At 64.8% G+C, this 57671-nt stretch carries 47 protein-coding genes, 4 tRNA genes and 3 pseudogenes (1 of these 54 running past the window's edge); 16 read left to right on the top strand and 38 right to left on the bottom strand.

The window, feature by feature from the left end:
* The 4 genes and pseudogenes from FOS14_RS21170 to FOS14_RS21155 form a co-directional block, all read right to left on the bottom strand.
* Nucleotides 1-125: pseudogene (locus FOS14_RS21170) on the bottom strand (NADPH-dependent FMN reductase) (its annotated part extends 361 nt beyond the left edge of the window); the annotation flags it as partial.
* Nucleotides 126-143: 18 nt separating this feature from the next.
* Entirely contained in the window at nucleotides 144-1367 is a 1224-nt protein-coding gene (locus tag FOS14_RS21165; RefSeq protein ID WP_143772845.1) for an SfnB family sulfur acquisition oxidoreductase, read from the bottom strand.
* Nucleotides 1367-2482, bottom strand: coding sequence for a dimethylsulfone monooxygenase SfnG (gene sfnG / locus FOS14_RS21160; RefSeq protein ID WP_143772844.1), 1116 nt, complete (start codon nucleotides 2480-2482; stop codon nucleotides 1367-1369). The genes FOS14_RS21165 and sfnG overlap by 1 nt, the downstream gene beginning before the upstream one ends.
* A 34-nt stretch (nucleotides 2483-2516) precedes the next feature.
* Nucleotides 2517-3902 (bottom strand): styrene monooxygenase/indole monooxygenase family protein, encoded by a 1386-nt coding sequence (locus FOS14_RS21155; protein WP_143772843.1) that lies wholly within the window; start codon nucleotides 3900-3902, stop codon nucleotides 2517-2519.
* A 99-nt stretch (nucleotides 3903-4001) separates the two neighbouring features.
* Between FOS14_RS21155 and FOS14_RS21150 the strand changes: the two genes are divergently transcribed.
* The gene (locus FOS14_RS21150) at nucleotides 4002-4496 is read left to right on the top strand and encodes a GAF domain-containing protein (protein ID WP_255450504.1); all 495 of its coding nucleotides are present in this window, start codon (nucleotides 4002-4004) and stop codon (nucleotides 4494-4496) included.
* Between the two features lie 38 nt (nucleotides 4497-4534).
* Here FOS14_RS21150 and FOS14_RS21145 read toward each other — a convergent pair whose 3' ends face one another.
* Nucleotides 4535-5731, bottom strand: a complete 1197-nt coding sequence (locus tag FOS14_RS21145) for an acyl-CoA dehydrogenase family protein (protein ID WP_143772841.1) — start codon at nucleotides 5729-5731, stop codon at nucleotides 4535-4537.
* Between the two features lie 150 nt (nucleotides 5732-5881).
* On the opposite strand from FOS14_RS21145, the gene FOS14_RS21140 reads away from it, so the two are divergent.
* Nucleotides 5882-7030 carry an LLM class flavin-dependent oxidoreductase gene (locus tag FOS14_RS21140; RefSeq protein ID WP_143772840.1) on the top strand — a complete coding sequence of 383 codons (1149 nt, stop codon included), beginning with the start codon at nucleotides 5882-5884 and terminating at the stop codon, nucleotides 7028-7030.
* A gap of 155 nt (nucleotides 7031-7185) precedes the next feature.
* Nucleotides 7186-8373: an ROK family transcriptional regulator gene (locus FOS14_RS21135; RefSeq protein ID WP_143772839.1), complete on the top strand. Its 1188-nt coding sequence runs from the start codon at nucleotides 7186-7188 to the stop codon at nucleotides 8371-8373.
* A gap of 8 nt (nucleotides 8374-8381) precedes the next feature.
* On the opposite strand, the gene FOS14_RS21130 is transcribed toward FOS14_RS21135, so the two are convergent.
* The 12 genes and pseudogenes from FOS14_RS21130 to FOS14_RS21075 form a co-directional block, all read right to left on the bottom strand.
* Nucleotides 8382-11072, bottom strand: a complete 2691-nt coding sequence (locus FOS14_RS21130; protein WP_143772838.1) for a fumarate reductase/succinate dehydrogenase flavoprotein subunit — start codon at nucleotides 11070-11072, stop codon at nucleotides 8382-8384.
* Nucleotides 11069-11803 carry an ABC transporter ATP-binding protein gene (locus tag FOS14_RS21125; protein ID WP_143772837.1) on the bottom strand — a complete coding sequence of 245 codons (735 nt, stop codon included), beginning with the start codon at nucleotides 11801-11803 and terminating at the stop codon, nucleotides 11069-11071. The genes FOS14_RS21130 and FOS14_RS21125 overlap by 4 nt, the downstream gene beginning before the upstream one ends.
* Nucleotides 11800-12658 (bottom strand): annotated as a pseudogene (locus tag FOS14_RS21120) (ABC transporter permease). The gene FOS14_RS21125 and the pseudogene FOS14_RS21120 overlap by 4 nt, the downstream one beginning before the upstream one ends.
* Nucleotides 12655-14040 carry an ABC transporter substrate-binding protein gene (locus FOS14_RS21115; protein ID WP_143772836.1) on the bottom strand — a complete coding sequence of 462 codons (1386 nt, stop codon included), beginning with the start codon at nucleotides 14038-14040 and terminating at the stop codon, nucleotides 12655-12657. The pseudogene FOS14_RS21120 and the gene FOS14_RS21115 overlap by 4 nt, the downstream one beginning before the upstream one ends.
* Before the next feature lie 15 nt (nucleotides 14041-14055).
* On the bottom strand, nucleotides 14056-14283 hold the full coding sequence (locus FOS14_RS21110) for a ferredoxin family protein (RefSeq protein ID WP_143772835.1): 228 nt from the start codon (nucleotides 14281-14283) through the stop codon (nucleotides 14056-14058).
* Entirely contained in the window at nucleotides 14283-15023 is a 741-nt protein-coding gene (locus FOS14_RS21105; RefSeq protein ID WP_255450503.1) for a GntR family transcriptional regulator, read from the bottom strand. Before FOS14_RS21105 ends, FOS14_RS21110 begins: the two co-directional genes overlap by 1 nt.
* Before the next feature lie 233 nt (nucleotides 15024-15256).
* The gene (locus FOS14_RS21100; protein WP_143772834.1) at nucleotides 15257-16609 is read right to left on the bottom strand and encodes a DUF2254 domain-containing protein; all 1353 of its coding nucleotides are present in this window, start codon (nucleotides 16607-16609) and stop codon (nucleotides 15257-15259) included.
* A 19-nt stretch (nucleotides 16610-16628) separates the two neighbouring features.
* Entirely contained in the window at nucleotides 16629-18098 is a 1470-nt protein-coding gene (locus FOS14_RS21095) for a cation:proton antiporter (RefSeq protein ID WP_143772833.1), read from the bottom strand.
* A gap of 112 nt (nucleotides 18099-18210) precedes the next feature.
* Nucleotides 18211-18390, bottom strand: coding sequence for a hypothetical protein (locus tag FOS14_RS21090; protein ID WP_143772832.1), 180 nt, complete (start codon nucleotides 18388-18390; stop codon nucleotides 18211-18213).
* A gap of 46 nt (nucleotides 18391-18436) precedes the next feature.
* Nucleotides 18437-18898 carry a DoxX family protein gene (locus tag FOS14_RS21085; protein ID WP_143772831.1) on the bottom strand — a complete coding sequence of 154 codons (462 nt, stop codon included), beginning with the start codon at nucleotides 18896-18898 and terminating at the stop codon, nucleotides 18437-18439.
* Nucleotides 18899-18993: 95 nt separating this feature from the next.
* Nucleotides 18994-19908, bottom strand: coding sequence for an alpha/beta hydrolase (locus FOS14_RS21080; protein ID WP_143772830.1), 915 nt, complete (start codon nucleotides 19906-19908; stop codon nucleotides 18994-18996).
* A pseudogene (locus FOS14_RS21075) lies at nucleotides 19908-21410 on the bottom strand (flavin-containing monooxygenase). The gene FOS14_RS21080 and the pseudogene FOS14_RS21075 overlap by 1 nt, the downstream one beginning before the upstream one ends.
* Nucleotides 21411-21530: 120 nt before the next feature.
* Here FOS14_RS21075 and FOS14_RS21070 point away from each other — a divergent pair.
* Nucleotides 21531-22781 carry a CdaR family transcriptional regulator gene (locus FOS14_RS21070; protein ID WP_143772829.1) on the top strand — a complete coding sequence of 417 codons (1251 nt, stop codon included), beginning with the start codon at nucleotides 21531-21533 and terminating at the stop codon, nucleotides 22779-22781.
* On the opposite strand, the gene fahA is transcribed toward FOS14_RS21070, so the two are convergent.
* The 5 genes from fahA to FOS14_RS21045 all read right to left on the bottom strand — a co-directional run bounded on the left by fahA (nucleotide 22778) and on the right by FOS14_RS21045 (nucleotide 28252).
* Nucleotides 22778-23956: a fumarylacetoacetase gene (gene fahA / locus FOS14_RS21065; RefSeq protein WP_143772828.1), complete on the bottom strand. Its 1179-nt coding sequence runs from the start codon at nucleotides 23954-23956 to the stop codon at nucleotides 22778-22780. The two genes, FOS14_RS21070 and fahA, sit on opposite strands and share 4 nt — an antisense overlap.
* On the bottom strand, nucleotides 23953-25149 hold the full coding sequence (locus FOS14_RS21060; RefSeq protein WP_143772827.1) for a homogentisate 1,2-dioxygenase: 1197 nt from the start codon (nucleotides 25147-25149) through the stop codon (nucleotides 23953-23955). Before FOS14_RS21060 ends, fahA begins: the two co-directional genes overlap by 4 nt.
* Nucleotides 25150-25173: 24 nt before the next feature.
* The gene (locus FOS14_RS21055) at nucleotides 25174-26781 is read right to left on the bottom strand and encodes an FAD-dependent monooxygenase (protein WP_143772826.1); all 1608 of its coding nucleotides are present in this window, start codon (nucleotides 26779-26781) and stop codon (nucleotides 25174-25176) included.
* A 5-nt stretch (nucleotides 26782-26786) separates the two neighbouring features.
* Nucleotides 26787-27749 carry an MBL fold metallo-hydrolase gene (locus FOS14_RS21050; RefSeq protein ID WP_143772825.1) on the bottom strand — a complete coding sequence of 321 codons (963 nt, stop codon included), beginning with the start codon at nucleotides 27747-27749 and terminating at the stop codon, nucleotides 26787-26789.
* Nucleotides 27750-27844: 95 nt separating this feature from the next.
* Nucleotides 27845-28252: a YkvA family protein gene (locus tag FOS14_RS21045; RefSeq protein ID WP_143772824.1), complete on the bottom strand. Its 408-nt coding sequence runs from the start codon at nucleotides 28250-28252 to the stop codon at nucleotides 27845-27847.
* Nucleotides 28253-28453: 201 nt separating this feature from the next.
* On the opposite strand from FOS14_RS21045, the gene crcB reads away from it, so the two are divergent.
* Nucleotides 28454-28852: a fluoride efflux transporter CrcB gene (gene crcB, locus FOS14_RS21040; protein WP_143772823.1), complete on the top strand. Its 399-nt coding sequence runs from the start codon at nucleotides 28454-28456 to the stop codon at nucleotides 28850-28852.
* Between the two features lie 40 nt (nucleotides 28853-28892).
* Nucleotides 28893-29984 (top strand): DUF190 domain-containing protein, encoded by a 1092-nt coding sequence (locus FOS14_RS21035; RefSeq protein ID WP_143772822.1) that lies wholly within the window; start codon nucleotides 28893-28895, stop codon nucleotides 29982-29984.
* Between the two features lie 123 nt (nucleotides 29985-30107).
* Here the strand turns inward: FOS14_RS21035 and FOS14_RS21030 are convergent, their stop codons facing one another.
* From FOS14_RS21030 to FOS14_RS21020, 3 genes are all read right to left on the bottom strand, one after another.
* Entirely contained in the window at nucleotides 30108-30593 is a 486-nt protein-coding gene (locus tag FOS14_RS21030) for a GNAT family N-acetyltransferase (protein WP_143772821.1), read from the bottom strand.
* Nucleotides 30594-31480: 887 nt separating this feature from the next.
* Nucleotides 31481-32206, bottom strand: coding sequence for an alpha/beta fold hydrolase (locus FOS14_RS21025; RefSeq protein WP_143772820.1), 726 nt, complete (start codon nucleotides 32204-32206; stop codon nucleotides 31481-31483).
* A 1077-nt stretch (nucleotides 32207-33283) separates the two neighbouring features.
* A complete protein-coding gene (locus tag FOS14_RS21020; protein WP_143772819.1) occupies nucleotides 33284-34900 on the bottom strand; it encodes an AMP-binding protein in 1617 nt (538 codons plus the stop codon).
* Between the two features lie 114 nt (nucleotides 34901-35014).
* Here FOS14_RS21020 and FOS14_RS21015 point away from each other — a divergent pair, with 114 nt between their 5' ends.
* Nucleotides 35015-35875: a PaaX family transcriptional regulator C-terminal domain-containing protein gene (locus FOS14_RS21015; protein ID WP_255450499.1), complete on the top strand. Its 861-nt coding sequence runs from the start codon at nucleotides 35015-35017 to the stop codon at nucleotides 35873-35875.
* Here the strand turns inward: FOS14_RS21015 and FOS14_RS21010 are convergent.
* Genes FOS14_RS21010 through FOS14_RS21000 form a run of 3 tightly spaced genes read right to left on the bottom strand, consistent with a single transcriptional unit; the run spans nucleotide 35768 to nucleotide 39578 of the window.
* Entirely contained in the window at nucleotides 35768-36832 is a 1065-nt protein-coding gene (locus FOS14_RS21010; protein WP_143772817.1) for a carbon-nitrogen hydrolase family protein, read from the bottom strand. The genes FOS14_RS21015 and FOS14_RS21010 overlap by 108 nt on opposite strands.
* On the bottom strand, nucleotides 36832-39186 hold the full coding sequence (locus tag FOS14_RS21005; RefSeq protein WP_143772816.1) for a bifunctional salicylyl-CoA 5-hydroxylase/oxidoreductase: 2355 nt from the start codon (nucleotides 39184-39186) through the stop codon (nucleotides 36832-36834). Before FOS14_RS21005 ends, FOS14_RS21010 begins: the two co-directional genes overlap by 1 nt.
* Entirely contained in the window at nucleotides 39186-39578 is a 393-nt protein-coding gene (locus FOS14_RS21000) for a thioesterase family protein (RefSeq protein WP_143772815.1), read from the bottom strand. Before FOS14_RS21000 ends, FOS14_RS21005 begins: the two co-directional genes overlap by 1 nt.
* A 113-nt stretch (nucleotides 39579-39691) precedes the next feature.
* Between FOS14_RS21000 and FOS14_RS20995 the strand changes: the two genes are divergently transcribed.
* The 5 genes from FOS14_RS20995 to FOS14_RS20975 all read left to right on the top strand — a co-directional run bounded on the left by FOS14_RS20995 (nucleotide 39692) and on the right by FOS14_RS20975 (nucleotide 43832).
* Complete coding sequence (locus tag FOS14_RS20995; RefSeq protein WP_143772814.1) at nucleotides 39692-40804, top strand: cupin domain-containing protein; 1113 nt, start codon at nucleotides 39692-39694, stop codon at nucleotides 40802-40804.
* Between the two features lie 25 nt (nucleotides 40805-40829).
* Nucleotides 40830-41729, top strand: a complete 900-nt coding sequence (locus FOS14_RS20990; protein ID WP_143772813.1) for a fumarylacetoacetate hydrolase family protein — start codon at nucleotides 40830-40832, stop codon at nucleotides 41727-41729.
* Nucleotides 41726-42526 carry an Asp/Glu racemase gene (locus FOS14_RS20985; RefSeq protein ID WP_304944903.1) on the top strand — a complete coding sequence of 267 codons (801 nt, stop codon included), beginning with the start codon at nucleotides 41726-41728 and terminating at the stop codon, nucleotides 42524-42526. Before FOS14_RS20990 ends, FOS14_RS20985 begins: the two co-directional genes overlap by 4 nt.
* Nucleotides 42527-42599: 73 nt before the next feature.
* Nucleotides 42600-43007, top strand: a complete 408-nt coding sequence (locus FOS14_RS20980; RefSeq protein ID WP_143772812.1) for a cupin domain-containing protein — start codon at nucleotides 42600-42602, stop codon at nucleotides 43005-43007.
* Between the two features lie 426 nt (nucleotides 43008-43433).
* Nucleotides 43434-43832 (top strand): hypothetical protein, encoded by a 399-nt coding sequence (locus FOS14_RS20975; RefSeq protein WP_143772811.1) that lies wholly within the window; start codon nucleotides 43434-43436, stop codon nucleotides 43830-43832.
* A 323-nt stretch (nucleotides 43833-44155) separates the two neighbouring features.
* Here the strand turns inward: FOS14_RS20975 and FOS14_RS20970 are convergent, their stop codons facing one another.
* The 5 genes from FOS14_RS20970 to FOS14_RS20950 form a co-directional block, all read right to left on the bottom strand.
* Nucleotides 44156-45742 (bottom strand): indolepyruvate oxidoreductase subunit beta family protein, encoded by a 1587-nt coding sequence (locus FOS14_RS20970; protein ID WP_143772810.1) that lies wholly within the window; start codon nucleotides 45740-45742, stop codon nucleotides 44156-44158.
* Entirely contained in the window at nucleotides 45743-47878 is a 2136-nt protein-coding gene (locus FOS14_RS20965; protein WP_143772809.1) for an indolepyruvate ferredoxin oxidoreductase subunit alpha, read from the bottom strand.
* A 4-nt stretch (nucleotides 47879-47882) separates the two neighbouring features.
* Complete coding sequence (locus FOS14_RS20960; protein WP_143772808.1) at nucleotides 47883-48650, bottom strand: cyclase family protein; 768 nt, start codon at nucleotides 48648-48650, stop codon at nucleotides 47883-47885.
* 1 nt (nucleotide 48651) lies between these two features.
* Nucleotides 48652-50187, bottom strand: coding sequence for an NAD(P)/FAD-dependent oxidoreductase (locus FOS14_RS20955; protein ID WP_143772807.1), 1536 nt, complete (start codon nucleotides 50185-50187; stop codon nucleotides 48652-48654).
* Between the two features lie 85 nt (nucleotides 50188-50272).
* Nucleotides 50273-51244 (bottom strand): AraC family transcriptional regulator, encoded by a 972-nt coding sequence (locus FOS14_RS20950; protein WP_255450498.1) that lies wholly within the window; start codon nucleotides 51242-51244, stop codon nucleotides 50273-50275.
* Nucleotides 51245-51414: 170 nt separating this feature from the next.
* Here FOS14_RS20950 and FOS14_RS20945 point away from each other — a divergent pair, with 170 nt between their 5' ends.
* From FOS14_RS20945 to FOS14_RS20935, 3 genes are read left to right on the top strand one after another with little or no spacing between them, the layout of a single operon-like run.
* Nucleotides 51415-52215: an SDR family oxidoreductase gene (locus tag FOS14_RS20945; protein ID WP_143772805.1), complete on the top strand. Its 801-nt coding sequence runs from the start codon at nucleotides 51415-51417 to the stop codon at nucleotides 52213-52215.
* 9 nt (nucleotides 52216-52224) lie between these two features.
* Nucleotides 52225-53469, top strand: coding sequence for a styrene monooxygenase/indole monooxygenase family protein (locus tag FOS14_RS20940; RefSeq protein WP_143772804.1), 1245 nt, complete (start codon nucleotides 52225-52227; stop codon nucleotides 53467-53469).
* 11 nt (nucleotides 53470-53480) lie between these two features.
* Nucleotides 53481-55190 carry a flavin reductase gene (locus FOS14_RS20935; RefSeq protein WP_143772803.1) on the top strand — a complete coding sequence of 570 codons (1710 nt, stop codon included), beginning with the start codon at nucleotides 53481-53483 and terminating at the stop codon, nucleotides 55188-55190.
* A 45-nt stretch (nucleotides 55191-55235) separates the two neighbouring features.
* On the opposite strand, the gene FOS14_RS24845 is transcribed toward FOS14_RS20935, so the two are convergent.
* The 4 genes from FOS14_RS24845 to FOS14_RS20920 all read right to left on the bottom strand — a co-directional run bounded on the left by FOS14_RS24845 (nucleotide 55236) and on the right by FOS14_RS20920 (nucleotide 56140).
* Nucleotides 55236-55373 (bottom strand): hypothetical protein, encoded by a 138-nt coding sequence (locus tag FOS14_RS24845; protein ID WP_185981875.1) that lies wholly within the window; start codon nucleotides 55371-55373, stop codon nucleotides 55236-55238.
* 511 nt (nucleotides 55374-55884) lie between these two features.
* Nucleotides 55885-55959 (bottom strand) — tRNA-Val (locus FOS14_RS20930).
* 1 nt (nucleotide 55960) lies between these two features.
* Nucleotides 55961-56031, bottom strand: a tRNA-Cys gene (locus FOS14_RS20925).
* A 36-nt stretch (nucleotides 56032-56067) separates the two neighbouring features.
* Nucleotides 56068-56140 (bottom strand) — tRNA-Gly (locus tag FOS14_RS20920).
* Nucleotides 56141-56299: 159 nt separating this feature from the next.
* Here FOS14_RS20920 and FOS14_RS20915 point away from each other — a divergent pair.
* Nucleotides 56300-56371: transfer RNA gene (locus tag FOS14_RS20915), tRNA-Val, on the top strand.
* A gap of 1053 nt (nucleotides 56372-57424) precedes the next feature.
* Here FOS14_RS20915 and FOS14_RS20910 read toward each other — a convergent pair.
* Nucleotides 57425-57671 (bottom strand): transposase (locus FOS14_RS20910; RefSeq protein ID WP_185981611.1); only part of this gene is annotated, 247 nt, incomplete at its 5' end.

Genomic DNA, 57671 nt, shown 5'->3' with positions numbered 1-57671 from the left:
CCGTAGGTGACCAGGTCGATGACCGTCGGGACAACATCGGGCCGCAGTCTGCGCGCCACGAGCGCCGCCGCCGCCAACGTTCGCGAGGCAGGTTTGGGATTGCCGACGACCACTGCCACATCCATGGCAAGCTCCTCCACCGGTTAAATGACGCCATGCAGGGGCGGCGGCGTATCGTGCAGCAGCGCACGCCCGATGTGCTGGTACTTCCATCGAATCGGGTCGTGCAGGGTGTGTGTGCGGGCGTTGCGCCAGAAGTGATGCAAGTTCAGATCCGCTGCGGCACTCCGCGTTCCGCTCACCTCGAAGAGCGCGCTCGACACCTCGTTGGCTGCCCGGTCCGCGGTGATCTTGGCGGCCGCTACGGCCAGCGAAGCGTCGGCGGCATGCTCGCCGCGCTCGTGTTCGCTTGCGGCCAGCACTGTGTCTACCGCGAGAGCCGCAGCATGCAGCGTCGCCTCCGCCACGGTCACCGTGACAGCCAGCTCGCCGACGCGCTGAACGAGGAGTGGGTCGTCGACCGCGCGGGAAACTCCGGCCTCGAACCACGGTCTGCTGTGCGTGCGGACGAATTTGGTCGCCGCGCTCAGCGCGCCCCGTGCGATACCGGCGTCGATTGCGGCATGCAGCAACTGTGCATAGGCGCCGTAGCCGGTCGCGGCGAATGTCGCCGGAGCCCGGGCGACGAGTTGTTCGCGACCCACCGTGACACCGGAGAAGACGACAGTCCCACTTCCAGTGGTGCGCTGCCCGATGCCGTTCCAGTCATCGATAATTCGCACGCCTGGCGAGTCGGCGGGCAGGAAGACGATGTACTCGCCGTCGGGCAATCCGCTGACGCCCGCAGCATCGTCGAGCCGGGTGAGAACGGCGAGCACATCGGCGAACAGCGATCCGGTGCAGTAGTACTTGGTGCCCTCGACTCGGAACCGGCCGCCGACCGGCCGAACCGTTGTTGCGATCTCTGCGATCGTTGCACCGGTGCGCTCCGATTGCGCGTTGGCGATGCGCGCGCCGTCGAGCACCGCACTGAAGTACCGGCGCTGCTGGTCTCGGGTTCCCGCCAACCGCAACAAGTTCAGGTACACGAAGTGGCTGTGCGGGATTTGGGCGATGTTGGGGTCGGCGGCGGCGAGGATGCGCACGACCTCCGCTACCGCGGTGGCCGGTAACCCGGCACCGCCGTAGGCGGCGGGCACTGTGATCGCGAGCAGACCGCTGGCGGACAGTTGCTCGATCTCCCGGAACGGCAACTCGCGACGAGCGTCCCGGGCAGCAGCGCCGGTCGCGAACTCGGCTGCGAGCCGTTGTGCGACCGACGCTGCCTGCCCCGCCGAGGTGACCCGACGCGTTTCGACTGTTGTCATCAGCCCGCGACCGGCACGCGTTCGGTGGCCGCCTCCAGTTCCCGAACCAGCGGCAGCACCTTGGCACCGAAGTACTCGATCTCCTCCTGGAAGTGCAGAAAGCCCCCGAGGATCAGGTCGACCCCCAACTGCCGGTAGGCGACGATCCGTTCGGCCACCTGCTCGGGAGTCCCGATCAGCTTGGTCCGGAACCCGTCGTTGTATTGCACCAGATCCTCGAACGTGGAGTCCGCCCACATTCCCTTGCGGTCGCGGGTGGACGCGCCGGCCTGCTGCACGGCCGACCGGAAGCCTTCGACCGCAGGGCGGTTGGCCTTATCGATGATCTCGCGCAGGGTGTCGTGCGCCTCCTTCTCGGTGTCGCGGGCGATGATAAAGCCGTTCAGACCGAACTTGACTTCCCGCCCGTGCTCACGGGCAACCTCCCGAACGTCGTCCAACTGCTCGATGACGCCGTCGAAGTCCTTGCCGTTGGAGAAATACCAATCGGCGTAGCGGCCACCGTTGCGCCGGGCCGCGGTGGAGTTGCCGCCTTGAAACAGCTCGGGATTCGGGCGCTGGGGCGTGTTGAGCGGCTTGGGTTTGAGGGTAAAGTCGCGAATCCGGTAGAAGTCGCCGCCGTAGTTGACGTTGTCCTCGGTCCAGATTTTGCGGATCACTTCGAGGAATTCGGCGCTGCGCCGGTAGCGCTCGTCGTGTTCGAGCCACGGTTCGCCCAGGGCGGTGAATTCCCCGGCAAACCAGCCGGATACGACGTTGATCGCGAACCGGCCGTTGGACAGGTGATCGGCTGTTGCACCGAACTTGGCCAGCACGGCCGGGTGCCACAAACCGGGGTGCACCGCGGCGATCACCTTCAACCGCTCGGTGGCGGCGAGGAGTGCGAGGCTGAACGATGTTGACTCGTGCTGATATTCGGCCCCGTAGGAGGCGGTGTAGCGAACCTGGGACAGGGCGTAGTCGAAGCCGTTGCGTTCGGCGGTTTGGGCCAGCTTCTTGTTGTACTCGAAGTCCCAGCTGGTGCGCTGCTCGATGTCGCTCGTGACCAGTCCCCCGCTGACGTTGGGGACCCAGTAGGCGAATTGCGTTCGGTCGGTGATTCTTTCGGTGGTCATGGTGCTCCGTTGGTTGTCGTCGAGATACCTGTTGCTACACGCGGACAAGTGGCCCGCGGTAGACAGACCTGCTGAACGTGCCCGCCGGCTGGAAGCGTCCGAGCACCGCGCTGGCCGACTCGCCGGTGACATCGGCGATGAATGCATGTGCGGCCTCGACCGAGTCGATGCCCAGGAACGGTTGCGGCCGGTGCAATAGACCGACGAGCGCGGAGGCAAACCGCGAATCGGCCCCGGCTGCCGCAAATAGAGCGCCGCCGATGTCGGCGAACTCCGGATCGCTGAGGAACAGCCGGGTGACCTTGGCTGCGGCGTCGGAGCGTGCGGCCAGGAAATCCGCGTACTGCCGGGTAATCCAGGCGTCGTCGAAGGGGCCCTCATGCGCTGCGGCCGCGGCGACCAGACGCTGCGCTTGGATGATGCCGCTTTGGGCACCCTGCCCGGCGATGGGGTCGTAGGCCACCGAGGTGTCGCCGAGCGAGGCCACCGTGTGCCCACTGGCGGTGTGGCCGAGCCCCGCGCGGACGACCGGCCGCACCGCGCCTTTGAGCCAGGAATGTGGGTCTTCGGCGATCACCCGGGTGGCCAGCACTTCCGGCAGGTCCCAGTCGATGTAGTCGCGGTACAGGTCGACGACGATTCGGTGCGCCGACTCGGCGGAATCAGCTGCGGCGAACCGCTTCTCCCATTCGCTGCCCGGCCTGGCCCAGCCGAGGAACGCCCAGCTCGGTCCGGCGTCCTTGTGCAGGTACGGCCCCCACCACGCCTCGCCCTGCTCGGCGAGAATCGAGAAGCCACTGTGTCCACCACCGGCGGGGCTGCGGTGCGCGAAGACGCTCCTGTCGAAATCGAGTCCCGTGACCGTGACCGTGAGCAGTGAACGCTGCGGCGCGTCGTACACGGTGCGGCTGGTGTCGATCGCAAACAGCTCCGACAGGCCCCCGCGTCCGGTGGCGACCAGCGTCAGATCGTGCGCGGCGGCGATCCGGTCGAGACTGTCCGGTGTCACCGGTTCGACCACGAACTCGCCACCACGCTCCTGGAAGGCCGTGAGGCGTTCGTCGGCCTTGAGCCGAGTGTCGACCGCCACACCAACGTAACCGTCGAAGTTTCCGTCGAAGTCGATGAGTTCCGCGCCACCGGGTCCCGCGACCCGGACGCTGAGGCCGGTGTGCCGTGGCGCCCGGGCGGTGAACGAGTCGAGGCCGAGGGCGGCCTCGGCCTGTTGCGCCTCGCCGAACTCGAGTGCCGTCCCGGTCGCGGGGACGTCGTCACGCAGGCTGCGCTGCTCCCGGTCGCTGTAAACGGTGACGTCGAATCCCGCATCGAGCAAGCCGAGTGCGGCGGTCGCCCCGGTCTGGCCGGCGCCGATGATCGCGGCCGAACGGACGGAACGCGACGGTGAAGGTTGTGATGTCATGCGGCGAATTCTTATGGCGAGCCAGGCGGCAGGCCAGGGATGAAATCACCGAGAATCAAAGGGTCGCTGAGCAGTTGCCGTCGCCTGTACGATTCCGGCGTGTCGAGCCATGCTAATGATCCGGCAGGATCGCCTAGCGCGAACTACGCGGAATTGACCGCACAGGTGAAAGCTCTTGTCGCAGCGGAGAAGGATCGCGTCGCCAACGCCGCCAATATCGCGGCGTTGCTGTATGACGGTTTGCCCGAAGTGAATTGGGCCGGGTTCTATTTCTATGATGGCCGGGAACTCGTCCTCGGGCCGTTTCAGGGCAAACCTGCCTGCGTGCGCATAGCACTCGGCAAGGGGGTCTGCGGAACAGCCGCCGCCAGTCGCACAACACAGCTCATCGCCGATGTGCATGCCTTCGACGGCCACATCGCGTGCGACGCGGACAGCCGTTCGGAAGTAGTTGTGCCGCTGGCACGTAACGACGGCACGCTGGTTGGGGTGCTGGACCTGGACAGCCCGCGGCCGGAGCGGTTCGATGCCATCGACCAGCGTGGTCTGGAAGACATCGCCGCGGTATTCATCGCTTCCCTCGAACACGCCTGAGCGGCGGACCTGCTCACGCACGGTCCGCCGCCTGGCGGTTACGCCTTTCGCTCGCCCGCACTCCACGCGAAGGGCAACTCGGTGCCATTGAGCAGGTGATCGCCGATTGCCCGCGCCTTGTAAATGGCCGGGTTGTGCACGGAGACCGTGCGTGCATTTCGCCAATGCCGGTCCAGCCGAAGCCGTTCCGACACGATCGAGGCGCCGCCGACCTCGAACAGCAGGCTGGTCGCCGGCAGCACAGCGTCGATGACCCCGAGCTGGGCCTGGGCGGCCGCGAGCTCAGTCGCGGCGAGTTCCGCCTGATCGGCAGCGCCGTGGGCCAGAACGTGGTCCAGCACGTCCGCAACGGCGAGGACGGCGGCGCGGGCGGTGAAGGCAGCACTGGACAACCGGCCGATCACCTGCTGCACCAACGGGTCATGGCGAGGCAGGTCCGCAGCGGCATGGGTGTAGCTGCGGGTGCGGGCGGCGACCCAATCGCGGGCGTCGCGTTGCGCGCGTGCGGCGATCCCGGCCAGCACGGCGAGCTGCACAAGCTGCAGGTATGCCGTCGAATAGGTGGGCCCGGCAGTCCCGTAGCCGGGCCCCAGAATCCGGTCCTCCGTCACGACCACCCGGTCGAACTCAGTAGTTCCGCTGGCGGTGAGGCGTTGGCCGAAACCATCCCAGTCATCATGCTGGCGAATGCCTTCCGCGCGGGCATCGACGAGCACGCCGACGCGCTCCCCATCGCGATCCGCCGCGGCCACGATGTAGTCCGAATACAACGAACCGGTGCTGTAGTACTTGGTGCCGTCGAGCTGCCAACCATCACCCGCGCGGGTCAGACGCGTCTGGTAACGATCGACCGCTCCGATGCCCGGCTCGGTGATGGCGTTGCCGACGAGCGCCCCGTCCGCGACTTCGCGCAGCCAGCGGTCGGAACCCGGATTCGCCAACAACTGATCCTCGACGAAGACGAAATGCACCCGTAATGCCTGTGGGAGATTGGAGTCGGCAGCGGCGAGGTCGATGAGCAGGCGGAACAGCTGGCGCACGCTGGCGCCGTACCCACCGAACTCGGCTGGCACCCGCAGCGCTCCGAACTTGGCCTCCCGCAACCAGCCCACCTGTTCGTGCGCCAGCCGGCGGTCGGTCTCACGATCGACCGCACCCGCGGCGATCCGGTCGAAGATCGGTACGAATACGGCGTCGAGTTGAGCATCGGTCACGGTAGTGGACGTTGTGGTCATCACCCGAGGATCACCGAATCGCGTTATTCGAGCACGGGTTTGACGCAGCACGATTCGAATCAATTAGAACCAGCCAGATTTCAACCCGTGACGGATGACGACGCGGCAGGCACCATCAGAGGTTCCCCGACCCGTCGAAGGAAAGCGCCGATGACCCTGTCGTTTCACTGGTTCCTGCCCACCTACGGTGACTCCCGCGGCCTGGTCGCCGGCGGTCACGGCACACCGATGTCCGGTGACCGTCCCGCGACGTTGCGTTACCTGAACCAGATCGGCGCGGCCGCGGAGGACAATGGATTCGAGGCGGTGCTGACGCCGACGGGACTGTGGTGCGAAGACGCGTGGCTCACGACGGCGATGATGGTCGACACCACCGAAACGCTGAAATTCCTGGTCGCGTTTCGTCCCGGCCTGATCAGCCCCACCCTGGCCGCCCAGATGGCGGCTACCTTCCAGCGCCACTCGGCGGGACGTCTGCTGCTCAACGTCGTCACCGGCGGGGAACCACACGAGCAGCAGGCCTACGGCGACTACCTCGACAAGGAGCAGCGATACGCCCGTACCGGGGAATTCCTCCACGTCGTGCGTGAACTGTGGCGATCGCGTGAGCCGATCACGTTCGAGGGCAACCACATCCGCCTCCAGCAGGCACTGCTCGACAACCGGCCCGATCCGGCCCCGCCGATCTTTTTCGGCGGTTCGTCGGCACCCGCCGGGCCGGTTGCCGCGCGATACGCCGATACCTATCTCACGTGGGGCGAACCGGTGCGTGCGGTGGGCAAGAAGCTCGAGTGGATCCGCCGTCTAGCGGTGGACAACGGCCGCATCCTGCAGTACGGCTTGCGGATTCATGTCATCACCCGTGACACCGCCGAAGAGGCCTGGGCCGTCGCGGACCGGTTGCTTGCCGGGGTGGACGGCGCCGACATCGAGCGGGTGCAGGCCAACCTGGCGCGCAGTGAGTCGGAGGGCCAGCGGCGAATGCTCGAGTTGCACGGCGGGAGCCCGGAGCGGCTCGAGATCGCACCGAATCTGTGGGCCGGGATCGGGCTGGTCCGCGGCGGCGCGGGCACCGCACTGGTCGGTTCCCACGAAGAGGTCGCCGCCCGGCTGGTCGAATACGCACAGCTAGGCATCACCCACTTCATCTTGTCGGGCTATCCGCACCTGGAAGAGGCGTACTGGTTCGGTGAAGGCGTGCTGCCCATTCTCGAACGCCGTCGGCTGTGGCGGCACCCGAACCGGGACCAGGTCACGCGGGCCGTCGGCACTCCGTTTGCCGCCGCTGCGAGCAGTTGATCGGCCTGGACAATCGGCACCGTCCATGCCCCGATCGATCGCAGCCGCTCACCGCCAGTCACCTGCCGCACGTGTCGTACCGTGTGTCGATGCCCGCCATCACCACACCAGCTCCGCCGGCGCACGCCGGCGTTCGGCAACCGCGGGACGACTGAATGGGTACCGTGCCGGCCCGGTTCTTTCTTGCCGACAATCCCGCAGCGGTTGTCTTGCGCGCCGCCTCGGCGTCGAGCCCTACCACCCGCGACGTCGTATCGGCGGCCACCGGGCTGAGCGCGGCGACCGTGAATCGCGCGGTCGCCGCGCTCCTGGACGCCGGCCTGCTGCGGGAACGTGCCGATCTGACCGTGCCAGGCGCCGTTGGTCGGCCACGAATTCCCTTCGAGGTCAACCAGAGCCGCTTCGTCACGGTCGGCATCCACATCGGCGCCAGCAAAACCCGGATCCTGGCCACCGACCTGCGCGGGCAGATTCTTGGCGGCGCTGAGCTGGTCACGCCGAAGTCCGCCCAGCGGGTTGCGCTGGAGACCATCGCGGTCAGCGCCGCACAGTTTCTACGCCGGTTTTCCCGGCGCACATTGGTGTGGGCGGGAGTCGCCACCGGTGGGCGGATCGAGCCGACGAGAGGTGAGGTAGACCATCCCCGACTCGGGTGGCAGGCCGCGCCCGTCGGGGCCGTGCTCGGCCAGGCGTTGAATGTTCCGGTCACCGTCGCCGCGCACGTCGAGGCGATGGCCGCCGCGGAACTGCTCTTCGGTTCCCGTCCGGCCACTCGGCACGTCGGCACCACGTCGAGCACCCTGTACTTCTACTCCCGCCAAACCGTCGGACTGGCACTGGTGGTCGACGGCAAGGTGTACTCGCCCAGCAACGGGCCACTGTCTATTGCCCACTTCCCCACCGGGTCAGGCCAGCCGTGTGAATGCGGACGCAAAGGGTGCCTGGAGGTTTCCGCTAGTGACGCCTCGGTGCTGCGCCGCGCGGTCGAAGCCGGGCTGGTCACTCGCTCGGTCGATCCGTCCGATATCGAGCGCCTCTACCGGTTGAGCAGCAACCACAGCGCGCACGAATTGTTGGTCAACCGCGCACAGTTGCTCGCGGAAGCGCTGACCATCCTGCGCGACGTGTTCAATCCCGACCACATCATCCTCGGTGGCCAAACGTTCACCGCCGACCCGGTGGCACATCAATATCTGCGCGCGCAAGGCCACGCTTTGCAGTCACAGTTCGGAACAACCGTGGTGATGAGCCGATTTGGTAACCGGGTGCAGGATTTCGCCGCGACGGTCACCTCGTTGAGCGCCATCCGCGCCGACCCGCTGGCGGCGAGTCGGCGGTGGTGAGCCAGCGTTCAGCCGAGGGCCCGCCGCGCGTACGCCCGGACATCGGCGTCGGCATCATCTAGCGCGAATTTCAATGCGTCCGAAGCAGATCCGTCGTCGGGCCAGCTGGCAAGAGTGAGCACCGCGGCCTTACGAACGTCGAGGTGCGGATCGCGCAACGCCTCCGCCAGGGCGGCCACCGCGACCTCGGGCGCTGCGCCGGCCAGACCCTGCGCCGCGCCCTGGCGCACCTGCCACGCTGAATCATGCAGCGCGCCTACCAGCGTCGCAGCGTCTTCCGTCGACGCGCGCAGGCTCGCAAAGGCACGCAATGCCGCCGCACGTACGAGCGGATCGGGGTCGGCCGTCAGGAGCCGCACAGTCTCGACGCCACCCAATGCGACCGTGGCAAGCCCGTCCGCGACGCTGATGCGGACCTCGCGGTTGTCATCGCGCTCGGCGGCGGCAATCGTCTGCCAGTCATCCAGCGCCACCAACGCCTGCACGGCCTCGATGCGGACCCTGTGGTCGGGATCGCGCAACGCCGACCGAAACTGGCGTGCTGTTCCGCCGCGCCGTGCCCGTAAGAGATGGATCATCGCCGCCCGCACCACGGGATCGGCGGAATCCAGGTGATCAGCGAAGCCATCGGTGCTCGGCAGCACTTCGATCAGTTCCCGCAGCCCTCCGGCGGCGGCATTGCGAACGGTCGACGCGTCGTCGTGCAAGCGGTCCAACAGCGCTTGCACGAAACCCGGCGGCGTGTTTTCGGTGAGCGTGGAAATGGCCGCCACCCTAACCCGTTCGTCCGGGTCGGACAGATACGGCGAAAGTTGCTGCACAGATGGGGAATCGAGCGTCAGCAACGCCACGATCTCCGGCGCCGGTGCGGGCGTCACGGTCGCTGGCTGGCGGTCAGGCGCTTCGGCGGGAGCCCGCTGGCTCAGCAGCGGCGGTTGCTCGATCACCGTCGATTGCTGGTCGGCGGGCGGCAGATCCTCCAGGCCGGCCACCGGAACGAAATACGGTGCCACGGGGCGCTTGATGAACTCCATCTCCCCGTCGGCTCGCTTACGCAGGTTCAGGTGATACCGCCACTGCGCATCGTCGCGCTGCGGAAGATCGGCACGTTCGTGATAAAGACCCCACCGCGACTCGGTCCGGGTCAACGACGATCGAGCGGCCATCTCGGCACAGTCGCGAATGAACGACACCTCAGCGCAGCGCATCAGCTCGTGGGCCGTCCTGGCCCCCATACCGGCGACCTCGTCACGCATCCGCTCGAAGGTTTCCACCGCGATGCTGAGCTTGTTCGCCGTCTTCGGCGGTGCGACATAGTCATTGACGAAGCGTCGCAGTTTGTACTCGACCTGCGGCTGTGGCGGTCCGTCCGGGTTGCGCAGCGGACGGTAGATCAACTCGTGCGCGTCGCGCAGTTGGTCGGCCGGAAGCTCTTGTGGTCCAGGAATATCCGCGAGCGTCGAGGCGGCGTGCGAACCGGCCAGATCGCCGTAGACGAACGCACCGATCATGTAGTTGTGCGGCACGCAGGCGAGGTCGCCGGCGGCGTACAGGCCCGCAACGGTGGTCCGGGCATTTTCGTCCACCCACACCCCCGACGCCGAATGGCCGCTGCACAGGCCGATTTCGGAGATGTGCATCTCGATGTCGTGCGTAGCGTAATCGTGGCCACGGTTGGCATGAAACGTCTCCCGGGTGGGCCGCTCGGTCGTGTGCAGAATTCCCGCGAGGGTGTCGAGTGTTTCCGGCGGCAGGTGCGACACCTTCAGGTAGATCGGCCCGCGCGCGGATTCGATCTCCTGCTTCACCTCGGCCATCATCTGGCCAGACCAGTAGTCGGAGTCGACGAACCGCTCACCTCGGGCATTGACCTGGTAACCGCCGAACGGGTTGGCCACGTACGCACAGGCCGGTCCGTTGTAATCCTTGATCAGCGGGTTGATCTGGAAGCATTCGATTCCGCTGAGTTCGGCGCCGGCGTGATAGGCCATCGAATAACCGTCACCGGCATTCGTCGGATTCTCGTACGTCCCATACAAATACCCGGAGGCGGGCAGACCCAGCCGTCCGCACGGTCCGGTCGCCAGGATCACCGCCTTGGCTCCCACCGCGACGAACTCGCCGGTGCGGGTGTGCAATGCCGCGGCACCGACGGCCCGCCCCTGTGCAGTGAGCACCCGAACCGGCATCAACCGGTTCTCGATCCGGATCCGTTCGCGCATCTTGCGTTGCCGCAGGACGCGGTACAGCGCCTTCTTGATGTCCTTGCCTTCGGGCATCGGCAGTACGTAGGAGCCGGAGCGGTGGACGCGCCGAACGGCATACTCGCCGTAGGAATCCTTTTCGAACTTCACGCCATAGCGCTCGAGCCGTTGCACCATAACGAATCCGCGGGTCGCCGTCTGGTATACCGTTCGCTGGTTGACAATTCCGTCGTTGGCCCGCGTGATCTCCGCGACGTAGTCCTCGGCCTCCGCCTTGCCAGGGATCACAGCGTTGTTCACGCCGTCCATGCCCATCGCCAGCGCGCCCGAATGCCGAACATGTGCCTTCTCCAGCAACAGCACGTTGGCACCGTGCTCCGCGGCGGTGAGCGCGGCCATGGTTCCGGCGGTGCCGCCGCCGATCACCAGCACGTCGCAGTCCATGCGCACGGCGTCTTCGATGGCGGGGATGGGTAATTCGGGTCCGGTGTTCATAGCGCCGCCACGATCTGCTCGCGCAACGCTCGCCGGTCTGCGGGCTCGCGTGGCTCTGGAATGTCGAGCAGCAATCGCAGTCGCTGGCCGGACTTTCCGAGCACCGCCACCCGGTCACCGAGCAGCAAGGCCTCATCGACGTCGTGGGTGACGAAGACGATGGTGGTCGGGTGGGTGCGCCAGGTGTCGATCAGCAACCGTTGCATCGTTGCGCGCGTTTGGGTGTCGAGCGCACCGAAGGGCTCGTCCATCATCACCGCGCGGGGTGCCCCGGCGAGTCCGCGAGCGAGTTGCACGCGCTGACGCATGCCGCCGGAAAGGCTCTTGGGCAGGTAGTCCGCGAATCCGCTGAGACCGATCTCTTCGATCCATCGCTCGGCGAGTGCTCGGCGATGGGTCCTTGGTTCGCCGCGCAACTTCAGTGCCAATTCGATGTTGCCACGCACGGTGCGCCAGGGCAGCAACGCGTTGTCCTGAAACACCACCGCGCGGTCGCGCGAGGTGGTGGTGACCGGCGTGCCGTCGGCGAGAATGCGGCCGCTCTGCGGCCGCAGCAGCCCCGCGAGCGCGCGCAACACCGTCGACTTACCGCAGCCGGACGGCCCGGTCAGCACCAGAATCTCGCCGGGCCGGATGTCCAGCGACAGCCTGTCGATGACGGGTTCGCCGGTGTAGGAAAGGGTTACGTTGTCCACACGCAGGCCGGTGGCCGCGGAGATGGCCGTTGTCATCGAATTCCTTCCTGCGCCCGCGGCAACCACCGAGTGACCCTGCGGCCGAGCAGTTCGACCGCGGCCGACGTGGCGAAACCCAACACGCCGATGGTGATGATGCCGACGAAAACCCCCGGATAGTCGACGATCGTGTACGCCTGCCAAGTCCGGTAGCCGACGCCGAGGCGACCGGAGATCATTTCAGCGGAGATCACGCAGATCCACGCCACACCGATGCCGACCGACAGTCCGCCGAAGACTCCGGGCAGGCTGCCCGGCAACACCCACTCGCACCAGGACGTCCCAGCGGTTGCCACCGAGCGTGCGCACCGAGTCCTCCCAGATCGTCGGCAGTGCCCGCACCGCGTGCCGGGTGCTGACCATGATGGGAAAGAACGCCGCGAGGAATGTGATGAACACGATGCCCGCCTCGTCACGGGGGAACAACAAGATCGCCACTGGGACGACGGCGATGGCGGGGATCGGGCGGGCCAGTTCGGTCAGCGGTCCAATCACATCCGCGAAGAGGTTCGAACGTGCCAGAGCCACGCCCATGGCGACCCCGATCACGGCCGCCAGCCCGAATCCGGTGAGGATCCGAATCAGCGATTGCCCGAGGTCGAGCCAGTACACGTCGGTGCCGAGTTGGCGGCGCAGGGCCGCGGCGATTTCGGTGACGGTCGGCAAGGTGTCGAATCGAAGCCACAGCCGTACATCGTTGGCCGTCAACAACTGCCAGGCTGTGACGGCAGCAAGCACGGAACCGATGCGGATGGTGCGCGATCGCCAGCGGCGAGACGGTCTCGGTACCGGCGGATCGGCGACGGCGAGCGGCCGGACAGTGGATTCGAGAGTGGTCAGCGTTGCCGTCATTGCCGCACCTCGGTGATCGCCTGCTCGTAGGAGACCGTGGTCGCGCCTGGGTGGGCGTGCAGATACCGCTGCGCTGCAGGCGAAGTGGTGAAGGGCAGGTAATTCGCTCCATCGCGGACCCAGACCGACTTGTCGGCGAACCACCGGGTGCCTAGCTCGGCGTCGATGATGTAGGCGGCACGCACCGACTTGCCTTGGGCGCGCGCCGCTTTCACGGCTCTCAACAAATCTGTGCTGGAAGCCTGCGGCAGCGTGTGATCCTGCCCGTCGAGCCACAGTTCCGTTCCGCTGCCCACCGTCTCGTTCGCCTGATCGGCCAACGCGCGGGCATAGTCGCTGCCGCGTTCGCTGAAGACTTTTCGCAGCGGCTGATCGTCGACGAACTTATCGATGTCAAGGTCGGCGAAGTTGCCTATCGACTTCAGGTATTGCACATCGCCTTTGAAAGCCGCGATCAGACTGGGTTTCAGCGTCGGGTCGAACGACGTGCCGCCGGGGCCGTTGTACAGGTAGACGACCTCCGCCGGCAGGCCCGAATCCTTGGCAACCACGTCGGCGGCCTCGAGCGGCTTGCCGTGCAGGAAATCTGTCGCATCGATCTGCGCCTGCAGGAAGGCGTCGAGCACCTCCGGGTGCTTATTCGCGTAATCGCGCCGCGCCACCACGCCGTGGAAGGTGGGCACATTCAATTCTGCGCCGTCATAGAGGAGCTTGGCTTTGTTCTGGTATACCAACAGCCCGGGCCATGCGACGAACTGGGACAGCGCGCTGACTTGGCCGGATTCCAGTGCCGAGGCGCCGATCTGCGGTTGCTGGTTGAGCACCTCAACGCCGGTCTGGGGATCGATTCCGGCTCTACTCAACGCCTGTACGAGGGTGCCGTGCCCGGCTGAGCCCACGCTCGCCGAAACCTTTTTACCGGCCAGATCCCGCAAGGTGGTGGCTGTCGAATCCGATCGCACCACAACCATGTTGAGCGCGCCCTTCGGGTTGTACCCGGTGACCGAGACGAACTCCGTCGTGGATCCCTCGTTCGCCTGGGTACGCGAGCCGTTGATCAACAACGGGTAATCGCCCATCGATCCGATGTCGATTTTTTCCGCAACCATCTGCGCTGTTATGGGTGCGCCGGTGTCGTAGTCCTGCCACTCGACGTGATACTTGGCACCGCCCCCGTCGGTGATTTTTTGCAGCCGCTGTTCGAGGAAGCCCTTGGCGCGCAGCAAGGTCCCCGCACTGACGGTGTTGATGGTCTTGGACTGGTAGCCGATGACTACCTGCACGGTGTCGCCGGCGTTGTCAGCGCGATCGAGCGAGCAGCCCGCCGCCAGCAGTGACAATGACAGCGCGGCAGCGGCGAATGGGGTGGCACGGGATCTCATTGCGGTCCTTATGGTTCAGCGAAGCAGGTATGGCATGTTGACGGTGACTGCGCCGGTGGGACAGCGCGCCGCACACGGCCCGCAGTACCAGCACTCGTCGGTGTGCATGAAGGCTTTGCCGTTGTCCGGGTTGATCGCCAGTGAATCGAGCGGGCAGATCTCCACGCATAATGTGCAACCGGAGATGCACAGCGATTCGTCGATCGTCACTGGGACATCGACCCGCTGGTTGACCAGTGCCATCAGCTCTGCTCCTCACTTGGTGTTCGGACAAGACTGCCGCGCATGGTGATTCGGTCGCCGCGCATCCGGATGTACTCGAGGTCCACCGGCCGCTCACCGCTCAATCGGGTGAGTCGCTCCAGAAAAAGCAGCGGTGCCCCTTCCGGGACTTGCAACGTCGCCGCGGAGTGCGCATCGGCCGTAATCGCTTCCAGCGCAAGGTCGGCCGATTCCAGGTGGTCGCCGCTGACAGATTCGATCAGCGCGAACACGTCGTTGTGCTCGAGGTCTCGGGCTATGACCTCGAGGCCGATGTCGGGCGCCAGGTACGTCAAATCCAGGCTCAACGGCAAATCCCCGAGGTAACGCAGCCGTTCGACGTACACGGCGCGTTCACTCGCGCGCAGCTGCAACCGGCGCGCGACCGCCGGTGGCGGGGTGATCAACTGCGCGACCCGAACCTCGTTGCGAACGTCCCCGTGCCCCTTGAGCGTTTCCCGCAGCCCGAGCAGAACGTCGAGCCCGTGCTCGAACTTGGGCTGCGTGATCCGGGTGCCAACCTTCCGTCCGCGCTCGATCAGGCCCTCGTCCCTGAGCAGGGCCAGCGCCTCCCGGACACTGTTGCGCGACACCGCGAACTCGGCTGCCAGTTGCTGCTCCGTCGGCAGCACCTGGGCGTAGGAGTGCAGTTGGCGCCGCAGCACATCGGCGACCCGGCGGGCCTGGTCGGCGCGGGGTTGGCGTAGCTGCGTGGCGTCCACGGTGCCCCTTCCGATGTCGCTGACCTGGTGAGATAGCAACGTAACGGAGATTGGGGGTGCGCCCGCGCTACCGTGACGAGCGGCAAACCGGGCCGGCGCCGATTCCGCCAGTGCCGGTGGGGCAACGACCTGGCAAAAGACGAGTTTGGCAACCTCAATACGCCAGCAGACACTGCTGGCGCGGAATTTCGATCACGATGATTCGAACTCGTCCATAAGGTGGGTCGGCTGGATCAGGACAGTTGCACGGATTCGTCGAGTCCCTCCGCCAGCAGTTGCCGACGCAGCGCCGCGCCGGCATCGCGCACCTGCTCGTAGTCGGCGGCGCGGCCGGGGCACAGGCTGGATTGCTCGATGATCGCGTCCAACTGCCGACAAATCGCCGCCAGCCGGGACGGGCGGTCGACCGTGCATGAGGTCGCAGTGGCGTCGAGCATTCTGATTTGGGCCAGCCCGACGATCGGCTCGGTGGCGCCGTAGCGGCGAATCTGTGCGGTCGCCAACTCCAAATAGTCGGCAAATCCAGCCGCGGCAACAATCACCTGTCCGCCGTTCGAGTGAACAGCGTAGGGACCCAGCGGCGTTCGGCCCAGTTCCGCCAAAACTACCGCCAGGTGATCGATCGCTTGGACGGCGGTGTAGGGGTCGTTCACCGCTGGTGACAGCGCCTTCGAAGCGATGTCCACCAACTGGCGCACACCGAATGCGGCGTCTTGTTCCAGTGTTCGCTCGAACCCGATCCGCACCACGTCCTCGACGATCGATGACGTGAGCCGGGCCAAGTCAATCGGCGTCCCGTCGCTGGACCAGACTCGCGCGAGTCGCTCACCAGCGGTGACGTGATCGCCCACCCACCGGTCGATGCTGACGCGCAGTCCCGCAATCGAGGTCGTGACGTATTCCGGATGCACCACTTGGATGTAGCCGGAGTGCGTCGACGCGACAGCGATCGAGTCTGTATCGATCACCGGCGATGACTCCGGCACGTCGCGTGGCAGGCCCCGGATGACGGCGAGCGTGCCGCGTTCGACTTTGCGCATGATCTCGTCCACCTGCATGGAGTGCGAAATGTGGTGCACCTCGTACACCAGCGCGCCCAGGCTCGCGAACAACAGCACCACCGCCCCGGAGACGGCAAGCCGTGGGTAGTCGTCCGTGCGCTGTCCCGCCGAGACACCGACCGTGTACAAGCCCGCCATCGCGTACGCGAAAGTGCCGACGAAGACACTGAGAACTATCTGGTTCTGCCTGTCTCGCAGAAAGTTTCGCAAGATGCGGGGCGAGAACTGGGTGGAGGAGAGCTGCAGCGCGACCACGGTGAGGCCGAGCATCAACGCGACCACCGTGATCACCGTGCCGGCCACGCCGATCAATAGAGTCCGTGCGTCATCGGCCGTGCCCTCGAAGACGAGGCCGTGCAGCCACGAATCGCGATCGATCTGCACCTGCGACAGTGCCGAACCTGCGCCGACCGCGACGACGACCGAAACCGCCGGCAGCAACCACATTGCCCCGCCCAGGTACTCCCAGACCGCGTCTTTGTGTCTGGTCAGCATCTTTATGTTGGACGTCTTTAGATTGGGCATTTCGGTCTCCCGCCTCGCATCAGCTTGGGGCACCACGAAAAAGCTCCGCAAGCTTTTCGGAAAGTTCAGGTTCGGCCAAAATCACCACGTCATCGCCGGCTCGAAATTGCGTGTCGGCACGGACCGGCACCAGGCCGCTGGCCCGCACGACGATGCTCACCCAGATTTCGCCCGCACTGTTGCCGAGACTCTCGACGGTCGCGCCGTCGGCGGGCGATCCGGCAGCGACGGTGAGCCGGTGCACCACCTCCGGCTCGTCGCGCAGGCGCACGCCGAGCGCCCACGGTTCCACAGTGGCCACCCGCATCGGCAACCGCAGCAAGCCGGCCAACGCAGGCACCGAACTGCCTTGCACCAGGACAGAAAAGGCCACGACGACGATGACTATGCCGTACAGCCGCTCTGCGTGCGGCACGTGGGCAGCCCGCAAGAATTCGCCAAGCAGGATGGGCACCGCACCCTTGAGTCCGGCGATCAGGATGAAGGCCCGCTCGTTGTGGTGCAGCCGAACCCCGAGTAGGCACGCACCGACGGCCAGCGGCCGGACCAGTACGGTCAGCGCAATACCCAGCACGAGCCCGGGAATCCACACGTCGGCGTGCCCGATGATGTGCAGGTCGATCGTCAGGCCGAGCACCGCAAACGCAACAATTTCCGCCAGGCCGGCCAACGCGGCGTGAAAGCGCTCGATCTCCGGCTTGTACGGAGCGCGCGCGTCACCGATCGCGATGCCGGCAATGAACACCGCCAGGAATCCCGATCCGTGCGCCACCGAAGCAATTCCGTACAGCATCAGGCTCGCGGCCAGCGTGCGCAGCGGGTAGAGACCCTCACTGGGCAGGGGCACGTGCCGGATGAACAGCAGCAGCACCCGGCCACCGACCACACCGACCACCGCGCCGACCACCATCTGCTCGATGAATTGCACGCCGACATCGATGAATCCGGCGGCGCTCAGCCCACCGGCCGCGAGCAGGCTTGCCATTAGGGCAATACCGACGGGATCGTTCGCGCCGGATTCGCCCTCCAAGATGGTGCCACTGCGGCCGGTGATCTCGCGCTTACCCAACACCGAGAAGACCACCGCGGGATCGGTTGGGGCCACCGCCGTGGCAACCAGCACGGCCAGATACCAGTCGATGCCGCAGCCGAAATGCAGTACGGCGGCGGCTCCGGCCGCGGTGAGAAACGTGCCGAGCACACCGACGGTCACAATGGGCAGCGCCGCACCGGAAAATCTTTTCCAGCCGATGTGCATGCCACCGTCGAAGAGCACCAACACCAGCGCAATCGTGATGATCCGCTCGACGGCGCGCTCCGGCGGCGGCTCCAACGTCGGCAACGCGTACGAAGCCACCGCTGCGCCGGTCAGCACCAGCAACGGCACCGGAATCTTGACGCGTTCGGTGAGGCGGTTCGCCATGACCGCCACGAGCCCGACGGCGCTGGCGAACAACACAACCAGCCCGTAGGTGGCACTGTCGTTCACGGCGCGGCTCGCTTAGGAGGTGAGGCGGTTTACCAAGATCGACTCAAACACACCTTTACCGGCGACACCGCCCTATATGACGATTTTTCCAGCGCGAGTCGCCTGGGGAACGTCAGAACCAACGCCATGCCTGCCGCGGATTCGACTTACGCCAGCCGGCAACGGCGATGACCTGAAATGTGACTGCCAGTTCCCACCACATCGATCGAAGCCGCGGCTCGGCCCGCCACGGACTCAGTTCGTCGTCACGGGCGTCCGCTGGACTGTCTGCCGACCGAAGATCTTTTCGCACGATGTCAGTCTCGCTGCGGCCGGACGACCACGTCCAAGACGCGATTTCAACCGGTTGATAAGCGCGCCCGATCAACGGTGTCCGCTCCGGCTCGACGCCGGGCGTCTTTCCGGCGCCCAACGAACGACCGGCCGCGAAGTGCGTTGTCGATAGCGAAGGCCCCGGGACCGAGCACGGCGATGAGGAAGAACGCCCAGCAGAACATGGCCGCCGGCTCGCCGCCGTTGTTGATCGGGAGGACGCCGTGCGGGAGATGAACCGTCAGGAACGCATACGCCATCGAACCCGAACACAGCAGCGCCGCGGCCCGGGTGGCGAGGCCGATGGCGACGGCAGCCCCGCCGACAAGCTCGATCAATCCGGCCCACCAACCCGGCCATTCGGCGAATTTCGTCGTCACGCCGCTGATTGCCGGCGTGCCGAACAGGATCGCTGATCCGTGCACCGCGAACGAGGCACCCACCAAGGCGCGAACGCAGCCAAGCACAATTGAGGCGGCACGATTCATGGCGGAACCTCCATCACGTCGGGTCGTGCATTCCACGTCGCGGAACGCCGCGCGGTTCACCGGCGTACCCAGTCCGATGATCCCATTCCCAGTGATTACGCCAGGACCTGCACCAGAAAGTCGATCTCGTCATCGAGTGCCTTCGCTTGCCATTGGCCGGCATAGACGTCGAAATGGTCGACTGGGTATTCGAGCAATGTCGCGGGTCCCCCGATACGGCGCGCCGTCTTGCGCGCCGCCGCGGGCGGTGCGACTCGATCGTTGCCACCGACCTGGATAAGCGTGGGGCACTTAACCTTCGGTGCTTTGGTCGTCGGACGATTGAGCGCGACTTCGAGGGTGGTTCGTGCGCACACTTCATTTCGCCAGGTCGGCCCGGCGATCGCCTCGTACCCCTCCAACGCGCCGGGAGTGGCGATGATCGCCACCGACCCCGGCTTCGCGGCGAGCGGGATGTGGTGTGGTGCGCCACCCGTTAGCCGCGTTAGCGCGTCGCGTAACCCGTGCGCAGTCAGCTTCAGCGGCGCGAGCGGTCCGGCGTACCGGCCGATTTGCACCACCGCTGCCAACCCATCGGTCGCCGGTACCAGCGCGACCACCGCGGCGATCCGCGGGTCAGCGGCCGCGACGGCCAGCACGTGACCGCCCGAGTACGAGGTGCCCCATAACGCAATCCGGTCGGCATCGACGCCCCGCAACCGTCGCGCAGCATCGACTGCGGCGCGGTAGTCCTGTCGCTGCTTCCGGTAGGAAACGACCTGACGGGCAGCGCCGTCGGACGCGCCGAAGCCCCGGTAGTCGAAAACCAGTGAGTCAATCCCGGCGGCGGCGAAGCCTTCGGCAAAATTCATCAGCGCGGTATCGCGGGTACCGCCGAAGCCGTGGGCAATCACGATGCACGGCCGTAACCCATTGCGTGTCAAGTCTTCCGACTGGGCGTGGACGTGCCAGGCCGAGCACCGAACGCCCTGGCTGTAGAACGAAACGTCGTCGACGGTCGGCGCGGACATCATGCCTCCTGAGCTACGCGCGCAGCGACGCGGGATTCGAACGCCAGCGCGGCATCGTCGACCGGCCCGTGGCGCAGGCGTGCGACGTCGTCCTCGTAGGCCATCTTGACCGTCCACGGGCCGGTCGTGCCGGCCTTCGGAAACGTAGCGACCTTGCGCTGTACGTAACCGGAGCTGAGGTCGAGCAACGGGACGCGCTACATCGCCGAGTCGTGCAGCACCGGCGTGACGGTGTGATGGCCCTGGTCGTCCATGTGATCGAGGAGCCGGACCATGTGCTCGCAGACGAGGTCCACCTTCAGCGTCCAGGCGATATTGGTGTAGCCGATCGCGAAGACGAAATTCGGCACACCGCTGAGCATCATGGCCTTGTAGACGACGGTGTCGGCGATGTCGACCGGGTCCCCGTCGACGCTGAGCTCGATTCCGCCGAGGGGCAGCATGTCCAAACCTGTTGCCGTGACGATGATGTCGGCGTCGAGGTGCTGACCGGACCGCAGCGCGATGCCGGTTTCGGTGAAGGATTCGATGTGATCGGTCACGACCGACGCGGCGCCCGACGAGATTGCGGCAAACAGGTCGCCATTGGGCACCATGCACAGTCGCTGATCCCAGGGGTTGTATTTCGGGGTGAAGTGGGTGGCGACGTCGTAGCCCTTGGGCAGGCGCCGCTTCACATCAGCGATCAGCAACTTGCGCATCAACTTCGGGGCACGCTTGCTGGCCTTGAATACGCCTCGGTTGAGAGCCACGTTCTTGCGTCGGATGATCGGATAGGCCCGGTCGGGACCGATGAGCTTGTTCAGCGCGTTCGCGATGGCGTCCTCGGCGGGCAGCGAGAAGACGTAACTCGGTGAGCGCTGCAGCATCGTCACGTGGGACGCGGTTGGAGCCATCGCCGGAATCAATGTCACGGCGGTGGCGCCGCTCCCGATAACCACGACCTTCTTTCCCGCGTAGTCGAGGTCTTCGGGCCAGTGTTGCGGGTGGACCACGCGTCCGCCGAAGGCGTCGAGTCCGGGGAAGTCGGGCGTGTATCCGGCCTCGTAGTTGTAATAGCCGGTTCCCGAATACAGGAATCCGGCCGTGTAGGTGATGGACTCGCCGCTGTCGACGTTGACCGCACGCACCGTCCAGCGTCCGGCCCGGGTGTCGAAGTCCGCACCGACGACCTTGGTGGCGAAGCGAATATGGGCGCCGATTCCGTTCTGGTCGACCGCCTCTTTCAGGTAGTCGAGAATGATGTGCGCGTCGGCGATCGACTTCTTGTGCGTCCACGGCTTGAATCCGAAGCCGAAGGAGGGCATGTCCGAGTCGGAGCGGATGCCGGGGTACTTGAACAGGTTCCAGGTGCCGCCGATGGCGGAGCGGCCGTCGAGCACCGCGAATGTGGTCGATGGCCGGCGAGTCTTCAGGTGATACGCGGCGCCGATTCCCGAAATTCCGGCGCCGATGACAATGACGTCGAAATCGGTAGCGGTGGATGCGGTTGTGGTTGCCATTGCGACTCCTTGTGACTGCTGGCTATGACAGGAATCACGTTAGGTGCACACCGGGGTGACTGATACGGCGCAACATCCATAATGCCGTCGCAGATATGTCTATCTGCACATACTGGGGAGATGACTGACGCTCTGCCGGGTCTTATCACCGAGGTCGCCAATCGGATGCTCGTCGAACTCGACGACCTGGTCGCCGCGATGAACATCGCCGAGGTCGACGTCGCGCCGGCTCTCATAGCCGATCGCGCGATCGCCGAGGAGATGACCGCGAGCAACAGGGCGAACGTCTTGCAGGTGCTGAATACAGTTCTCGACGATCCGCTGCACGGACGACCTCGCAATCCGCCGCCGGAGGCCTTCGACATCGTGCGCACAGTCGTGCGACGGGGCGGCGATCTGGACGTCATCTTTCAGTCCTACCGGCGCGGGCAGAACGTGGTGTGGCATCGGATGATGCAGTTCACGTCGGTCGTCGCACCACCCGGCCCGGCCCAGATCGCGGTGATCGAACGATTTGCCGAGGTGATTTTCGCCTACGTCGATGCGGTGCTGCTCGAATTGATCTCTGAGGCGCAACGACTTCGCGAGGAGATGCTCGGCGGCGCGCTCGCACGGCGAACAGAGACGGTCCGGCTGATCCTCGACGGCGCACCGATCGACGAGCGAGTGGCCACCGGCCGACTCGGTTACGAACTGTCGCGCCGGCACACAGCACTGGTGGTGTGGCTTGACGGCCCGGGCGGCGACAACGGAGAACTCGAGGCCGTGGTGACCGCACTGGCACGCGCCGTCGGTGCACGTCCGCCGCTGACAATCGCCGCGGGCGTCCGGACGATGTGGGCATGGCTTGGCACGCAAAACATTCCGTCGGTGGACACGATGGCGAAGGAGATGCGCCAAGCGCCGGCGCGAATGCGCGCAGCGGTGGGCCCGACCCTGCCTGGACTCGCCGGCTTTCGAAGCTCACACGCCGATGCGCTGCTCGTGGCGCAGATTGTCGGTGACAATGTCGGTGGTGACCGACTGGTGACGTTCGCTGATGTCGAGCCGATCGTGCCCGCCGCCCGCGACGAACCCGCCGCCGCTCGATTCGTCGCCGGGACGCTCGGCGCGATTGCCCACGACGACGAGCGTGGCGAACGACTGCGTGCGACACTGCGGATCTACCTCGCCGAAGCCGAGAATGCGTCGGTGGCCGCCGAGCGCTTGCACACGCATCGCAACACGATCCTGCAACGCGTCGGTAAGGCAACGGAACTGCTCGGCTATCCGCCCGGGAACCGTCGGCTCGCAGTCATGTTGGCGCTGGACCTTGCCCACTTCGTGGGTCCGCGGATGCTGATCGGGCGACCGTCCGCGCCGCTGAGCTAGGGCGGGTTGGGCACGATCCGGCCTCGCGCCTCGCCGAAGCCGAGCCGGGTGCCGCCCGGGCCGGGCGCGGTCGCACGCAGCACCACCTCGTCGCCGTCCTCGAGAAATGTACGCGGCCGGCCGTTGACGTCGACCGGCTCAGCGCCGTTCCAGGTCAATTCGATGAAGGCGCCGCGCTGGTTCTTGTCCGGTCCGGAGATGGTGCCGGAGGCGAAGAGGTCGCCGGTCCGAGTCGGCGCGCCGTTGACGGTGAGGTGTGCCAGCATCTGTGCCGGTGACCAGTACATCGAGGCATACGGCGGCCGGGAAACCACCTGACCGTTCCACTCGACGACTATCTCGATGTCCAAGCCCCACACCCGATCCAGCGCGAGGTAGGGCAGCACGGCCGGCTTCTGAACCGGGATGGAGACTTTGGCCGCCTGCAGGGCGAGCATCGGCACGACCCACGCAGATACCGTGCACGCGAACGATTTTCCAAGGTTCGGACCGAGCGGCACGTACTCCCAGGCCTGGATGTCGCGCGCCGACCAGTCGTTGAACAGCACCACGCCGAACAGGTGCTCCTCGGCCTCGGCGACCGGAATCGGTTGGCCCATCGGATTTCCCGTGCCGACGACGAAGCCGAGTTCGGCCTCGATGTCGAGCCGCGTCGACGGGCCGAACACCGGGGCTGCGTCGGCCGGGTCCTTGCGCTGGCCGGCCGGACGCATGATGTCGGTGCCGGAAACCACGATGGACGCGCTGCGACCGTGATAGCCGATCGGCAGATGCCGCCAATTGGGTGACAACGGGTCCGCGCTGCCGGGCCGGAACAGCCGGCCCATGTTCGACGCATGGTGCTCCGAAGCGTAGAAATCGACGTAGTCGGCGACCTCGATCGGTAAGTGCAGCACCACGGCATCGAGTTCGTGGACCGCCTCCGCCGCCACGTCGCCGGTCAGCGCCTCAATGATGGCGGCCCGCACCGCAATCCAGCGGGCTCTGCCCTGCGCCATGAACGGGTTCAGCGAACCAGTCGCGAACGTCTCATCATTCAGCAGGCGCGCCAAGTCCACGACATGGTCGCCGTAGCGCACCCCCACCCCCGGTTCTTGACCCGGCACGGAGTAGACGCCGTAGGGCAGGTTCTGCAGCCCGTACAGGTCATCTGTGGGCACCACGAGCGTGGTCACGGCAGTTGGTCGCCCCGCGCCCAGGAATAGACGTACACGCCGTCGTCCGCGGCGCGCGCCGCCTCCCCCAGCTCGAGTGGCCGGAACGTGTCCACCATGACGGCGAGTTCGTTGAAGTAGTCCACCCCGATGCTGCGCTCGTAGGCGCCCGGTTGCGGGCCGTGCGGGTGTCCGCCGGGATGCAGGCTGATCGAGCCGGGGCCGATGCCGGAACCTTTCCGCGCCTCGTATTCGCCGCCGCAGTAGAACATCACCTCGTCGCTGTCGACGTTCGAGTGGTAATAGGGCACTGGAATCGACAACGGGTGGTAATCCACCTTGCGCGGCACAAAGTTACAGATCACGAAGTTGCGGCCTTCGAAGACCTGGTGCGCGGGCGGAGGTTGATGCACCTTTCCGGTGATCGGCATGTAGTCGGCGACGTTGAACGCGAACGGGTATAAGCAACCATCCCAGCCCACCACGTCGAAGGGGTGATGCGGCAGCACGTGCACTGTGCCCGCGAGGCCGTTCGGTCCGGGCCCGCGATGCTTGAGGTAGACCTCGACGTTCTCGCCCTCCAGGATCTGCGGCTGCGACGGCGCGCGCAGGTCGCGCTCGCAGTACGGCGCGTTTTCCAAGAACTGGCCAAACCGCGATAGGTAGCGCTTCGGCGCAGTGATGTGCGAGTTCCCCTCGATCGCATAAATCCGTAGCGGCCGTGTCGGCGCCACGCGGTAGGTGGTGGCACGCGGAATGACGACGTAATCACCCGTTGCCACCTCGAGATTGCCGAACACGGTCTCGACGACCGCGTTTCCATCCTCGACATACAGGCACTCGTCCCCGATCGCATTGCGGTAGTACGGCGAAATGGTATCTGCCACAACGTAGGACAGCCGCACATCGGCGTTGCCCAACAGCAACCGTCGTCCCGTGACCGCATCCACCCCGCTCGTCGGTTCGTCGAACAACTTGTGGGTGCTCACGTGGATCGGGATGAGCGGATGGTTGGGCACCGTCGACTGGTCCGGCAGCTCCCAGGTCCGGTACTCGCTGATCGCCGACGGGATGAACCGGTGGTAGAGCAGCGAGGAGTCCGACGAGAACCCCTCCTCCCCCATCAGTTCCTCGAAATACAACGAGCCGTCGGCGCAGCGGTGCTGCGTGTGACGCTTCGGTGGCACGCTTCCCGCGCAACGGTAATACGGCATCGTGGGCTCCTCTCTTTTTCTGCCTCAATGCACTTCGGCAAGCGCTCGTCCGACGGCCGCCGACAAATCGGCGGCTGCGGCGAACTCGAGCACTGCGGCGACGTGGCCGTCGGGCCGGATCAACCACGTCTCGTTCGGTCGCGCTTCGAGGGCGGCGGTGATGACCCCGTCTCGATCGATATCGGCGAGCCGCAGCACGCGGGTCGGTGCGCGGGTGGCCTCCTTGAGCGTGACTGCTGTCTCGGCGGCGTCGACTCCTTCCGTTGTGAGAGCGAGCAATCCGTCGCGAACGAGCTGCCGGAGCCGGACCACGTCCGGGCGGTCCGCGACGGCGACGGGCCCGTCGGGCACGAGCACGCCGGGCACCACGGCGGGCATCGTGCCGCGCGGCGGCCGACCAGCGAACCGCCGCGCGGGGCTCGGGGTGGTCAGCGTCGAGTCGATGTACCAGAAGGGCTCGGCGAACCGTCCGGAGTCGACCCGGTCCCTTGCCTCAGGCGCAGCACGGGCCTCTTCGAGCACCCGATAGCGTGCGTTGCGTTCGATCTCGTTGTGGGGCACCAGGAACCGCATCGTGCGGTTGGTAATCTCGAGGTTCTCATGCGCCGCGGCGAGTCGCTCGTCGGCATAGCTGTCCAGCAGGGCGCCGGGCGCCCAGCCGTGCAGCACGAAGGCGAGCTTCCAGGCCGCGTTCTCCGCGTCGGCGACGCCGGCGTTGAGACCGCGGGCGCCGAACGGCGCAACCAAGTGCGCACAGTCCCCGGCAAGTAGTACCCGCCCGACCCGCATTCGGTCGACGCAGCGCGAATGGAACCGGTACACCGACTGCCACACGATCTCGTATGGCCGGTCGCCGACAATCTGCCGGATGCGAGCATCCAAGCGGCCCTGCGCAATCTCGGCGTCCAGGTCGAAGTCTGCGGGCACCTGCCAGTCGATGCGGAACATGGAGTCGGGGCACGGGTGAATGAGCACCTGGCGGCCGGGATTGCAGGCCGGGTCGAAGTAGAACCGGCGCTCGGATTCCCAGCCCGGCAGGTCGGCGCGGATGTCGCAGATTAGGAACAAATCGTCGAAAGACTGCCCGTCGAAGCTCACGCCGAGCAGTCGCCGGACGCGGTCACCGCGAGCGCCCGCGCATGCGACCGCGTACGCGACCGGCACCTCAACATCACCCGCACTGGTGGCGCAGGCGAGCCAAATATGGTCGCCCTCTTGCTCGATGGCGGTGACGTCATGGCCCCACCGGACGTCGATGAGCGGCTGCGCGGCAATCAGGCTGTCCAGGATTTGTTCCGAATGACACTGCGAGATATTGACAAAGGCTGGCAGCGGCGAATGTCCGGGGTCCACGAACGACCAACTCGACAGTTCCTCGTCACGGTAGAAGGTTCGGGCAGTGGTCCATGTCAACCCGTCCGCGGCGATCGCACCCGCACCGACGCTCGACCAGATGTCGAGCACGTCGCGTTGCTGGCAGATGGCCTTGGAACCGACGGCGTCGCGGTCGTGGCGGGTGTCGAGCAGGGCTACCGGAATTCCCCAGCGGGCCAACAACAAAGCAGTGGTCTGACCGACCGGGCCGTTGCCGATAATGCCCACCGGCGGCCCGATATAGGCGGGTTTGGTCATCGGACTCACCCCTGCAATTCATCCCACACTTCGCGGTCGCGCGCCGCGGTCCACGTCCGCGGCCAATCGATGCCGTCCAATTCGTCCCAGAGCCGGGACACGTCGAACGGCAGGCAGTGCTCGAATATCGGCCACGCGCCGAACTTGGGAGCGAGCGCGCAATGGGTTGCCTCGAATGCCTCCTTGATGGTGCCGCCGCGCGCGTGGACCGCACCCACCTCCTCACGCATGACCAGCAGGAAGTCCCGCGTCTGCTCGATGGCCGCATCCACGGCGTCGCGGCCCTGCGAGACGGCGCCCCGGCCACCGACGAGCGTTTCCGCGCCGAGGGCCTTGACTCGGTCGAGCGTGCCCGTGGACCAGTCCGTGTGGAAGGCGTCGCCCGTGTACAGCGCGGCCTGCGCCTCGACCAGGTCACCGGCGAAAAGGATCTTGTGCTGGGGCAGCCACGCAACGATGTCACCGGCGGTGTGGCCGCGCCCGCAATACTGCAGCACCAGTTCGCCCCGGTTACCGCCGAGCTCGATAGTCAGCGAGCTGTCGAACGTGACATCCGGCCAGGTGAGCCCGGGGATCGAGTCGGGTTCGGCGAACAGCCGCGGCATCCGGGCGAGCTCACTGTCCCAGTCTTGCTTGCCGCGCTCCGCGATGAGCGTGCGGGTGTTGTCGTGCGTGACGATCACCTGCGCGTCGAATGCGGACGCGCCCAGGACGCGCACCGCATGGTAGTGCGAAAGCACCAGGTACTTGACCGGCTTGTCGGTGTGTTCGCGCAGCTTGTCGAGCCAGGCGCGGGCCGCGACCGGGGTGGCGGTGGCTTCGAAGGCGACGACGAAGTCCTGGCCCTCGATCGCGCCGATGTTCGGGTCACCCTCGGCGGTCAGCGCGTAGACGCCGTCGGCGAGCACGTCGAGTATCGCGTTCTTGTCGTCGAGATCCGCGGACGAGGCGAAGGGCTTGGCAGCCATGGGATTGTCCTCTCGTGAGGAGTCACAGCCTTCCTTCCACCACTGTGACAGCGCTCGACCGCATCGGAAAGGACAAGTTGACTGCCTCAGGTCCGCTATCCGATCCCCGTCAACTTAGCGAGTGCTGCATAGCCTTCGTCGGTACCCGGCCAGTGTCGGCGCACGGCATCTTCTCCCGCCCGTCGCACGACGGACCTGAGCACCAGTGCCACGACGATCGCATCGTCGGCAAAGCCGAGGACCGGTATGAAGTCGGGAATGATGTCGATCGGCAGCGCGAGGTAGCCGATCGCTAGAAAGAGGCGAATCCGAACGCCGCGTGGCAACGACCGATCCGCCGCGAGTCGCCGCAACAGGCGAAGCAAATCAGGCAGGATTCGAATCGCTTCGCGTAGCAGACCGCGGCGCGGACGCACGAGTACCAGTGCCACTACCAGGACACCCCACCCGAGCAAAAGCCCGGCACAGGCTCCGATGAGGACATCCCACGCCGTGCCGGTCAAGGGAGTGTCCGACGTCGATCACCGATGGCATAAACGGCGCTGCTCGGTACGGCTGAAGGCACCTGGCCATTGGACATGACCCGGTTAGGCAGAACAACGTCGCTATCGGGGAACTGCGGCCGACGCGGGAGCACCCTTCGGAAATCGGGTCACGGTTCGGGCTAGCATCAGCACCCGCCACGCAACAACAGGGAGGTTCACGTGCTAGGCCAGGACCGCCGTGAGCTCGCCGCCATCTTCGTCGGCGGCGCCGTCGGCAGCGTCGCACGCGCGGCACTCGGACAACTCGCAGCTACCGACCCTGGCAAGTGGCCGTGGCCGACATTCGCCGTCAACATCGTCGGGGCGTTCCTGTTGGGCTATTTCACCACCCGACTGCTGGAGCGGCTGCCGCTGTCGAGTTATCGCCGACCGTTCCTCGGCACCGGCGTGTGTGGGGGGCTGACCACTTTCTCCACGATGCAAGTCGAGACCTTGCGCATGCTCCAGCACGGTCACTATGGGCTCGCGGTGGGTTACACGGCGGCCAGCGTGGTTGCCGGACTCGCCGCGGTATTCCTCGCGACCGCCATGGTGCGGCGAGCGCGGGTGCGCGCATGAGTGCCGCAGCGCTGCTCGGACAACATATAGGCGGTTGACTATGAACGCGCCAAACCTCGACTTCGACAGTCTGAAGCTCACGACGTACTTCGGCGAACGCCAGCGCGTCGAAAACCAGTTCTTGGCCGACCGACTGCTCGGCTTGTACGCACAGCGCGAGATCGCTACCAGCGTCATGCTGCGCGGCATCGGCGGGTTCGGGATTCGCCATCACCTGCGCAGCGATCAGACACTGTCGCTGTCGGAAGATCCCCCAGTCGCCGTCGTCGCCGTCGACGCGAAAGCCAAAATCGATGTCCTCCTCCCCCACGTCCTCGACCTCAAGCGCCGGGGCCTGCTCACGTTGGAACGCTCCCGACGAGTCGTAGACACCGCTGGCATCAGGTTGCCGGAAGAACTCAACGAAGCGGCCAAACTCACGATCTATGTTGGGCGGCAACAGCGTTCGTCCGGCACGCCCGCGTTTCGCGCGGTCTGCGATCTGCTGTACCGGCGTGGACTCGACGGCGCGTCGGTGTTTCTCGGTGTGGACGGCACCGTGGGCGGACGACGTCAGCGGGCGCGGTTTTTCGACCGCAATACCGATGTCCCGATGATGATTATCGCCGTCGGTGACGGCCCGAAAATCAGCCGAGTCGTGCCGGAACTAAGTGCTCTGGTTGATGATGCCGTGATGACTCTTGAGCGCGTACGCGTGTGCAAGCGTGATGGTCAGCTCTTCGAGCGCCCCCACGCATTACCCGGAGTCGACGAGCACGGCCTGAGCCTGTGGCAAAAGCTGATGGTGGTCACCTCCGAGTCGGCGCTTTACGATGGTGAGCCCATCCACCGTGCCCTGCTGCGAAAGCTTCGGGAAAGCGACCACGCCCGCGGCGCCACCGTTCTGCGCGGCATGTGGGGCTTCCACGGTGACCATCGCCCCCACGGTGACAAGTTGTTCCAACTCGCACGCCGCGTCCCCACTATGACGGTCATCGTCGACACTCCCGAAAACATCGCGCGCAGCTTCGACGTCGCCGATGAAGTCACTCGCGAACAGGGACTCGTCACCAGTGAGATGGTGCCCGCCGCGCTGACCCGCGACGGCGACACCGATCACGGCGGGACTCGGCTCGCCCGTCACGACTACTAGGACCGGATACGTTGGCAGGCGCGATGTCGCTTTCGACCACAACCGCCACGCCTCGGTAGCCGTACCGAAAAGACCCGGATCGATCGTGCGCGTCGATGTCCACCACGATGTGACCTCGATCGTTCAGGTGGCGGATTCGAGGTCACGCTCGAACTCGAGCTCGTCGCGCACAGGTATGCCGTAGTTGCCGACCTCGGGTAGCTGCGGGTCCTGCCTCCGCCGAGCCTCGGCAGCGGCCCCGCAGCGAACCGTTGCCAACCTAAACCCGCGCCGCTGGTAAAAGCGCAGGGCGTCGATGTTGTCATTGGTTGTCACCAGCCACAATCGGGAACATCCCTGCCGGCGGGCAATCTCGGCGACGCGGTCGACTAGCTCGGTTCCTACCCCACCCCACTGCCCGGATGCCCGCATGTAGACAATCTCGCAGTCCTGGCCGTCGATGTCGTAGGTGAGAACGCCTACCGTCTCGTCGTCACTCGAGGCGAGCAGTGCCGACTGCTTGCGCACATCGAGCAGCACCCCCCGCCGCGCGACCTGGGTGATGTGCTGATCGTCCAAGAACGTAACCAACCGCCCGTCGCCAGGCGCGACTTCGGAAATCGTGACCATCATTCGCCTCCTGCCAGCACGGCGAAACCCTCAACCGACTACACCCGCGACCGGCACCGGCGACCACACGTGGGACGGACCCGCGCGCCAGTAGCGACGAAGGATCCCGCACGACCCCTAACTAGCTACTTTCGAAGTTTAGTAACCATGATCGGGTGAATCTAGGAGATAGGACTGACACGGACGGCGGGGCGGCGTAATGGACAGCAGACTGTCGCATCGACAGCTGCGCCGCTCGAAATCACGCCCGCAAAGTTGTGGCGGTTGTAGTTGGCGAAGAAGGCGCTGACTATACGTTCTCCACGATGGACGATCGCACGGTGACCGTCAAAGGGAACGCACTTCGGCCAGTGCACTGCCAACTTCGTCGAGCACAACCCGGCAGCGGAGCCGGACGGAGATCCGCGCCGGTGGGAGGCCGCGTTGAACTTGCGGTCTGTTCGGCGCGAACATGAACGCGGACAACCGAACATCGTCCAGCCACGGAGGTGTGGCATGAAACAACCTGCCGACCTTGCCGAGCAACGCGAAGCCAATCCCCAACTGCCGCCGGGTCGTTGGAGCGAGTCGCCGGCTACGGCGTGATGGGGTTGCCATTTCAATCCGGCCACGTGCCCGGCTACGCCGCTGGACCGCATCTTCGGTCGGCGAAGGCTTCACTTCGATCTGGCACCCGTGCGAGGGTCAACCGCTCGCCTGCCAGAACCGGGCCTGGGCAATACATCGACGGCATGGCCAATTGGCAAGGACCACCCGCTGCGCGGATCTTGATGGGGTACGAGCCAGTGAACTGACGTGAAAGAAGAGTTGCCGAGGGAACTGACGCCTCGCCGATTCGCTTGTTGATCAGCGTCATTGGCTCCACGTGAACTTAGGTCAATTCGAGGTCAGTCTCGCCCAGCCTCGACGATTTTGGCGGCCAGAAGCTTGGGATTGGTGAACATGACTTCGTGGCTGCCGGGGAGTTGGACGAGGCGGTACATCCCGAGTCGGGACGACATCCGGGGATGCCATCCCCATTCGCCGGGAGGCAATGCTGTGTCCTCCGTTGCGTTGATGTAGCTGCGGGGAATGTCGGACTTGTAAAAGCGGTCCAAGGCCAGCTTGTCGGTGAAGGGCGTGAACGGTTCGGTGGACAGCTGATCGAAAGTGGTTCTGGCGAGTTCGACATCGGCGTCCTGAATGAACGCCTCGCGCCAGACATCCCACGGCATCGCAACTGTGTTGTCGTCTGACGCCGCGGCCAGTTGACCGAATAGATCGCGATAGTGCGGTGGAACCTCATCCAGCAGGCTGTTGCCGCGTTGGGGGACGAACGCGTTCCAGAAGACAAGCCGGCGAATGCGGTCCGGGATCTCCTCAGACACCCGCGCGATGACGGTTCCGCCGAAACTGTGTCCGAGCAGGATCGCGTCTGTGATGTCGTGGGTTTCGAAGTAGTCGACAATAGACTGCACGCAATCGTTGTGGTCGACGTGCTTGTCGACGCCGTTTCCATGTCCCGCAACGGTCGGCGTGTGGACCGCGTGGCCGTTCGAGGAGAGGGCTTCGGCGACAGGGTTCCAAAGGGTGCCGTCGTGCCACGAACCGTGGACCAAGACATAGGTACTCATCGGTGTTTGTTCCTTCAACTCGGTTGGGTGTGTTGAATATTCAGTTGTATTGCGACCAAGTAGGGGTGCGGCTACGCCTGTAGCGGCAGCAACCCATGAAACGGAACCTCCGCGTACGCCGTGGGTAAAGAGGTGCCTTCGCCCGGTGCGATCGCGATTAGATCCAGCGCTCGCACTAGCTCATGAGGTCGACATGGCCGCGGACATGATCGGTTTGCCGAGATCGCTTTCGACGATGTCGGCCGACACAGTGACGGCATCTGCCCACACGGACCGTGTACCACTCGGCGTCGGCGTGATCGAGCAGCCTGGTGACGGGGACCAAGTTTCGTGGATCCGGTGGCGCCGTCGCAGCTGACCCGAACCGGTTGCGTGAACCATGGTTCGATCTCGTTCGCGACGGTCACAACGCCCCATATCGCTTGCCGGTCTCGCGGTAAAAGGCCTCCAACCGCTCAGCCCATGACCCGCGCCTCTCGAATGCGTTGCCGCCGAGTGTCATGGTCCCTGTTCCCTTCGCGGTGTGACTCAGACTCGATAGACAACTATATGCGAGTTGTTACGCCCGTCACAAGCCCGCTATATTGATAATTTGTCGCTCTTTCGAAATAGAACATTGATATGACACGCTCCTATGCGCGGATCTTCGAGTGGCACGTCACCGACGCCGACAGTCAATCAGCATCATTCGTACACCGGGCGGTTGAAGGCCGCCGAGGCCGAGTTGCTGCGCGGGCGCGGGTTGGCGTGTTTGTTCGGGCGCCGTCGACGATCAGCTCACGACGGTTGGCATGCCGCTTACCACGCGCTGCGAACCTGCCCCGGCGCGGTAGTCACTGCCTCTCATAGAGAGGCCTTGCTGAATCCCGTCAGGGCCGACACCGGCGCCGGTCAGGGCTGCGCCGACGCGCTCGGCCTTTACGTCGTACTACTCGCTCCAGCTTGGCGTGGCGAAGGGAACCGACCCAACCCCGACAACGCGCTGATTCATCGGACCTCCGATCTATCGGTCCTTCGCATAGGAGGTCGCGAGGTCACGTGAATTAGCAACAGCCTTATGGAGGGGCGCGCCACGCGTTAGGCGACCGTCGCTAGGTCACGCAACGCCTTCCGGCTCACCTTCCCGGTCGCTGTCTTTGGCAGCGCGGGCAGAAACTCTATGGCGCGCGGGTATTTGTACGGCGCGATCGCGGCCTTGACATGATCTTGGAGCGCGTGTATCTCGTCTTCATCGCCCGTCGCGTCAGGCGCGAGCACTACGTACGCCTTGACTATCGACCCGCGATTCTCGTCGGGCCAGCCGACCACGGCACACTCTGCGACGTCCGGGTGCAGTAGCAGCGCCTGTTCCACCTCGGGAGCGGCGATGTTGTACCCGGCGGAGATGATCATGTCGTCGTTGCGGGCCTCATACCAGAAGTAGCCGTCGGCGTCTCGACGGAAGGTGTCGCCGGTGATGTTCCAGCCGTTTTCGACATAGACCCGTTGGCGGTCGTCGGCGAGGTATCGGCAGCCGGTCGGACCTCGTACGGCGAGTCGTCCCGACTTCCCGTCGGGGACTGGTTCTCCGAACTCGTCGAGCACCATCGCCTCGTAGCCGGGCACCACCTTTCCTGTCGCGCCGGGCCGAATGTCGTCGCCTGCGGAGGCGATGAACACATGCAACATTTCGGTGGCGCCGATGCCGTTGATGATCGACAGCCCGGTTGCGATGTGAAATTGACGCCAAACGGACTCAGGAAGGTGTTCGCCTGCCGAAACTGCACGACGCACCGAGCGCAGCTTTGCGACGTCGCCGGTAGCGATGATGGCCCGATAGGCGGTCGGTGCCGTGAACAGCACGGTTGCTCTGATTCGTTGGACCACGTCGGCCAGTTCCGTCGGCGTGGCCCGCTCGATCAGGTAGGACGACGCGCCGATGCGCATGGGGAAGATGACCAGTCCGCCGAGACCGAAAGTGAAGGCCATCGGCGGAGTTCCGATGAAGACGTCCTCTGGGGTCGGCTTGAGGATGTGCCGAGAAAAAGTGTCCGCGATTGCGAGCACGTCACGGTGAAAATGCATGGCCGCTTTCGGCTTACCGGTCGTGCCCGATGTGAAGGCAAGCAGCACAACGTCGTCGGCGGCCGTGTCGATATTGGTGAAGACATCCGGTTGCGCCGGGCAGCGATTCACCAGGTCGTCCGCCGCGTCGCCGCCGTAGGCAACGATCGGAATGCTCGCCTGCACCGCACGAAGGTCGTCCAGTGCGCGATGGTCACACAGCGCTGCCGAGGGTCGGCTCAACTCGACGATGTCGGCGAGTTCGGTTGTCCGTAGTGCGGGAACGGTGGTCACAGCGACAGCCCCGGCTTTGACGACGCCGAACCACGCCGCTACCAGCCACGGCGTGTTCGGTCCGCGCAGCAGGACCCGGTTGCCGGGGACGATGTGCAGTTCGTTCACGAGTACGTTGGCCACCTGGTTCGCGTGGCGCAACAGCTCGCCGTAACTCCATTGCATGTCCTCGGCGGCTACACATGGACGGTCCGGCCCGAGTCGTCCGATCGTGTGGTCGAGCAGTTCGGCCGCACAGTTCACCCTCTCGGGATAGTCGAGCTCGGCGAGGTCGTACCGAAGGACGGGCCACTGGTCATACGGCGGCAGGTTGTCTCGGCAGAAGGTGTCGATGTGTGCGGATGCAGACAGTTTCATGTGGAACCCCGTCTTGCCAGTGCTGACTCGGCTCAATGATATTCTGTTATGGTGACGACAGTCAATAGAGCAACATACTCAAGGTCGGAAGGGCGAGAACGTATTCTGTTCGCTGTGCAGCCCACTGCCCTTTATGCAGCTTCGGCTTCGGCCGAAGGTGCCGCGACCGCCAACCAGCCCCGCCGCCTTATTGTGACGGTGTACGGCCTCTATGCGCGCGAGACTGAAAACTGGCTTTCGGTGTCGTCGGTGGTGCGGCTCCTGCGCCAACTCGGCGTGGACGAGCCCGCGGTGCGTTCGTCGATCAGTCGGTTGAAACGGCGCGGAACGTTGGTGAGCGAAAACCGCGACGGTGTCGCCGGGTATGCATTGTCGGAGTCGGCGTTGCGAACGATCCGGGAAGGCGACCGGCGAATCTTTCACATGACCCGCGCGACCAGTGACGACGGTTGGCTGCTGGCGGTCTTCTCGATCCCGGAAACCGAACGGGACAAGCGCCACGAAATGCGAATGATCTTGACGCGCATGGGATTCGGCACCACCGCCCCGGGCGTGTGGATAGCCCCCGCGCATGTCCACGACGAGGTTGCCGACGCGTTGCGTGATTCCGATCTCGCGCAGTTCGTGGACCTGTTCCACGCCGAACACCTAGCCTTCGGTGATCTGCGGACCAAGGTCTCGCAATGGTGGGACCTCGACGGCCTGCAAGAGCTGTATTCGCAGTTCATCGCTCAATTCGCACCGTTGCGTGAGCATTTGCGCCGGCGCCGTAAGCTCGAGGCGCACGACGCGTTCGTCGCATACGTGCAAATGCTCACCACCTGGCGCCGGCTCCCCTACCTCGACCCCGGATTACCGCTGGAACTGCTACCCAAGGGCTGGGACGGCGCCCGTGCTGGGGAGCTCTTCGAATGGCTGCGCCAGCGACTCGTCGAACCCGCGCACGCCTACGCCCGCGGCGTCATCGAAGCCTGAGCAGAATGTCAACGGCTGCAACGGCTTATCGTTCACATGTAGCGAGAAAATGTCGAACCTGTTGTAGTGGCCGATGATGTCGTGCATCTGCTTGGGCGCGATGCAGCGGCTCAAGTCGATCTCGGCGTAGACGATGCCCTCGTCGTCGACGAGCGGTTCGGTGACCGGGCGGCCGTCTGGGCCAAAGATTCCCGACAGCGCACTGCGTTTGCGCTGCAACAACTCCCGCGCTTCCGGGTCATTTCCGGCAACGGTGTCGATGATCTCGGGCGAGATCGTCGAGCAGGAAACGATGGAGAACAGTTTGCCTTCGAAACAATGTGCCGCCGTGCGGATCGCGATGGCATCGGCCATGTCGTAGTCCTTCGGCGCCACCGGGAGGGAAATGTAGTTGGCCACGTGCACTAGCTCCCCTTGTGCCAGCAGAGTGAACCGCGCCAAGGTGTTGGTGTTTTCCCCGCAGGCCAGCACTCCCAACGGACCCACCTCGGTTCGGTGCACGCGCAGCGAGGAGCCGTCGCCGTTGGTCCAGGTGAGCTTTTCAGCCCACGTCGGCACGAGCTTGCGGTGCACAGCGATCACCGCACCGTTCGGGCCGATGGTGACGACACTGTTGTACAGCACGCCGAGGCTGTGGCGTCCGCGCTCGTTGACGCCGATCACGACCGTGGTCTTGGTGGCTGCCGCGGCGGCACGCAGGGCGTCCAGGTGGGGGCCCGGAATGTCGATCGCCGCGCGGTAGAGCCGCTCGAACCACTCCCCGCCCTTGACCGGGTTCATGGTCCAGTTCCAGTACGGGTAGCCCGGGACGAACACCTCGGGGAAGGCAATCAGGCTGGCACCCGCACCTGCGGCCTCGTGAATCAGGTCCACAGCCTTGGCCACGGTCTTCGCCGGATCCAGGTAGACGGGGGCCGCCTGCACCGCGGCAGCGGTGAAACGAGGGAATTCGTCCATCAGTTCGCTACTTTCGCTGTGGTGTTCACGTGTGCCGGGCGCCACCGTTGATGCACTGGCGGCGGCGTCGGTGGCCGCAGGGTGAGGAGCGGACGGGCCCGACCGGCGCTGGGCGGCTGTGTCGAACCAGCCGCATACAGCGCAGGCCATTCCGCCCCTGGTCCGCGGTAGCCGATTTCGGCTGCCGCGTGCAGCGTCCAGGCCGGATCATGCAGGTGGGCCCTCCCCACCGCCACCAGGTCGGCGCGTCCGGCGAGCAGGATGGAATTGGCGTCGTCGTCGGAAGAGATCGCGCCGACCGCGATCGTAGGTACGCCCACGTCGGCGCGGATGCGTTCGGCGAACGGCGTCTGGTAGCCACGCCCGTAGGCGGGCTTTTCGTCGGCGACCACCTCACCACTGGACACGTCGATCGCGTCGACGCCGTGTTCGGCAAAGGCGCGCGCGATCACCACGGCGTCGGCCAGCGTGGTGCCGCCCTCGCACCAGTCGACCGCGGAAATGCGCACCAGCAACGGCTTGTGGGCCGGCCACACCGCTCGCACGGCGTCGATGACCTGCAGCGGGAAACGCAAACGGTTACGGAGGCTACCGCCGTATGAGTCGGTGCGCTGGTTGGTCAGCGGTGACAAGAAGCTGGACAGCAAAAACCCGTGGCCCGCTTGAATTTCCAGTACGTCGAAACCGGCGGCATCCGCCGATGCGGCCGCGGCCGCGAACTCGGCTGCGATGGTGGGAAGCTCGGCCGTGTCGAGTTCGCGCGGTACCGGGTTGGCGCCGTACGAAATCGGCGAGGGTGCCACGGTCTGCCAGCCATCGGCACCGAGTGGCGGGCCGGAAGCGGCGTTGACCGGAACGGCAGTTGACCCCTTGGGGCCGGAATGATTGAGCTGCACCCCGATCGCCGCGGTGCTTTGCCGGTGAACGAGATCGGTGATCCGCCGATAGGCCGCGACCTGTTCCGGCGTGTAGAGACCGGGGCAGCCCGGCGTGACCCGCCCACCGGGGCTGACCGCGGTCATTCCGGTGAGAACCAGCCCGGCTCCGCCGAGCGCCAAGGCGGACAGGCGGATCAACTCGTCGTCGGATACCACTGCATCGGCGGCGGTGTAGCTGGCGATCGGCGCCGCGACGATGCGGTTCTTCAACGTCAGTTGATGCAGCCGCATCGGTTCGAACATCGGACGTGGCACCAGTTCACCTGCGGGGTTGGCATTTTGGTGGAACCACACGTTGAGATCGTCGACGTAGTGCGGGTCGCGCTCGCGGAGATTGTTGTAGGTGACGCGCCGACTGCGGGTGAGCAAGTTGAAGGCGAACTGGGCGGGTGCTTGGCCGACGGAATGGTCGATCGATTCGAACCACTCCAGGCTGGCCTGTGCAGCGCGCTGGGTGGATTCGACCACCGGCCGGCGACGTATCTCGTAGCGCGCCAGTGCAGCCGGCACGTCGCTGTCATCGACATCCAGGCTTGCCGCGAGAGCCAACGCATCTTCCATGGCCAGTTTGGTTCCCGAGCCGATGGAAAAGTGCGCGGTGTGCGCTGCGTCGCCGAGCAGCACAATGTTGGCGTTGCTCCACGTGCGGTTGCGCACGGTGCTGAAGCGGATCCAGCGCGAGTTGTTGGACAGTAGACGATGGCCATCGAGGAACGAGCTGAACAGCTCCTCGCATCGGGCCACGCTCGCCGCTTCGTCCAACCGGTCGAAGCTCGCAGACAGCCAAGAGCTTTCGTTCATTTCGACGATGAATGTGCTGCGTGTCGCGCTGAACGGGTACGCGTGGACCTGCATCGGCCCGTGTTCGGTCTCGGCCACGATGAAAGTGAAGGCGTCGAAGACCTTGTCGGTGGCCAACCACATGTAGCGGCAGTGTCGTTCGTCGAGGTCCGGCCCATATACTTCGGGGTGCGCATTACGCGTCTGGGAGCGCACGCCGTCGGCGGCCACGACAAGATCGTGTGTGCCCGCGAGTTCGTCAGCGCTCGGCGCCTCGGTTTCGAATCGCACGTCGACGCCGAGACTCGCGCAGCGCTGCTGCAGGATTCGGAGCAACGTCTGTCGCTCGATGGCGGCGAATCCGTGGCCGCCGGAGGTCAGTATCTCGCTGCGGTAGTGCACGTCGATGTCTGTCCATCGGGCAAAGCGAGACTCCATTTCGGCGAAGATCAGCGGATCGGCGGCGGTGATGCCGTCGAGAGTTTCGTCCGAGAAAACGACGCCGAATCCGAAGGTCGTGTCCGCGGCGTTGCGTTCGTAAACGGTGATCCGTCGCGCGGGGTCGAGTTGCTTTGCCAGAGCGGCAAAGTACAGCCCGCCCGGACCTCCGCCGATCACTGCAATGTCGAGGCTCATCACGCCACCGCCTCTACTGTCAAGGCGTCGACTACCTGCTGGGGCCACGGTGTCGCCTTCGGCGAATCCAGCGTCGCATGCGCAACCACGAGTTTTCCGTCGGCCGCGAGCCCTTCCTTGCCGTGCACCTCGAAGGCATACGTCAACGAGGTGTCGCCGAGACGCGCGACGCGCAATGTCACACGCACGACCTCCCCGAACCAGAGTCGGTTGCGGTAGTTGATTTCGTGACGCACCCGGGGAATTTCACCGAACAGCCAGGACAAGTCGTACCTGCGCAGCAGCTCGGCTTCGGCGGCCTCGACATAGCGCGCGATGCATGAATGGTGCTGATGACCGGCGGCGTCGGTGTCAAACCACTCGACGGTCCGTTCGATGGTTACCTCTGCCATCTCCCGATGTCCTCTCACTGAAAGCCGATAAGAAAACGATATAGCGCTATTGTGACGCTCGTCAATACTGCGGTACATTGGCATTGCGTCGGAAAAACCAGGAGGGACGAGCGATGACACTCAGCGATGACGTACTCGGGCGAGCGCGGGTCACCGACACCGAGCAACTCGAGGCCTTTTACACCGAACTCGGCAAGCACGAGACCGTTGCGCTGTGGACGGTGGCCAACAAAATCGAACCCTGGTTTCCGCAACCCGTTTCCGTGCCCGTGAGGTGGCGGTACCGCGATCTGCGGCCCCTGGTCTTGGAATCCTTGGACCTGGTGAAAGCCGACGACGCCGGACGACGAGTAGTGGCGCTCGTGAACCCGCAACGTAAAGACATCTCCGCGGCGGTCGGCCTGCTCTACACCGGCTTGCAGGTGATGGCTCCCGGCGAGGCAATGACGGCACACCGGCACATGGCCGCGGCCCTACGCTTCGTCGTCGAAGGCCAGGGCGCCTGGACTGTCGTCGACGGACAGAAGCTACGTGTCGGACCGCGCGACTTCGCCATAACCCCCAACCACGCCTGGCACGAGCACGGCAATGAAGGCACCGACGGTCCGGTGATCTGGCAGGACGGCCTGGACATCCCCCTCGTCAACGCGCTGGACGCCGGGTTCTACGAGGTGCATCCAAACCTGTATCAGAGCCAGGGCACGGTGATCAACTCCTCGCTGCTCACCCACGGCGCCGGCCAACTGCGGCCCTGGGGCTTCGAAGACGGCTGGACCAAACCGTATTCGCCGCTGTTCGCCTATCCGTGGGAGCAGACCTACACGGCCTTGCGCAACGCCGCCAAGGCCAGCGCCGGATCGCCCTACGACGGCATCATTCTCGAATACGCCAACCCGCAGACCGGCGGTTCGGTCATGCCCACCATGAGCGCACACATGCAGCTGCTGCAGCCAGGCCAGGCAACACAAGCGCATCGGCACACCGGCTCGGTCATCTACAACGTCGCCAAAGGCAGCGGGTACTCGGTGATCGCCGGCCAACGCTTCGACTGGGAGCAGGGCGACATCTTCTGCGTCCCGTCGTGGGCCTGGCACGAACACGCCAACCTCAGCGCCACCGAAGACGCGTGCCTGTTCTCCTTCAACGACTTCCCGGTCATGCGCTCGCTCACCTTCTGGCGGGAAGAGGCCTACCCGGAAAACGACGGCCACCAGCCGGTCAACTGAACCCCCATCAACTCGAGGAAAAACAATGCTGCTGGTTACTTTTTCAACCGACGGCGGCCCGCGCCGCCTCGGCATACAAACAGACGAGTCGATCATCGACGTCGCCGCACTCGCTGCCCATACAGGGGTGCACGTTCCCGCCGACATGCTCGGGCTCATCTCGACCGGGTCATCGGCGTTGCGCGGATTACTCGATCTTGCTGCGGTCGAGCAGTTCTCGCTGCCAGTCGCCGACGCGGCACTGCACGCACCGTTTCGCCCGGGCAAGATCATCGGCGTCGGACTCAACTACACCGAACACGTTGCCGAGTCCGCGCGTGCGCTCGACACCGACAAGGAGTTGCCGCAGCGCCCAGTGCTTTTCAGCAAACCCGGCACGGCGGTGGTTGGCCCGGGTGAGCCGATCGAGCACAACCGAAACCTCACCAGTCAACTCGACTGGGAGTGCGAGGTGGCCGTGGTGATCGGCCGCACCGCCAAGCGGGTCTCGCCCGAGAACGCAATGGATCATGTGTTCGGCTACAGCATCGTCAACGACATCAGCGCCCGCGATCAGCGCCGCAGCGGGCAGTGGTTCTTCTCCAAGGGACAAGACTCCTACGCGCCTTTTGGCCCAGCCGTGCGCACCGCCGACGACCTGACCGATCCACACAACCTCGATGTTTCGCTGCGCGTCAACGGCGAGGTGAAACAGAAATCCAACAGCCGCTACATGTTGTTCAAGATTCCTGAGCTCATCGCCGACATCAGCTCGGGCATGACACTGGAGCCCGGAGATGTCATTGCCACCGGCTCCCCCGCCGGCGTCGGTGCCAGCTTCACCCCGCAACAGTTCCTGCAGCCCGGCGACGTGGTCGAGTGCACTGTCGAATCCATTGGCACGCTGAGTAACCCGGTGATCGACGTTTCGGAGATCGGCCGATGACGAAGTCAAGCTACCGCATCGGCCAGATCGTGCCGAGCTCGAACGTCACCATGGAAACCGAGATTCCCGCGCTGTTTCGGGCCCGGGAAACCGTAGCGCCGGAACGCTTCACCTTTCACTCCAGCCGAATGCGGATGCAGGAAGTGACCAAGGAGCAGCTCGAGGCGATGGACGCCGACTCGACCCGTTGCGCCGCTGAGCTTTCCGACGCTCGCGTCGATGTTCTCGGGTATGCGTGCCTCGTTGCGATCATGAGCATGGGCCACGGGTACCACTGTGCGTCAGAGGCGAAGCTTTCGGCGGTCACCGCCGACAACGGCGCGCCCGCCCCAGTGGTGACGAGTGCTGGTGCACTGGTCGCGGCACTGGAGGTATTGGGCGCCAAGAAGATTGCCTTGATTGCGCCCTACATGCGGCCGCTGACCAAGCTCGTGGTCGATTACATCGAGGATCAGGGCTTCGAGGTGGGCGACTACACAGCACTCGAGATACCGAACAATCTCGATGTGGCCGCGCATGATCCGCGCAACCTGGTAGGCATCGCCAAGGGGCTGGATCATTCGGAGGCAGATGTGGTGGTGCTGTCCGCGTGCGTGCAGATGCCGTCGCTACAGTCCATCGAGATCGTCGAGGACACTCTCGGCAAGCCGGTGATCTCTGCGGCGGTATCCACCGCCCATCAATTGATGCGCGCGCTGGATTTGCCGGCGGTTGCACCGGGTGCAGGGACGCTGTTGTCGGGTAGGTACGCGGATACGCCGTACCGCAGCATCGATTCACATATCTTGCATTCTTGACGCTCGTCACTAGCTCAAGATAACATTTTCTATTGGGGCCCTGCACCAATCGATTCAGTCACCAGGAGTTGACATGGCATTTGCAGAAAGCGGACATACGATCGCGACCGAGAAGATTCCCTTCAAACCGCTGGCGCCCGGCGTACATATGCGCGTCGTGTATCTCGATGCCGACACCGGTTCATGGACAATCATGATCAGAGGTGAAAAAGGCTCGGTGCTTCCGCGGCATCAGCATCTCGCACAGGCCGAAATCTATATACTCGCCGGCGCCGGGAACCACCCGCAGACCGGTGAATTCCGTACCGGCGACTACGTAATCGAGCCGCCGAACGCGGTCCACGACGAGCTTGTTCAGCAGGAGGAAATGCTGCTGATCATGCGGAGCTCGGGGCCTGTCGCGTTCCTCAATGACGACGGTAGTACGGCCTTCATGATGGATGTAAACATGCTTGAGGGGTTTCAAGCACACGCAGCTTGACCGTTGAGCCCGCCGCGTAGCGAATAGGGCTTCTCGGCCTCAATCCGATGAAGGCCAAAAGCCCTTTCGCGTGGAAGCGAGGGGCAGCGCGCAAGTTCGCGCGCGACAGCGCAGGTGCGCGCGGGAAGCGAATAGTCCTGCGCATGACACATCGACCCCCAACAGCTTCGGCAGTGGTCGCTATTGGCTTGGCAGCCGATGAGCTGTGCGATCAGAGGCTGGTTGCGTGGGCCGAGGTCACCGAGGGACGAGAACGTGCTGGCCGGAGTGAAGGCGCAGCTGCTCACTGACAATGAAACGCGTGGCGTTGCAGCCGAGCTAGGAGCGACGCCGACGGCGGCGTGGCAGTCGAATCCGGTCCCGCGGATTCCGCCGCAGCCAAAAGACAGGTGGCGGTGGCCCGCTCGCTGCACAAGGTTGCCAGTCATGGTTGGCCGCGGCAGTTCAGAGCTGGTTGTGGCCGGACAACTGCTGGTGCGGGTGGCGTCGACGGCGACCCCGGTGGCGGTGCGGAAGAACGCCCGCGATCTGGTGTTGGCGGCTACCCAGCGGAAACAGTCCGCGGACGAAGGATCTCAAGATGAACCGGCCCCATTACGGTACCGCCTGTGCGGGCGTGGCGAACTCCGCGGTGACCGGGACCGGGTCACCTTCGAAAAACTGCATTCTGTCCTGGAACCGCTAGCCTCGCCGCGCGCGGACCAGGACGACGAACCCGACTCACACTGCACTTCGCAGCGCCGCGCCGACGCGCTTACCGACGTCCTGGACACGCAGCTGGGTGGTCGCAGCGGCAGTGGGCTGGAATGTGCCGGGGCCAGCTAACGGCGGTCGCCGAGGCAAGGACCTAGCCGGCACCGCCACGTTCGTCGAGGCGGAGCGTGAATGACACGCGGTAGACGGGGGCGCCCACCACACTGTACCGACGCTAACCACATCCGACACTGGTCCGAATGCGGCGACAAGGTCGCTGGCCAATGCAGTTCTCCTCTGAGGCCCCGCCGACATGATCCACCACGGCACCTGGCAGGTGTTCCTCAGCGACAAACGGCCACCACTGGTTCATCCCACCGAAATCATCGGCCCACGGCGAATCCCGTGCGCGCCCACAACAGACGTAACGGGGCGGGCAAGCGATCGCAATCTTGCTATGCCGCCAGCTTCGCGCGCAGTCGCGCGCCGTCTTCGTCCGCAAGCGCTGCCACGCGAAGATCGGCCAGGCGTTCGGCAGCGTCGGGTGTGCCGACAAGGTCGGTCGCGGCGGTCATCAGCTTCTCGAAGCTGTCGTTGCCGTGCGCATACGTTGCGCCGTAACCCTTCAAAACACGTTGGCACTCTACGATTTCGCGGGCCAGCTCCGGATCGGTTTCGGCCGCCCGAAGCGCCAACCCGAGCCATTCCTCGATGGCGGCCTGCTCGCGAACGAACCGCAGCGAGCGTGGACGCAATGGCCGCATCCGGGCCATCGTGCTCAGCATCGTGTAACCGGTCACCGAGCTGGTGTTGAGGATCATGCCCTTATGCGTGACCTTATTGACGAACCGCCGAAACAGATTCGACCGTGCCATCCGCGCGCCAAGTCGCGACGGCATAGTGTCGGTGATCTCGTCTATCTGCGGGTGCAGATACTCCCGCACCTGCACCAGCTGATGTGCATCGGCACGCGCCTCCTCGCGGATACGCTCCATACGTTTCTGCCGGGTCTTTTGCAGCGCAACATGAATGGTGTCCTGGTAGCACATCCACAATGCGATGTGCCGCGCCGCTTCTGTCGTCAATCGTGCGTCCGAGGATTGATCCAACGCGGCAAAACGCGCCACCCGCTCCAGGTATCGCTCGGCGTAACCAAAACTCTGATAAACACCCGTGCGCACGAGGCCGTGCAGAATCATCGACCGCGCCGGAGCCGGAAGGTCGAGCACACGAGTAGCGAGAGGTTGCAGCTTGGGTCCCACCAACGCCGCGGGCTCGGTCAGCGCGATTTCGTTGCGACGCTTCTCCTCGGCGGCCTTGCGTTCCTCCGCCGAAACCGGGCGCGGTCCGAGCGTCAGCGGGATCGGCTGCGACCGGCGCAGCGGTTTCGCCGGACTCGCGGCCGCATCGAAACCGTCGGCGAACGCCGCCAAGGACGATTCGACCCCTTTGCCGAATCCACGGATCGGTTGCTCGAATTGCTCTCTGGTGAACGGCAGCGCGCCCGAACCGGCGAGCGCGCCGAACAGGGCCGCGCTGATGACGCTGCGGTGGCGTTCGGCCATCTCCATGAAGTTCGCTGCGATCACGCGTTTGCCGGCCGTCTGGGCCGCCGTGAGCAATTCGGCGCTGTCCACCCGACCGTCGCCGAGCGCCATCTTCTCGTCGATCGAGTAAACCCGGTTCGTCGAGGTGATCACCGTGGTGCGCTCGCGCGTCACAAAACCGCGCTGCACTGCCCGTCCGCATTCCATCAACTCCGACGCAATCAGCACATCAACCTCACCCGGGGTCGGGAAGACGCTGAGCACGGGCTCGGTGCGCGGAGCAGAGGCCGGAACCTCGCTGGGTGGATAGATCTCGACGTAGTAGACCGTGGCGCCGGTGCGCTGGGCCACGCCCGCGACAGAGGTGTTCTGTGCGTAGTGCCCGGCTCGTTCGGCAACGGCGACAATCCAATCCGCAAGTACGCCGCCGCCCTCGCCGCCGAGCGCGAGGATGGCCAAAGTGATCGGGCGTTGACCGCTATACCAGGTAGACATTCAGGCAACCTCGAATTGTGCGGCGCGGCGCTCGAGGCCGCGCGAAGAGATTTTTATCCACCAGCTGCGAATCGCCAGCAACAGGCGGTCGCGGCGGTTCGGATTGTCGATGACGTCGGTCCGATAGAACGACGGGCACAGCACCGCCGCATGCGCGTTCGCGCCGCACACCCCGCACCCGACACAACTGTCCAGGACGGTAGCGATTGGATCGGTGCGCAGCGGATCGGGATTGTCGGTGATCGTCAGCGACGGGCAACCGGAGATCCGGATGCACGCGTGATCGCCGGTGCAAGTCTCCGGATCGACGCCGAATCTTTCTCGGACCACGCGTTTGCCTTGAGCGAGCTTCTTTGCACGTTCCGGCTTCTCCCGCCGCTGCCGGTTGAGCTGGCATTCACTTTGCATCACCAGCACTTTGGGACCCGGCTCGTCGGTGGTGAGCGCCTCGACGAAGGTGTCGCGCACGGTTGCCACGTCGTAGGTGTTGGTGATGGTTTTGGCCCACTCCACACCGACGCCCCGAGAGGCCTTCTCAATGGGATGCTGAGTCGAGCGCGTGGGCAGCTGTGCTTGCGAGGAAAGCACATCCTGTCCACCTGTGGCCGCCGCATAGGCGTTGTCGACGACCACGAGCAATTGGTCGTTCTTGTTGAACACTGCGTTGCCGACACCGCTGGTCAGACCGTTGTGCCAGAACCCGCCATCCCCCATCACCGCTACCGTGCGCCGGTCGGCGTCTTTGGAATTCAGCGCCGCAGCACCAGCCGAGCCAAGGCCATAACCCATCGTGGTGGCACCCAGGTCGAACGGCGCGTTGACCGCGAACAAGTGGCAACCGATATCCGCGCTGACATGGTGCTTGCCAGTCTCGCGCTCAGCAAGCTTGAGACCGCTGAATATCGGCCGTTCCGGACAGCCCGTGCACAGACCCGGCGGGCGAGGACGCACCGGCAGCGCAACGGGTTTGCGGTCGTGGAGCACATCAGGGTCGTGCTCGATTGCATCGGGGAGGTAGCGGCTCAGGAACGCATGCACGCCGCGGGTCACTGCCGCAGAGGTGTATTCGCCGCCGACCGGAAGCATGTCCTTGCCGTGCAATGCCGTCGGGACCTCGCCACGGCGCAGGATCGCGTTCAGATTCTGCTCGATGTAGTCGGGTTGGCCCTCCTCCACCAGCAGCACGGCGCGTTTGCCGACGCAGAAGTCGACGATCTCGTCGTCCACCACCGGATAGGCGACGTTCATCACGTACAGCGGGATGCGGCTGTCGCCGAACGCATCCGAGCAACCGAGCAGTTCCAGGCTGCGATTGAGTGTGTTGTACAAGCCGCCCTGGACGATGATGCCGACATCGGCACGGTCTGCGCCGAACACCTCGTTCAACTTGCGTTGCTTGATGAATTCGATCGCGGCGGGCCAGCGCTGCTGGATCTTCTCCTTCTCGTGCAGAAAGCTCGCCGGCGGCAGCACAATCCGGTCCACGTCGCGGCGCGGGTTTTCGATGGCGTCTTTGATGGTCATCGGTGGGCGCCGGTTGTCCTTGGCGACGAAGCTGCCGTGCAGATGGCAGGACCGCAGCCGCAAGTCGAGCAGCACCGGTGTGTTGCTTGCCTCGGACAGTTCGAAACCGGTTTCGACAGCGTCGACGATCGCGGCGACGTTCGGGCGCGGATCCAGCAGCCACATCTGGGATTTCATTGCGAACGCGTGCGAGCGTTCCTGCATGATGCTCGAGCCCTCGCCGTAGTCCTCACCGAGAATGACGAGCGCCCCGCCGGTCACTCCCCCGCTCGCCAAGTTCGCCAGGGCGTCGGAAGCGACATTGAGCCCAACGGTGGATTTGAAGGTCACCGCGCCGCGCAGCGGGTAGTGCACCGACGCGGCGAGCATCGCCGCGGCCGTCGCCTCCGAGGCACTGTTTTCAAAATACACGCCGAGTTCATCGAGGATGTCGTGGGCGTCGCCGAGCACATCCATCAGATGCGAAATCGGCGCGCCCTGATAGCCGCCCACGTAAGCAACTCCGGACTGCAACAGCGCTTTGGTGACCGCGAGGATGCCCTCGACATGCAGCGTCGTGCCAGCACCGTGGCGCAGCTGCGCGACCTCGTTGACGAAAGAACGCTCCGCCATCCCGCTACCCCTCCGCGTCGATCAGGGCCACGACCCGTGCGGGACTGCCCGATCCGCCGACGATCGGCAGCGGCAGCACTGCAAGCGCGATTCCGGTGGCGGGCAGGCGATCAAGGTTGCGTAGTTGGGTCAAACCGAGTTTTCCGGCGCCCAGCAGCCGGTGGTGGCACGGGAACGCCGGGTCGAGATTCGGCGCTTGGCCGGCGTCGGTACCGACGGTCTCCACGCCCAGGCCGACGATCGCGGTCTCCTCCGCCAGCCAGCGCGCGCACTCAGCGGAAATACCTGGGGTGTGGCCCGAATTGAGGAAGTCGGCGCTGTTGTCGGAGCGTTCGTCCCAGCCGGTGCGGTAGAGCAGCCAGCCGCCGTCCGGCAATGGACCGTTCACCCGCTGCCATTCCTGGATGTCGTTCCGCTCCAAGAGGAAATCTGGATTTTCGCGAACACGCGCGGTGGCGTCGAGAACAACCGCCGGGGCGATCAGCGAACTCAGCGGGACTTGGGAGACGTCGAGCCCATCGCGGCCGGTTACCCAGTGAATGGGTGCGTCGAGATGGGTGCCGGTGTGCTCGCCGGTGTGAATGTTGTTCCAGTACCAGGCTGGACCATCCGCGTCATAACGGCTGATCAGCTCGAGTTGGAACGGCAGTGTGTTCTTGAATGGCTCGGGCAGTGCCAGCACTGGCGTCTTATCGGTTAGCGGCGCAGTCAGATCCACAAGGTCGACGCGCCCACCGTTGATGGCGCCTAACAGTTCTGCGAGTACCGACATGTCAACTCCTTACGAGTGTGCTTGCAACAAGGTGGCCAGAACCGGCACCTAATCCGGCGCCGGGATGAGTGGATGCGCCGATGTGCCAGAGCCCCTTGACGTGGGTGCGATGCCGACCGGCTGACGGCAAGGGCCGCCACAAAAAGCTCTGGTCCAGTTCGGAGCTGCCGCCGTAGGGGTCGCCGGCCACGGCGTTGACGTTGTAGGAAGCGAGGTCGGATGGTGAAATAACATCCACCGCAAGGACGTCGATCTCGGCATGGGCCGCCACTCGCTCGATCGCGAGCTGGGCGTGCGATTGCGCGAGCTCGGTTGTCCAGCCGCCCGTGTCGCGTGGGGCGAACGGCACTTCCTGTAGTTGCAGCCACAGCGCACCGGCGCCGGCCGGAACGCGCGAGGGGTCAAGCAAAAATTGTTGCCCCACAACGACGGTGGGCCGCCGCGGCAGCAGGCCAGCCTCAGCTTCGGCGCAGGCAATCGCGGTGCTGGCCGAGCCGTCGGAAATGTGCACCAGGGGAACGTCGTTCAGCCGCGGGTCGTTCCATCGTGGCGGCGCGGACAGCGCGACGTGCACCTGCATTTCGCCGCGCCCGTATCGGTAGCGCATGGCTTCGCTGTGGAGTTCGGCAGGGCAGTCGGACAGCAATGAGCCGTACAGTGCCGTCGGAGTCACTGACGCCACAACGGCCCGCCGGCAGCGCAACCGCTGACCACCCGCTTCGACGGCCACCGCACGGCCGCGCTCGACAACGATCCGTTCAACCTCCGTGCCGGTGTGGACCTCAATCCCGAGCTCGTCGAACAGTCCGCGGAAGGCGTTGACGAGATTGCCCGCTCCCCCGGCGACGACCGGCAGACCGAAACCGTGCATGGTGGCCGCGAGGATCGGGATCATGAAGCCACCCGAGGCGTGATCTGGTGACAGCCCGGCATGCAGCAGCCACGGCGCCCACAAGTGATCTACCTCGGAACCAGCGAACTCCCGTGCACAGAATGCCCGCCCGGATGAGGCCAGGTCACGTAACCACTGCTCGCTGCCGCGACGGCCATTGAGCCGAAGCAAACGCACGAGCGAACGAGCCGTCACAAAGCTGCGGATCTCACTGCCCATCAGTGCGCCGATAACGCTAGCGCTACGGCCGAATCGTTCCAACGCGGCCAGGTATGCCTGTGCGTCTTCTCTTTTCGAGAATTGGGCGGCAGTGGTTTCCGGGTCTTGGTAGGCGATCGTGACCGCACCGCTGTCGGCGACACTCGCGGTGACTGCTGCGTCCGTGTTGCAGTAGCGCAAGCCGTGCCTGGCGAGATCCTCGCCGAGTGCCGCGTATGCAGGCCCGGACACGAACAGCGGATGCCAGGAGGAGTACGTGTCGTGGACATAGCCCGGCAGCGTCCGCTCACCGCTGGCGACAAAGCCACCTATCTGCGGATTGCGCTCCAGCAGAGCGACTTTCCAACCAGCCTTGGCCAGTTCGGCGGCCGCAACCATGCCGTTGATGCCGGAACCGACAACCACGGCGTCCGCTTCGGTGTGCACCGGCCCTCCTGACTAGATGGTGTGATCGACGACACTAAGCGGGCATTCCGCGCGAGACTATCCGCGTTACGCGCGCGGTATCCGATTACCGCCGCAGCGTCTGCGACGGCGACTCACCGAAACGCTCCCGATATTGCACCGAGAATCTGCCCGCGTGTAGGAACCCCCAGCGGATCGCTACATCGGTCACAGTGACCGATCGGGGGCCGGCGGCGGCGAGCTCGTCGTGCACTTTCTTCAGCCGAACCTCCCGCAGAAAGTTCATCGGTGTGGTGTCGAACGCCCGCCGGAACCCGTCCTGCAACGCACGGACGCTGATGTCTACGGCTTCGGCGATGTCCTCGACCGCCAGCGGTTCGGCCGCGTGGGCTTCGATCAAATCGGCGGCGCGGCGGATCACCCGCGGCACAGTCCGTTCCGCAGGGCCAGCGAACGCGCCACTGTAAGTGTTGGGTTGCGCCAGGAGCAACTGACTCATCAGCAGGCGCTGCATCTCTCTCATCGCGATCGGCTCGACGGGAATCGTGCCTCCGCTGTCGAATTCACGATAAAGCAGGTCCACCAAGCTCCGCCAGGACCGGATGCGCGGATCGGTAAGGTCCATGCCGAGTTCGAAACGCAGCCGCCGGCCCAAGGGTTGCCCGAGCGTTCGATGCAGATGTTGTTCGATCGATTCGCGATCGATCCGCACGATCAATTGCCTGTTGCCGCGGGCCCAGTCCATCTCGAAACGGTTGTCCGGCTCGAGCACCGACGCCACCTGCACGTTCGAAACTACTTCGGCCGTTCGGCTGCGTATCCGCGCGCTACCGGACAACGGGATTTGGATGAGGTAGCAGTCGGACAAATCGTCGGGCACGATGCGGACGTCGTGGCCGTAGTCCAAGTAGTACAGACCGACGCCGACAGCTCGGGCGGCGTGGAACCGGACGTCGATCGGCGCGGTGCCATCTGACGGCATCAGCTTGTGCGAACAGAACGCCGTGCCGACGATCGCACGCGCCTGATCGACGTCGTGCGAGTGCACTACCTCGAAATTCGCGAGCGGTAGAGCCACCGAACCTCCACTCCGGTCATATGTCGCTGCTGACATTGCCGTCACAGATACGCGATATTACTCCAACCGCGTTATCCGCACAATGCACGCGCAACGCGGATAGCAGCATCGAGCACGCCTTCATAGTGTCGTAGATCACAGGACACTGGCCGGAACAGGAGAGCGAGTACATGAAACCCCCAGGTCAACCGCTGAACGGGCGGACCGCCATCGTCACCGGTGGATCGACGAAGATCGGCCACGGAGTGGTCACCGAATTGTGTGCCGCCGGCGCGAACGTGGTGGTGGCCGACATCGATGAGATCGGCGCCAAGGAAATCGTCGACGCCCATCCCGGTCATGCCGCGTTCGTCCGCACCGACATCACCGACGACGCCGCGATCGCCGAATGCGTCACGGCCACACTCGACCGGTACGGCTCCATCGACATCTTGGTCAACCTCGCCTGCTCTTACGTCGACGACGGCCAGTCGTCCACGCGCGCTCAGTGGCACGCTGCACTCGACGTCAACCTCATCAGCGCGGCTCTCTTCGCCGAGGCGGTACGCCCACACCTGGCCGCCCGCGGCGGCGGTGCAATCGTCAACTTCGGTTCGATCTCCGCGAAGGCGGCCCAAACCGGCCGGTGGTTGTATCCGGCCAGCAAGGCAGCGACAGTGCAGTTGACGCGTTCGATGGCCATGGACTACGCCCCATATCGGATCCGGGTCAACTCGGTAAGCCCCGGCTGGACCTGGTCGAAAATCATGGACGAACTCACTGGATCCGACCGCGCCAAGACCGACGACGTCGCCAAAGACTTCCATTTGCTGGGCCGAGTCGGTGACCCGCAAGAAGTGGGCGCAGTTGTGTCCTTTTTGTGCAGCGACGCTTCCTCTTTCGTCACCGGCGCCGACTGGGCCGTCGACGGTGGCTACTCCGCTATGGGCCCCGAGCAAGCCGTTCCCGCCATCCCCAAACTCGCCGAATAAGGAGTTCTCATGCGTTCATTCGTGATCATCGGTGCCGGCCAGGCCGGTCTGCAACTCGGCATTGGACTGCTCGACGCCGGCCACCGCGTCACCGTCGTATCCAACCGCACCCCCGACCAGCTGCGCGCCGGGAAGGTGATGTCCAGCCAGTGCATGTTCGGCAACGCACTCGCACGCGAACGGGCACTCGGGCTGAATTTCTGGGACGACGAATGCCCGCCCGTGCAAGGCATCTCGTTCACTGTCCCGGGTCCCGACGGCGGCAAGGCCATTTCCTGGGCATCGCGCCTCGATGTTCCCGCCCAGTCGGTGGACCAGCGGGTCAAGATGCCGCGCTGGATGGCAGAGTTCGAACGGCGCGGCGGCACAATCGTTTACCAGGACGCGACCATCGACGACCTGGAAAGCTATGCAGCCCAATCGGACCTGGTCATCGTCGCGGCCGGTAAGGGCGAGATCGCGAAGATGTTCACCCGCGACGCCACCAGGTCGACCTACGACCGTCCGCAACGGGCACTCGCGCTGACCTACGTCACCGGCATGACTCCGCGCCCTGACTATTCCGCGGTGGCCTTCAACATGATTCCCGGCGTGGGCGAATATTTCGTGTTTCCCGCGCTCACCACCACCGGCCCGTGCGAAATCATGGTGTTGGAAGGCATTCCAGGCGGACCGATGGACTGCTGGGCCGACGTCACCACGCCCGAGCAACACCTCGCCAAGTCGAAGTGGATCCTGGAAACGTTCCTGCCGTGGGAGGCCGAACGGTGCCAGCACGTGGAACTCACCGACGACAACGGCATTCTGGCCGGCCGCTTCCCACCCACCGTCCGGCATCCCGTCGGCGTGCTGCCCTCGGGCGCGCAGGTGTTGGGCCTCGCCGATGTGGTGGTGCTCAACGACCCGATCACCGGGCAGGGTTCCAACAACGCCAGCAAGTGTGCGGCCTCCTACCTGGCCAGCATTCTCGACAACGGCGACCGTCCCTTCGATGCGGCGTTCATGCAGTCGGCCTTCGAACGGTATTGGGACTACGCCACATACGTTTCGCAGTGGACCAACGCGCTGCTCGCGCCGCCCCCGCCGCACGTGCTCGAACTGCTTGGCGCGGCGAACGGCGATCCGCGGATCGCCCGGAGGTTCGTCAACGGGTTCGACGATCCCCGCGACTTCTTCCACTGGTTCATGAGCCCCGATTCCGCCAACGAGTATCTCGCCGCGACCCGCGAAGCAGCGCTCGCCGCGGCCATGTGAGAGGAAAGACCATGCGCCGCATTGCCATTGTTGGAGCAGGGCAGTCGGGTGCGCTGCTGGCACGCGCCCTGCTGCGGCGACACTACGACGTCACGCTCGTCACCGACCGCACCGCCGATCAGGTGCGGTCGGGACCGGTGATGTCGAGCCAGTGCATGTTCGATTCTGCGCTGACCATAGAGCGCGAACTCGACGCCGACCAGTGGGCCAAAACCTGCCCGCGGATCGAGCGAGTCGCGGTCAGCGTCGGGTCACAGGTGAGCTTCGCCGCCGACCTCGAACACTACGCCCAGTCGGTGGACCAGCGCGTGAAGTGCGCCGCGTGGATCGACGAGTTCGCTGCAGCGGGTGGGAAACTCGTCATCCGGGCGGCGTCGATCGCCGATCTCGAGGAACTCGCCTACAGCCACGACCTCGTGATCGTGAGCACCGGCAAGGGCGATCTCGGTCGGCTGTTCGCGCCGGATCGGGAAAAGTCACCATTCGACCGGCCACAGCGCGCGCTGGCGCTCGCGTACGTGCGTGGCCTGGGACCGCATCCGGACGGTGCGGACCTGTCGCTGAACATCGCCCCGGGTGTCGGCGAGTATTTCGTGCTACCTGCGCTGACCACCAGCGGTCCGTGTCACGTCATGGTGTTCGAGGGCATTCCACACGGACCGATGGATCGCTGGGACGACGTGCGTAGCCCCGAGCAGCACCTGCAGCGCGCGAAAGAAATTCTGGCCGAACACTTTCCCCGCGAGTTCGCCCGCTGCGCCGACATCGAGCTGACCGACGACAAGGGCATTCTCCGCGGCCGGTTCACACCCACCGTCCGCCATCCCGTCGCCACCTTGCCCTCGGGTGCGCCCGTCCTCGGCATGGCCGATGCGGTAGTGCTCAACGACCCGGTCACCGGGCAAGGATCCAACAACGCGGTGCAGGCGGCCGGCGTCTACTTCGACGCGATCGTGGGCCGAGACAGTCAGCTCTTCGATCCGCGGTGGATGCAGCAGACGTTCGACAAGTTCTGGCGGGGCTGGGGCCAATGGTCGGTGTCCTGGACCAATACTTTGCTGCGCCCGATTCAGCCGCACGTGCTGTCGGTGTTCGAACACGCGCAGCAGATACCCGGCGTCGCCGCCGCGATCGTGGAGGCCTTCAACGACCCGCGCACCACGCACAACTGGTGGTACGACGCGACCGAAGCCACGCGGTTCCTCGCCGCCAAAGAGCAGGCCGCCAGCAGCCGGTTCGACAATCGCGATCTGCGCCGCGCGCTGGGCCAGTACGCGACCGGCGTCACCGTAGTCACCAGTCGCGCTCCGGATGGCCGCAAGATCGGAGTCACCGCCAACTCGTTCACATCGGTGTCGATGGACCCACCGTTGGTACTGTGGTGCCCGGCAAAAAAGGCCCCGAGCCTGCCGGACCTGATCAGCGCCACGCACTTTGCGGTCAACATCCTCGCCGCCGACCAGCACGATTTGTCGCGGCAGTTCTCCACCCCCGCCGAAGACAAGTTCGCCGGGGTCGCCACCAGCGAGGGCTGCGGAGGTGTGCCACTGATCGACAACGCCGTCGCCCGCTTCCAATGCCGCACAGTGCAGCGCGTCGACGCAGGAGACCACGTCATCTTCCTCGGTGAGGTCGAAAGTTATGACGCGCCCGGTGGGGAGCCGCTGGTGTTCCATTCCGGCGCATACCGACTCGCGTCCCGGCACCCCGAATTCCCTTAGGAACAACCCCAGAGGCAATTAGTCATGACATCCGCGCTGATACAACTAACAGCCGTTCACCGGCTCATTGCTCACCTCGTCGAGCGCATCGATGAACTGACTCAGGAACGCGACCGGCTCCTCGAGCAGGTCCACAGGCTTACCGTCGACCTTGACGACGCGTTGGATCGCGAGCAGTTCCATGCGCTCGAGGCATCCCAGGAACGACTATGCGTCGCAAGTGTGAATCACCTAATTCGCGTCAAGGGACGGTCGGGGCGACTGCCCGCCAGGCTGTGATGTAACGCGATGACGCACGAAGAAGCCGAGCTTGCGGTAGATCAGCAGTGTTTCCTCTTGCGCAGGCGGCGGATCTCGTTGGTGCAACGTCTGGTCGCGCGTCCGCGCAAGATAATTGAGGAAGATTGGACGCACGGCGCTCGTGGGGCGACCGGATTGGACGCTGGCGCTTCGGCGGCAAGGCTGGGTATGCGGGCGCGCAGTTCCGCCGGGGTCCGAATGCGGTCAGGGCGAAGGCGCCGTGTCCGCACCGGCTACTGTTGCTCGTTGTCTTGCGTGACGCGTAGTCATTTTTAAGGCGTGGCCAGTCGGATAGACGGCGGGATTACTATGCCTCATTTGGGTCGCTATTGCGCGTGCGTTGCGGGCAGAGCGGTCAAGATCAAGAAATATACTGTCTGACCTGCATAAATGATGGTGCGCGATACTGGGATTGAACCAGTGACCTCTTCCGTGTCAGGGAAGCGCTCTCCCGCTGAGCTAATCGCGCGAGGTGGAGACGGGAATCGAACCCGTGTGCACGGCTTTGCAGGCCGTTGCCTCACCACTCGGCCACTCCACCGCGAAAAAATCGAGGGTCGAACCCTGTCTCATTTCGAGCGGATGACGGGATTCGAACCCGCGACCCTCACCTTGGCAAGGTGATGCGCTACCAGCTGCGCTACATCCGCAATTCGTTGCCCTCGGCGGCTTGCCGCCGTGGTGCCTGTGAACATTAGCCGACGAACATCAGTTGTCACAAATCCGCAGGTTGTGGCCGTCCACGTAGCCGATTGGGGCAGTTGGGGATACACGTGTTAATGTTCTCCAGCGTTCGGTTCGCACAGTCAGGTCCCGTGGCTCAGTGGAAGAGCGTCCGCTTCACACGCGGAAGGTCGCTGGTTCGATCCCAGCCGGGACCACAGTCTATTGACCCTGGCCAGCATCTATTTTGGCTGGTCTTTTGGAACTGATTCCGGGCACCTGCGATGAAATATCCGCCGTTATCCGCCGTAGGCGCGGATGATCGGGAAGGCGGCGGCGAAGAGCCGGCTGAGCATGGTCCTAAATTGGACACCGATCGCGTTGTTGCGTCGCTGGCCTGCGGTTTTGTGTGGCGTCAGGTCGGAATTCTGACACTGCATCCGGGTTCGTAGGGTGCTGCGACGGCCTGTCGCGGACTGTGAAGCTGAAGACTGCCTCGGTCGCGGTGCAGATCGCGTGGTCGACAAGGCGAGGTTCGTGCCGGATCGACCCCTTGGGTTCTGGTCATGACGAGGCGGCGGTGGAAGCGCTGAAGGCGGCAACTTGCCAGCGTCTGACCGCGCGGGCCGACGAACCCTTACAGAGTTCTAGGGCAACACCAGCAGCACTCAGCTAACGACGACGTGGTCGCCGTGTGCCGCTCCGATTCGGCTGCGCAATTCGCTGTTCCGCGACGTCTCTGCGTAGCTGCGCGAGTTCGGCTCGAACGTCGGTCGACGCCCCGCTCCGCCACCGCGTGCCGCATCCGCTGGAGCAAGCGCGGCCTCGGCCAATCGAATTCGGTCACTGCCATACGCGTCTGATCCGCAAGGGCCGCTGTGTGCCGCGACTCGAGTTCTGCCATCCGAGCGATTGAGTCGCTGCATTCCCGATCGAGATCGGCTTTAGCCCTTTCAGATTCAGCACACGCAGCTTCCGCGACGAGTTTTGACGTTCGCCGCTTGTTCTGCCGCTGCTTGCCTGCGCGCCGGCGATGTCAGCTGACGCCGCGTATCGAATTTCGGCAACGAGCCACGGAGTGACAGCTTCGATGTCGGCGACTCGATCAGACAATAATCGCGAGCGCGGATTGCGGAGTCGCGTTCGATCTCGATCCGCGACCGGTCGACGCGCGCAAGTGCGGCGTCCGCCTTCGCGTCCGCGGCAGCGGCAGCGGTGGCCGGTCAAGCCCCTAGAAGTGGTGTAACTGAATTGTGATCCTTCGTTGGTGATCAGGCGGGTAGTTGCATCAGTGCATCAGTGGTCACCTCCGTCTGCGAGCTGGTGTCGGTGTCGGTGGTCAGGGTGAGTCGGCAGCGGCCCAGGACTTCGAGTCCGAGGTATCGGCGTCCTTCGGCCCATTCGTCGGTCTGCTCGGCAAGGACGGCGCCGATGAGGCGGACGATGGCATCTCGGTTGGGGAAGATGCCCACGACGTCGGTGCGGCGGCGGATCTCTCGGTTGAGCCGCTCGGTGGGG

Source organism: Skermania sp. ID1734 (assembly GCF_007489285.1).
GTDB lineage: Bacteria > Actinomycetota > Actinomycetes > Mycobacteriales > Mycobacteriaceae > ID1734.
This window is presented reverse-complemented; position numbering and strand designations above follow the sequence as displayed.

Excerpts from the sequence above, each read along its gene's own strand:
- FOS14_RS21165 (WP_143772845.1), bottom strand. The coding sequence starts at position 1,367 with ATGACAACAGTCGAAACGCGTCGGGTCACCTCGGCGGGGCAGGCAGCG.
- sfnG (WP_143772844.1), bottom strand. The coding sequence starts at position 2,482 with ATGACCACCGAAAGAATCACCGACCGAACGCAATTCGCCTACTGGGTC.
- FOS14_RS21155 (WP_143772843.1), bottom strand. The coding sequence starts at position 3,902 with ATGACATCACAACCTTCACCGTCGCGTTCCGTCCGTTCGGCCGCGATC.
- FOS14_RS21145 (WP_143772841.1), bottom strand. The coding sequence starts at position 5,731 with ATGACCACAACGTCCACTACCGTGACCGATGCTCAACTCGACGCCGTA.
- FOS14_RS21140 (WP_143772840.1), top strand. The coding sequence starts at position 5,882 with ATGACCCTGTCGTTTCACTGGTTCCTGCCCACCTACGGTGACTCCCGC.
- FOS14_RS21135 (WP_143772839.1), top strand. The coding sequence starts at position 7,186 with ATGGGTACCGTGCCGGCCCGGTTCTTTCTTGCCGACAATCCCGCAGCG.
- FOS14_RS21130 (WP_143772838.1), bottom strand. The coding sequence starts at position 11,072 with ATGAACACCGGACCCGAATTACCCATCCCCGCCATCGAAGACGCCGTG.
- FOS14_RS21125 (WP_143772837.1), bottom strand. The coding sequence starts at position 11,803 with ATGACAACGGCCATCTCCGCGGCCACCGGCCTGCGTGTGGACAACGTA.
- FOS14_RS21115 (WP_143772836.1), bottom strand. The coding sequence starts at position 14,040 with ATGAGATCCCGTGCCACCCCATTCGCCGCTGCCGCGCTGTCATTGTCA.
- FOS14_RS21110 (WP_143772835.1), bottom strand. The coding sequence starts at position 14,283 with ATGGCACTGGTCAACCAGCGGGTCGATGTCCCAGTGACGATCGACGAA.
- FOS14_RS21100 (WP_143772834.1), bottom strand. The coding sequence starts at position 16,609 with ATGCCCAATCTAAAGACGTCCAACATAAAGATGCTGACCAGACACAAA.
- FOS14_RS21085 (WP_143772831.1), bottom strand. The coding sequence starts at position 18,898 with ATGAATCGTGCCGCCTCAATTGTGCTTGGCTGCGTTCGCGCCTTGGTG.
- FOS14_RS21080 (WP_143772830.1), bottom strand. The coding sequence starts at position 19,908 with ATGTCCGCGCCGACCGTCGACGACGTTTCGTTCTACAGCCAGGGCGTT.
- FOS14_RS21070 (WP_143772829.1), top strand. The coding sequence starts at position 21,531 with ATGACTGACGCTCTGCCGGGTCTTATCACCGAGGTCGCCAATCGGATG.
- FOS14_RS21060 (WP_143772827.1), bottom strand. The coding sequence starts at position 25,149 with ATGCCGTATTACCGTTGCGCGGGAAGCGTGCCACCGAAGCGTCACACG.
- FOS14_RS21055 (WP_143772826.1), bottom strand. The coding sequence starts at position 26,781 with ATGACCAAACCCGCCTATATCGGGCCGCCGGTGGGCATTATCGGCAAC.
- FOS14_RS21050 (WP_143772825.1), bottom strand. The coding sequence starts at position 27,749 with ATGGCTGCCAAGCCCTTCGCCTCGTCCGCGGATCTCGACGACAAGAAC.
- FOS14_RS21035 (WP_143772822.1), top strand. The coding sequence starts at position 28,893 with ATGAACGCGCCAAACCTCGACTTCGACAGTCTGAAGCTCACGACGTAC.
- FOS14_RS21030 (WP_143772821.1), bottom strand. The coding sequence starts at position 30,593 with ATGGTCACGATTTCCGAAGTCGCGCCTGGCGACGGGCGGTTGGTTACG.
- FOS14_RS21025 (WP_143772820.1), bottom strand. The coding sequence starts at position 32,206 with ATGAGTACCTATGTCTTGGTCCACGGTTCGTGGCACGACGGCACCCTT.
- FOS14_RS21020 (WP_143772819.1), bottom strand. The coding sequence starts at position 34,900 with ATGAAACTGTCTGCATCCGCACACATCGACACCTTCTGCCGAGACAAC.
- FOS14_RS21010 (WP_143772817.1), bottom strand. The coding sequence starts at position 36,832 with ATGGACGAATTCCCTCGTTTCACCGCTGCCGCGGTGCAGGCGGCCCCC.
- FOS14_RS21005 (WP_143772816.1), bottom strand. The coding sequence starts at position 39,186 with ATGAGCCTCGACATTGCAGTGATCGGCGGAGGTCCGGGCGGGCTGTAC.
- FOS14_RS21000 (WP_143772815.1), bottom strand. The coding sequence starts at position 39,578 with ATGGCAGAGGTAACCATCGAACGGACCGTCGAGTGGTTTGACACCGAC.
- FOS14_RS20995 (WP_143772814.1), top strand. The coding sequence starts at position 39,692 with ATGACACTCAGCGATGACGTACTCGGGCGAGCGCGGGTCACCGACACC.
- FOS14_RS20990 (WP_143772813.1), top strand. The coding sequence starts at position 40,830 with ATGCTGCTGGTTACTTTTTCAACCGACGGCGGCCCGCGCCGCCTCGGC.
- FOS14_RS20985 (WP_304944903.1), top strand. The coding sequence starts at position 41,726 with ATGACGAAGTCAAGCTACCGCATCGGCCAGATCGTGCCGAGCTCGAAC.
- FOS14_RS20980 (WP_143772812.1), top strand. The coding sequence starts at position 42,600 with ATGGCATTTGCAGAAAGCGGACATACGATCGCGACCGAGAAGATTCCC.
- FOS14_RS20975 (WP_143772811.1), top strand. The coding sequence starts at position 43,434 with ATGGTTGGCCGCGGCAGTTCAGAGCTGGTTGTGGCCGGACAACTGCTG.
- FOS14_RS20970 (WP_143772810.1), bottom strand. The coding sequence starts at position 45,742 with ATGTCTACCTGGTATAGCGGTCAACGCCCGATCACTTTGGCCATCCTC.
- FOS14_RS20965 (WP_143772809.1), bottom strand. The coding sequence starts at position 47,878 with ATGGCGGAGCGTTCTTTCGTCAACGAGGTCGCGCAGCTGCGCCACGGT.
- FOS14_RS20960 (WP_143772808.1), bottom strand. The coding sequence starts at position 48,650 with ATGTCGGTACTCGCAGAACTGTTAGGCGCCATCAACGGTGGGCGCGTC.
- FOS14_RS20945 (WP_143772805.1), top strand. The coding sequence starts at position 51,415 with ATGAAACCCCCAGGTCAACCGCTGAACGGGCGGACCGCCATCGTCACC.
- FOS14_RS20940 (WP_143772804.1), top strand. The coding sequence starts at position 52,225 with ATGCGTTCATTCGTGATCATCGGTGCCGGCCAGGCCGGTCTGCAACTC.
- FOS14_RS20935 (WP_143772803.1), top strand. The coding sequence starts at position 53,481 with ATGCGCCGCATTGCCATTGTTGGAGCAGGGCAGTCGGGTGCGCTGCTG.
- FOS14_RS24845 (WP_185981875.1), bottom strand. The coding sequence starts at position 55,373 with ATGGAACTGCTCGCGATCCAACGCGTCGTCAAGGTCGACGGTAAGCCT.